This window comes from Paenibacillus tuaregi (assembly GCF_900086655.1).
GTDB lineage: Bacteria > Bacillota > Bacilli > Paenibacillales > Paenibacillaceae > Fontibacillus > Fontibacillus tuaregi.
Genome location: NZ_LT575476.1, coordinates 4,195,915 through 4,239,830, shown reverse-complemented (window position 1 = coordinate 4,239,830; position 43,916 = coordinate 4,195,915). Strand labels below are relative to the sequence as shown.

Annotated in this window: 40 protein-coding genes and 1 pseudogene (1 of these 41 running past the window's edge); 33 read left to right on the top strand and 8 right to left on the bottom strand. The window is 48.5% G+C overall.

The genetic code is table 11. The annotated features are described in order from the left end of the window. The 7 genes and pseudogenes from BN6628_RS18905 to BN6628_RS18875 all read left to right on the top strand — a co-directional run. Positions 1-314: pseudogene (locus tag BN6628_RS18905) on the top strand (hypothetical protein); the annotation flags it as partial. Between the two features lie 255 nt (positions 315-569). Beyond that, positions 570-758 (top strand): glutamate decarboxylase, encoded by a 189-nt coding sequence (locus BN6628_RS26715; protein ID WP_068619916.1) that lies wholly within the window; start codon positions 570-572, stop codon positions 756-758. A 78-nt stretch (positions 759-836) separates the two neighbouring features. Next, the gene (gene accD / locus BN6628_RS18895; protein WP_068619915.1) at positions 837-1,730 is read left to right on the top strand and encodes an acetyl-CoA carboxylase, carboxyltransferase subunit beta; all 894 of its coding nucleotides are present in this window, start codon (positions 837-839) and stop codon (positions 1,728-1,730) included. Further along, complete coding sequence (locus tag BN6628_RS18890) at positions 1,731-2,693, top strand: acetyl-CoA carboxylase carboxyltransferase subunit alpha (RefSeq protein WP_068619914.1); 963 nt, start codon at positions 1,731-1,733, stop codon at positions 2,691-2,693. A 141-nt stretch (positions 2,694-2,834) separates the two neighbouring features. After that, positions 2,835-4,256: a pyruvate kinase gene (pyk, locus tag BN6628_RS18885; protein WP_068619913.1), complete on the top strand. Its 1,422-nt coding sequence runs from the start codon at positions 2,835-2,837 to the stop codon at positions 4,254-4,256. Positions 4,257-4,378: 122 nt separating this feature from the next. After that, complete coding sequence (locus tag BN6628_RS18880) at positions 4,379-4,894, top strand: acyl-CoA thioesterase (protein WP_374706258.1); 516 nt, start codon at positions 4,379-4,381, stop codon at positions 4,892-4,894. A 48-nt stretch (positions 4,895-4,942) separates the two neighbouring features. Further along, a complete protein-coding gene (locus tag BN6628_RS18875; RefSeq protein ID WP_068619912.1) occupies positions 4,943-5,335 on the top strand; it encodes an FxsA family protein in 393 nt (130 codons plus the stop codon). 454 nt (positions 5,336-5,789) lie between these two features. Here the strand turns inward: BN6628_RS18875 and ytvI are convergent, their stop codons facing one another. After that, positions 5,790-6,908 (bottom strand): sporulation integral membrane protein YtvI, encoded by a 1,119-nt coding sequence (ytvI, locus tag BN6628_RS18870; RefSeq protein WP_068619911.1) that lies wholly within the window; start codon positions 6,906-6,908, stop codon positions 5,790-5,792. Between the two features lie 367 nt (positions 6,909-7,275). Here ytvI and BN6628_RS18865 point away from each other — a divergent pair, with 367 nt between their 5' ends. The 4 genes from BN6628_RS18865 (at position 7,276) to BN6628_RS18850 (ending at position 11,428) form a co-directional block, all read left to right on the top strand. Continuing rightward, positions 7,276-8,388: a citrate/2-methylcitrate synthase gene (locus BN6628_RS18865; RefSeq protein ID WP_068619910.1), complete on the top strand. Its 1,113-nt coding sequence runs from the start codon at positions 7,276-7,278 to the stop codon at positions 8,386-8,388. Positions 8,389-8,517: 129 nt separating this feature from the next. After that, positions 8,518-9,813, top strand: a complete 1,296-nt coding sequence (gene icd, locus BN6628_RS18860) for an NADP-dependent isocitrate dehydrogenase (RefSeq protein ID WP_068619909.1) — start codon at positions 8,518-8,520, stop codon at positions 9,811-9,813. Between the two features lie 13 nt (positions 9,814-9,826). Then, positions 9,827-10,768, top strand: a complete 942-nt coding sequence (gene mdh, locus BN6628_RS18855) for a malate dehydrogenase (RefSeq protein ID WP_068619908.1) — start codon at positions 9,827-9,829, stop codon at positions 10,766-10,768. Between the two features lie 234 nt (positions 10,769-11,002). After that, on the top strand, positions 11,003-11,428 hold the full coding sequence (locus BN6628_RS18850; RefSeq protein WP_089153565.1) for a hypothetical protein: 426 nt from the start codon (positions 11,003-11,005) through the stop codon (positions 11,426-11,428). Positions 11,429-11,578: 150 nt separating this feature from the next. Here BN6628_RS18850 and BN6628_RS18845 read toward each other — a convergent pair whose 3' ends face one another. Beyond that, positions 11,579-11,929 carry a helix-turn-helix domain-containing protein gene (locus tag BN6628_RS18845; protein ID WP_068619907.1) on the bottom strand — a complete coding sequence of 117 codons (351 nt, stop codon included), beginning with the start codon at positions 11,927-11,929 and terminating at the stop codon, positions 11,579-11,581. Positions 11,930-12,076: 147 nt separating this feature from the next. Here BN6628_RS18845 and BN6628_RS18840 point away from each other — a divergent pair, with 147 nt between their 5' ends. Together BN6628_RS18840 and BN6628_RS18835 are read left to right on the top strand one after the other, a co-directional pair. Continuing rightward, a complete protein-coding gene (locus BN6628_RS18840) occupies positions 12,077-12,964 on the top strand; it encodes a glycosyltransferase (protein WP_068619906.1) in 888 nt (295 codons plus the stop codon). 227 nt (positions 12,965-13,191) lie between these two features. Continuing rightward, positions 13,192-14,064 carry an SDR family oxidoreductase gene (locus BN6628_RS18835; protein WP_068619905.1) on the top strand — a complete coding sequence of 291 codons (873 nt, stop codon included), beginning with the start codon at positions 13,192-13,194 and terminating at the stop codon, positions 14,062-14,064. 77 nt (positions 14,065-14,141) lie between these two features. Here BN6628_RS18835 and yfbR read toward each other — a convergent pair whose 3' ends face one another. Beyond that, positions 14,142-14,741, bottom strand: a complete 600-nt coding sequence (yfbR, locus tag BN6628_RS18830; protein ID WP_068619904.1) for a 5'-deoxynucleotidase — start codon at positions 14,739-14,741, stop codon at positions 14,142-14,144. A 524-nt stretch (positions 14,742-15,265) separates the two neighbouring features. Between yfbR and pnpS the strand changes: the two genes are divergently transcribed. From pnpS to BN6628_RS18785, 9 genes are all read left to right on the top strand, one after another. Next, positions 15,266-17,068, top strand: coding sequence for a two-component system histidine kinase PnpS (gene pnpS, locus BN6628_RS18825; protein ID WP_068619903.1), 1,803 nt, complete (start codon positions 15,266-15,268; stop codon positions 17,066-17,068). 116 nt (positions 17,069-17,184) lie between these two features. After that, positions 17,185-17,916 carry a response regulator transcription factor gene (locus BN6628_RS18820; protein WP_068619902.1) on the top strand — a complete coding sequence of 244 codons (732 nt, stop codon included), beginning with the start codon at positions 17,185-17,187 and terminating at the stop codon, positions 17,914-17,916. Positions 17,917-18,039: 123 nt separating this feature from the next. Further along, on the top strand, positions 18,040-19,248 hold the full coding sequence (locus BN6628_RS18815) for a methyl-accepting chemotaxis protein (protein WP_068619901.1): 1,209 nt from the start codon (positions 18,040-18,042) through the stop codon (positions 19,246-19,248). 193 nt (positions 19,249-19,441) lie between these two features. Further along, entirely contained in the window at positions 19,442-20,197 is a 756-nt protein-coding gene (gene pstB, locus BN6628_RS18810; RefSeq protein WP_068619900.1) for a phosphate ABC transporter ATP-binding protein PstB, read from the top strand. Positions 20,198-20,218: 21 nt separating this feature from the next. Further along, positions 20,219-20,878 carry a phosphate signaling complex protein PhoU gene (gene phoU, locus BN6628_RS18805; protein ID WP_068619899.1) on the top strand — a complete coding sequence of 220 codons (660 nt, stop codon included), beginning with the start codon at positions 20,219-20,221 and terminating at the stop codon, positions 20,876-20,878. Positions 20,879-20,996: 118 nt separating this feature from the next. Beyond that, positions 20,997-23,663 carry a DNA polymerase I gene (gene polA, locus BN6628_RS18800; protein ID WP_068619898.1) on the top strand — a complete coding sequence of 889 codons (2,667 nt, stop codon included), beginning with the start codon at positions 20,997-20,999 and terminating at the stop codon, positions 23,661-23,663. Positions 23,664-23,730: 67 nt separating this feature from the next. After that, positions 23,731-24,591, top strand: a complete 861-nt coding sequence (gene mutM / locus BN6628_RS18795) for a DNA-formamidopyrimidine glycosylase (RefSeq protein ID WP_068619897.1) — start codon at positions 23,731-23,733, stop codon at positions 24,589-24,591. Positions 24,592-24,823: 232 nt separating this feature from the next. Further along, the gene (coaE, locus tag BN6628_RS18790; RefSeq protein WP_068619896.1) at positions 24,824-25,420 is read left to right on the top strand and encodes a dephospho-CoA kinase; all 597 of its coding nucleotides are present in this window, start codon (positions 24,824-24,826) and stop codon (positions 25,418-25,420) included. Next, entirely contained in the window at positions 25,417-25,980 is a 564-nt protein-coding gene (locus BN6628_RS18785; RefSeq protein ID WP_068619895.1) for a lytic transglycosylase domain-containing protein, read from the top strand. Before coaE ends, BN6628_RS18785 begins: the two co-directional genes overlap by 4 nt. A 65-nt stretch (positions 25,981-26,045) precedes the next feature. On the opposite strand, the gene BN6628_RS18780 is transcribed toward BN6628_RS18785, so the two are convergent. Beyond that, entirely contained in the window at positions 26,046-26,276 is a 231-nt protein-coding gene (locus tag BN6628_RS18780) for an alpha/beta-type small acid-soluble spore protein (protein ID WP_068619894.1), read from the bottom strand. A 112-nt stretch (positions 26,277-26,388) separates the two neighbouring features. Between BN6628_RS18780 and nrdR the strand changes: the two genes are divergently transcribed. The 7 genes from nrdR to BN6628_RS18745 all read left to right on the top strand — a co-directional run bounded on the left by nrdR (position 26,389) and on the right by BN6628_RS18745 (position 31,979). Then, entirely contained in the window at positions 26,389-26,859 is a 471-nt protein-coding gene (nrdR, locus tag BN6628_RS18775) for a transcriptional regulator NrdR (RefSeq protein ID WP_068622449.1), read from the top strand. 25 nt (positions 26,860-26,884) lie between these two features. Continuing rightward, positions 26,885-27,073, top strand: a complete 189-nt coding sequence (locus BN6628_RS18770; protein ID WP_068619893.1) for a hypothetical protein — start codon at positions 26,885-26,887, stop codon at positions 27,071-27,073. Positions 27,074-27,283: 210 nt separating this feature from the next. Continuing rightward, the gene (locus BN6628_RS18765; RefSeq protein WP_082926978.1) at positions 27,284-28,012 is read left to right on the top strand and encodes a YheC/YheD family protein; all 729 of its coding nucleotides are present in this window, start codon (positions 27,284-27,286) and stop codon (positions 28,010-28,012) included. A gap of 42 nt (positions 28,013-28,054) precedes the next feature. Continuing rightward, complete coding sequence (gene aepX, locus BN6628_RS18760; RefSeq protein WP_068619891.1) at positions 28,055-28,954, top strand: phosphoenolpyruvate mutase; 900 nt, start codon at positions 28,055-28,057, stop codon at positions 28,952-28,954. Further along, entirely contained in the window at positions 28,954-30,114 is a 1,161-nt protein-coding gene (aepY, locus tag BN6628_RS18755) for a phosphonopyruvate decarboxylase (protein ID WP_068619890.1), read from the top strand. The genes aepX and aepY overlap by 1 nt, the downstream gene beginning before the upstream one ends. Next, positions 30,111-31,223 (top strand): 2-aminoethylphosphonate aminotransferase, encoded by a 1,113-nt coding sequence (locus tag BN6628_RS18750; protein WP_068619889.1) that lies wholly within the window; start codon positions 30,111-30,113, stop codon positions 31,221-31,223. The genes aepY and BN6628_RS18750 overlap by 4 nt, the downstream gene beginning before the upstream one ends. A 15-nt stretch (positions 31,224-31,238) precedes the next feature. Continuing rightward, complete coding sequence (locus tag BN6628_RS18745; RefSeq protein WP_068619888.1) at positions 31,239-31,979, top strand: YheC/YheD family protein; 741 nt, start codon at positions 31,239-31,241, stop codon at positions 31,977-31,979. A gap of 85 nt (positions 31,980-32,064) precedes the next feature. Here BN6628_RS18745 and BN6628_RS18740 read toward each other — a convergent pair whose 3' ends face one another. After that, positions 32,065-33,243: a glycoside hydrolase family 130 protein gene (locus tag BN6628_RS18740; protein WP_068619887.1), complete on the bottom strand. Its 1,179-nt coding sequence runs from the start codon at positions 33,241-33,243 to the stop codon at positions 32,065-32,067. A 5-nt stretch (positions 33,244-33,248) separates the two neighbouring features. After that, positions 33,249-34,418 (bottom strand): AGE family epimerase/isomerase, encoded by a 1,170-nt coding sequence (locus BN6628_RS18735; RefSeq protein WP_068619886.1) that lies wholly within the window; start codon positions 34,416-34,418, stop codon positions 33,249-33,251. 249 nt (positions 34,419-34,667) lie between these two features. Here BN6628_RS18735 and BN6628_RS18730 point away from each other — a divergent pair, with 249 nt between their 5' ends. Next, complete coding sequence (locus BN6628_RS18730; RefSeq protein ID WP_235847669.1) at positions 34,668-38,981, top strand: glycosyl hydrolase; 4,314 nt, start codon at positions 34,668-34,670, stop codon at positions 38,979-38,981. A 58-nt stretch (positions 38,982-39,039) separates the two neighbouring features. On the opposite strand, the gene BN6628_RS18725 is transcribed toward BN6628_RS18730, so the two are convergent. Next, positions 39,040-39,687, bottom strand: a complete 648-nt coding sequence (locus BN6628_RS18725) for a TetR/AcrR family transcriptional regulator (RefSeq protein WP_082926977.1) — start codon at positions 39,685-39,687, stop codon at positions 39,040-39,042. Between the two features lie 195 nt (positions 39,688-39,882). On the opposite strand from BN6628_RS18725, the gene BN6628_RS18720 reads away from it, so the two are divergent. Then, positions 39,883-40,641 carry an SDR family oxidoreductase gene (locus BN6628_RS18720; RefSeq protein ID WP_068619885.1) on the top strand — a complete coding sequence of 253 codons (759 nt, stop codon included), beginning with the start codon at positions 39,883-39,885 and terminating at the stop codon, positions 40,639-40,641. 103 nt (positions 40,642-40,744) lie between these two features. On the opposite strand, the gene BN6628_RS18715 is transcribed toward BN6628_RS18720, so the two are convergent. Continuing rightward, a complete protein-coding gene (locus BN6628_RS18715; protein WP_068619884.1) occupies positions 40,745-41,788 on the bottom strand; it encodes a substrate-binding domain-containing protein in 1,044 nt (347 codons plus the stop codon). Positions 41,789-42,242: 454 nt separating this feature from the next. Between BN6628_RS18715 and BN6628_RS18710 the strand changes: the two genes are divergently transcribed. Further along, entirely contained in the window at positions 42,243-43,574 is a 1,332-nt protein-coding gene (locus BN6628_RS18710) for an ABC transporter substrate-binding protein (RefSeq protein WP_068619883.1), read from the top strand. Between the two features lie 123 nt (positions 43,575-43,697). After that, a protein-coding gene (locus tag BN6628_RS18705) for a carbohydrate ABC transporter permease (protein WP_374706259.1) crosses the window boundary here: on the top strand, positions 43,698-43,916 show its 5' portion. The gene runs 645 nt beyond the window's last position; 219 of the gene's 864 nt are visible here — the first part of the coding sequence; its start codon is at positions 43,698-43,700; its stop codon lies beyond the right edge, outside the window.

Sequence of the window (43,916 nt, the reverse complement as noted above, 5' to 3'; positions counted from 1 at the left end):
CGCCGCCGCAGCATGCTGGCGCGGCGGCGGGTGCTTCCGCGGGCGCGCCTGCGGAGGCGTCCGCACGGCCTGTGAAGACCCCTGCGGGGCAGCGGGTCTTCATCAAGATTGCGGCCGCGGCGGAGCATGCGGCCATGCTGGAGCAGCTGAAGGAGCTGCTCGTGCGGCACCCGGGCGTGATGCCGACGGTGCTGTTCTATGAGAGCTCCCAGAAGCTGCTGGCGCTGAGCGAGCGCTACAAGATCAAGCCTTCACCGGAGCTGTTCCGGGAAATTGAGCAGCTGCTGGGACCCCAGACGGTCCGGGTGAAGTGATGGTGAACGTGCCCGAGCCTAGTTAAATGGCGGGCATTTCGCTGCTCTCCCCGTGTGTTCCCGGGGATTTTGAAATGAATATCCCGGACAAGCGGGGCATACAATTTGATATTCCATATTGGTAATCAGCGGCGGCGGCCCGAAAGCTTGGGACGCTGCCGCTGTCTCCCTCTGTTGCGGGAAAAATGAAGGTTATGTTATCATTACTCTATTATACGGGCTCAAAACTGAGGGTTAGGGGGCTTGGAGAAGGACATGTGGACAGTTATGTACATTGCGCCTACCGCAAAAATTGCGGACAGGATTAAAAATAGGCTGACGGAAGAAGGCTTTCTTGTCCAAACACGTCCTGTCAATTTATCCAAACAGCAGTTTGAAATTCTGGTACCTTCCGGGGAACTTGAAGAAGTACAAGAAGTGCTGAATTCTATCTTGCATTCCTGAAGATTAGAATGCGAAGAATGCTATAGAGGATTAACTGCAAGATGCGGGAGAGCAAATAACGGCTGGAGAGGTGTAGTTGTGTTTAAGGACTTATTCCAGAAAAAAAGGAAGTACGCGACCATTCCTTCAGAGCGGGTCGGTCGTGACATGACCGCAGAGCAGGGCGACCGCCCGAAACGTGAGATTCCCGAGGGGCTCATGAGTAAATGCGGCAGCTGCGGGACGATCCAGTACAGCAAAGAGCTGGACAAGAATCTCAAAGTATGTCCGAACTGCGGATATCACATGCGCCTGAACGCGATGGAACGGATTCGTTACATTATGGATGAAGGCAGCTTTGTGGAATATGACGAGGATCTTATATCCGAGGATCCGCTTGGATTCCCCGGCTACGCTACCAAGCTGGAACAGCAGACCCTGAAATCAGGGCTGCGCGAAGCGGTGGTTACAGGACAAGGGACAATTGCGGACCAGCCTGTAATTGTGGCGGTTATGAGCTTTGACTTTTTTACCGGAAGTATGGGTTCTGTTGTAGGGGAGAAGATTACCCGGGCTATTGAGGCGGCAACGGAAAGCAAACTTCCGCTTATTATTTTCTCCACTTCCGGCGGTGCCCGGATGCAGGAGAGTATTCTGAGTCTGATGCAGATGGCTAAGACCAGTGCAGCGCTGTCCCGCTTTAATGAGCAGGGAGGCCTGTATATTTCGGTGATTACGGATCCGACGACCGGAGGCGTTTCCGCCAGCTTTGCCATGCTTGGAGATATTATTATCGCTGAGCCGGGGGCTGTATTCGGCTTTGCTGGACGGATCGTTATTGAGCAGACGATCCGCCAGAAGCTGCCTGATGATTTCCAGACCGCGGAGTTCAACCTGCAGCACGGTCAGCTGGATTTGGTGGTCCACCGCAAGGAACTGAAGAGTATGCTGGCCAAGCTGCTTGAGCTGCACGTTGTGAAAGGAGGAGTTTAAATGGCGGGAGAAATGCCTTTTGAGACACCTCTGACGGAGATGCGCAAGAAGATTGATGAGCTCAAACAGTTCGGAGACGAAAAGGGGATTGATTTCAGCGATGAAATCAACCGTTTGGAGGAAAGGTACCGCGAGCTTGAGGAAGGGATCTACAGCTCGATTTCGCCATCCCAGAAGATGCATCTGGCGAGGAACCATCAGCGGCCGACCTCGTTGGATTTGATCCAACTCATCTTTACGGATTTCATCGAGCTGCATGGAGACCGGATGTTCGGTGACGATCTCGCTATTGTGGGCGGGATTGCCAAGCTGAATGACACGCCGGTTACTGTGCTGGGCCAACAGCGGGGCAAGGATACCAAGGATAACATCGCCCGTTTCTTCGGAAGCCCCCACCCTGAAGGGTTCCGTAAGGCGCTGCGCCTGATGCAGCAGGCCGAAAAGTTCGGCCGCCCGATTGTGACCTTCATCGATACTAAAGGCGCTTATCCGGGAATTACAGCTGAAGAGAGAGGGCAGTCAGAAGCGATCGCCCGCAACTTGCGGGATATGGCTTCCCTTCGTGTGCCTGTGATCTGTGTGGTCATCGGAGAAGGGGGAAGTGGCGGGGCTCTGGCTCTCGGGGTAGGCAACCGGGTGCTGATGCTCGAAAATGCCATCTATTCCGCAATTTCTCCGAATGGAGCCGCGTCCATTCTGTGGAAAGACGCATCCAAGGCGGATCAGGCCGCAGAGGCGATGAAGATTACCGCCGAGGACCTGCTGGAGATGGAAGTCATAGAAGAGATTGTTCCAGAGCCTAAGGGCGGTGCCCATAAGGATTACGAGCAGACTGCCCACAGCATCAAGGAGGCTGTGGTCCGCCACCTGGAGGAGCTTAAGAGCAAGTCTGCGGACGAGCTGCGCGAAGAGAGGTATCAAAAATTCCGGAAAATCGGAAAATTCGGTGTCGCAAAGAAATAAAAACGCACCTATTATAGATTTTGCCCAGCTGGGTAATGATTTAATATGACAAAGTTCCTATACAAATCGTCAATTCTGTAGTAGATTTAATTGTTGGAAAAAGAAGATAAAGAGAGAAACCCGAAAACGGAGGAAACCCCAATGCGTAAAACTAAAATTGTATGTACTATCGGTCCTTCCAGTGAATCTTTGGAGAACATCAAGAAATTGATCCTTGCCGGCATGAACGTAGCCCGTCTTAACTTCTCCCATGGAGATTTCGAAGAGCATGGAGGCCGGATCAAGAACATTCGTCAAGCCAGCCAGGAACTAGGTAAATCCGTTGCGATCCTGCTGGATACCAAAGGTCCTGAAATCCGCACCGGCAAATTGGAAGTAGAGCCTATTGAACTGGTTCAGGATGAATTCATTACCCTGACAACTCAAGAAATCCTTGGTGACAAGAACCGGATCTCGGTTACCTACCAAGACCTGCCAAGCGATGTGGAAGTGGGTTCAACCATTCTGATCGATGACGGTCTGATTGGACTGACTGTTGTGGATATTCAAGGTACAGAGATCAAATGCCGTATTGTTAACGGTGGTACCATCAAGAGCAAGAAGGGTGTAAATGTACCGGGTGTACATATCTCCTTGCCGGGTATTACAGAGAAAGATGCCAACGATATCATCTTCGGTATCGAGCAAGGCATTGATTTCATTGCGGCTTCTTTCGTTCGCAAAGCAAGTGACGTACTAGAGATTCGTGAGCTTCTTGAGAAGCATAACGCCACTTATATTCAAATTATCTCCAAGATCGAGAACCAGCAGGGTGTCGATAACTTGGATGAAATATTGGAAGTTTCCGACGGATTGATGGTTGCCCGTGGTGACCTTGGGGTTGAGATCCCAGCAGAAGATGTACCTTTGGTTCAGAAAATGATGATTGAGAAATGTAATCGTGTGGGCAAGCCGGTTATTACCGCAACCCAGATGCTGGATTCGATGCAGCGCAACCCAAGACCTACCCGCGCTGAAGCCAGTGACGTAGCGAATGCGATCTTTGACGGCACGGATGCCATCATGTTGTCTGGTGAGACTGCTGCCGGTAAATACCCGGTTGAGTCGGTGCTGACCATGTCCCGTATCGCTGAGAAAGCGGAATCGGCTTTGAAATACCGTGAAATTTTCGAGAAGCAAAGCCATGCACAGCAGACTACAGTAACGGAAGCGATCAGCCAGGCTGTTGCAAACTCCGCGCTGGACCTGAATGCTAAAGCTATTATCACTTCAACGGAAACTGGATATACCGCTCGTATGGTATCCAAATACCGTCCAAAATCGCCTATTATTGCGGTTACTACGGTTGACCAAACCCTGCGCCGTCTGGCATTGGCATGGGGCGTAACCCCAGTTAAAGGAAACGTGGCATCCTCAACGGACGAACTGTTCGAATGTGCGATGAAGGGTGGAGTAGATTCCGGACTTGTGAAGGATGGCGATCTGGTTGTAATTACAGCTGGCGTGCCTCTGGGCCGTTCGGGTTCCACGAATTTGGTGAAGATCGGTCAAATCCGCAGCTAGCCGTATCAGAATATGAATGGAACAAGAGCAATGGAACAACCGATGTGTTGAACCATTGCTTTTTTGTTATGATAGCAAGCCGGTTTTAATATACTATGAAGATCAGAACAAGGAGAGCAGCCATGGACCTGATGAACAAGGATAAAGCAATCAGCCGTTGGTATATGGCCGGTCTACGGGTCCGTTATCAGGAGACGGATCAAATGGCGGTGGTATACCACAGCAACTACTTGAACTGGTTTGAAATTGGGCGCACCGAGATGATCCGCGCACTTGGATTCGACTATAAGGGGATGGAAGAGGAGGGAGTTCTGCTCCCGGTAGTGGATGCGAATTTGAAATTCAAGCAGCCGGCCCGTTATGATGACCAGATTGCGGTATTCACGAGAATGACAGCTTTCTCCCCGCTGCGGCTGGGTTATGCTTATGAAGTCAGACGCCTGCAGCCTGGAGAGGAACAGAGCAAGAAAATATGGGAGAATGACGAGCCTCTGCCAGGAGAGCTTCTGGTAACCGGGTCCACCAGCCATGTGTGGGTAGACCTCAGCTGGAGACCGGCCCGGCTGGATAAAAAGCTGCCGAACCTGTACAATGCTCTTAATGGCATTTTACTTAAAGAGCGCAGGCAAGGGCAATAACCTGGTTTCAGATTGGGAAGCAAGGCTTGCAGAAGAAGGGGCAATTTCATGCGTAAATGGACAGTCCTGTTAGTTATGGTTGTGTTTATTATTGAATATGTCGTGTATGCCTGGGTGGGCCAGCGCATTGGGGTGGGGAAAACAATCTTTCTTACGCTGGCGACCTCCATTCTTGGCGGACTTATGGTTCAATTTGAAGGACGGAAGGTACTCGAATCGGCCCGTGGGCAGATGAGTAATGGGCAGCTTCCGGGAAGAACGGTTGTTGACGGGCTTTGTATTCTGATTGGCGGTCTGCTGCTGCTTATTCCTGGATTTGTGACAGACACTATCGGATTCACTATGGTATTTCCGCTGACCCGGCCGCTTTACAAGCTGTGGCTGGTGAAGTGGGTCGCCAAAAAAATGAAGGACGGCTCGATTACCTTTTTTCGGCGCTGACTGGATTGTTTGGCGTTTTTCAAGGCTTAAAGGACAATTCTTATATCAAAACAAAATGACCGAACGGCAGGCCCGGGAATTTATCCTGGCCTGCCGTTCGGTCATTTTGCCTACTAGATCTTCAGCAGAATTGAGAGTATAAGCGCAGCATTGTTTTGGTATAGTCGCCAGGCATTACTACTTTACCAATGAACGGATTCTTTTGCTTTGATATGTTTGTTTTTTAGCGTGAGATTTCGCCTAAGTCAGCGGAGAGAACGAACGACCCGCGGCCAAGCGCTAGCGGTCGTCTTTGGTTTTGGATTTCATCCACTGAAAATAAATCAAGAAATCTAAAACCAACAGCGATGGAAGTAACGTTCGTTCTCGGAGCCTTTTGAACACAAACCGAACTCTTAACATAGATCAGAGGCCGCCCTTTTGGGGCGGCCTCATTTAGTCGAAGTCAGCAGGGCTAATGAATCCTGCCATTCACGATATAATTCCTCAGATCCCGGAACACATTGGCCCGGTTCACCGCGGATATCACCACGAAGGAGACCGGCCCAATAATAAGTCCTAGGACTCCGAACAGCTTAAGACCTACGAACATGCCGATCAAGGTAGGGAGAGGGTCGAGGCCGACACTGCTGGCAAGAACTTTGGGCTCAATCAGCTGGCGTGCGATCAGAATGACACCATACAGAATAGATAGGCCAATTCCAAGCCGGATATCACCCGAGATATACGCATACACCAGCCAAGGGACCATAATGGTTCCTACGCCAAGATACGGCAGCAGATCGACAAAACCGATCAGCAGGGCAAAGGTAAAGGCGGAGTCCACACCAATGATAAGAAGTCCTGCCAGGACGATTACAGCGGTAATGGAGATCATGATGAACTGGGCCCGGAGATAGCCAAACAGCGCCTTTTGCAGGTCTCCCCATACGTCCTTGACCGTCTTGCGGAAAGGAAGGGGGACCCATCCGGTCATGGATCTAAGGTGCCGGTCCCAGTTTTTGCTGATGAAGAAGGTAGCCAGGATGATGACGAGCAGAATGACCCCCAGATTAGGAAGCGAGGTCAGCAGGTTGACAATGCCATTCAGGAAGCTGGTGACCATGTTAGTCACCACTGAGCTGATCGTTTCTGTTGTCCGGTTGATATTCTGGTTAATCGTGTGCTGATAGTCTGGATTGTTCTTAATGAATTTGTTGATCTCACCAATGATGTTTTGGATTCCTTCGCTTTGCGTCCAGCTGATAAAGAAGCTTTTCCATTTCTCGATGTGCAGGTCAAAGGACTGCGTTAAATGAATGAGCTCCTTGACGGAACGGGTAACAACCGCGGATAGAACAACGGAAGCTCCTCCGAAGAAAACCAGGATTCCGAGCGTAACGGCCAGCCATCTTGGAAGCTTGACCTTCTTCTGCAGGAAGCCTACTAACGGATTCATCGCATAAGCGATCAGCCAGGCAATCAGAAAGGGATAGAGCAGTGGGATGAGCCAGTAGAATGCCAGTCCAACCAGCGCAAGTGCGGTGATTACCCAGAACCCCCGAAGCAGGCGTTTGACAATAATATTGTCCAAGAAGCATTCTCCTTTGTAAGAATTGGCTTTTACGGATGAATGTATTCCATCTATTAATTATGTTATAGTATGCAGGAAAAGACCCGGTCAAGGCAAATAGGGCTTGCTTTAGGCCGTTGGAACCAATTTAAATATATAATTTTGTAAGCGGTTAATATTTTGTTTATGGTTGCGATAAAACAATTTGATGTAATAGCGGGCCATTCAGCTGTTCCCATGCATTCGAAAATCCAGTATGATGAAATTAAGTTTCATCTGGTGTAACATTATCTTATTTCTTACACCCGCATTCTTTTAATCTTTCAAAATGTAACTGTTTACATTAGTTTATTTGCTCAATTTATGCCTGACAAAGGAGAGATGTATAATGACAGCTACCAAAGGCCTTGAGGGTATTGTGGCTGCGACTTCTTCTATTAGTTCTATCGAAGATGGCGTGCTGGCTTACCGGGGAATTAATATCGATGAGCTTGCGGAGCATGCCAGTTTTGAAGAAGTGGCTTATTTGCTGTGGTATGGCAAGCTGCCGACCCAGTCTGAACTGGACGCGCTTAAGCAGCAATTGAGTGAATATGCGGCTATTCCTTCCGAAGTGTTGGAACAGATTAAGCTTTATCCCAAATCCACGAATACGATGGCTGCTCTACGTACGGGAGTATCCGCGCTTGCGCTGTACGATGAGACTGCTGGCGATATCAGTCATGAATCGACCCAGAACAAGGCGATCAAGCTGCAGGCCCAGATTCCGACCCTGATCGCGGCGTTTGACCGCATCCGCAAAGGGAAGGAGCCAGTAGCGCCGAAGCAAGGGGTAGGCCTGGCTTATAACTTCCTCTATATGCTCTCTGGCGAGGAACCAGATTCTGTAGCCGTGAAAGCACTGGATCAGGCCCTGGTGCTGCATGCCGACCATGAGCTGAACGCATCCACGTTCTCTGCACGTGTTACCGTAGCTACCTTGTCCGATATATACTCCGGGGTTACTTCCGCGATCGGAACATTGAAGGGGCCTTTGCATGGCGGTGCGAATGAAGCTGTAATGCAGATGCTCAACGAAATCGGCTCCATTGATAAAACGGAAGAGTACATCCAACGCAAGCTTGATAATAAGGATAAAATTATGGGCTTCGGTCACCGTGTATATAAAAACGGGGACCCACGCGCCAAGCATCTGCAGAAGATGTCGAGAGAGCTCAGCTCCCTGAAGGGGGATTCCACGCTTTATGATATGTCTGTGAAAATTGAGTCCCTGATTACTTCCCAGAAAGGGCTTAAGCCGAATGTGGATTTCTATTCCGCGTCGGTCTATACCCTGCTTGGCATCGAGAAGGATCTGTTCACTCCGATCTTTGCGATCAGCCGCTTGTCCGGATGGACGGCACATATTATCGAGCAGCTTGATGACAACCGGATTATCCGTCCTCGCGCCGAATATACCGGGCTTTACAATCAGAAGTATATTCCGATTGATTTAAGATAATTATGCAAGTTATGCTAGAATATAGCGGGAGAAGCGGGTACCGCAGAAATGCGGGCTACCCCTTCTTCATGTATAGGCCTTAACTGGACCTGCTATCATAATTCATACTTTTGAGGAGGAACAAGTAATATGCCGAACTTTGAGAAATTCAGCCTGCCGACTGAAGGCGATAAAATTGAGATTCAAGATGGTAAGCTTCAAGTGCCAAACCGCCCTATCATTCCATTCATCGAAGGTGACGGAACAGGCCGGGATATCTGGAAAGCTTCCGTACGAGTGCTTGACGCTGCTGTAGAGAAAGCCTATGGCGGAGAGAAGAAGATCGCTTGGTACGAAGTCTTCGCGGGAGAGAAAGCATTCAATACATATGGTGAATGGCTTCCTGCGGACACGCTTACTGCGATCCGTGAATACATCGTAGCTATTAAAGGACCACTCACTACGCCAATCGGCGGAGGCATTCGTTCCCTGAACGTGGCGCTGCGTCAGGAGCTTGACCTGTATGTCTGCCTGCGTCCGGTTCGCTATTTCGACGGTGTGCCTTCACCGGTGAAGCGTCCTGAGCTTGTTGACATGGTTATTTTCCGTGAGAATACTGAGGATATCTATGCCGGTATCGAGTACAAGGAAGGCAGCGAAGAAGTGAAGAAGGTTCTTTCCTTCCTACAGAACGAAATGGGTGTTAAGAAGATCCGCTTCCCGGAAACTTCCGGAATCGGGATTAAGCCTGTGTCTGAAGAAGGTTCCAAGCGTCTGGTCCGTGCCGCGGTTCAATATGCTATCGATCATGGACGTAAGAGTGTCACGCTCGTTCACAAAGGCAATATCATGAAATTTACAGAAGGCGCCTTCAAGAACTGGGGTTATGAAGTTGCTGAGCAGGAGTTCGGCGACAAGGTGTTCACTTGGGCACAATACGACCAAATTAAAGAACAGTCCGGTACAGATGCGGCGAACGCTGCTCAGAAGGAAGCTTTGGATGCTGGCAAAATCCTGATTAAGGATGCGATTGCGGATATCGCCCTTCAACAGGTATTGACCCGTCCAACTGACTTTGATGTCATCGCAACGCTGAACCTGAACGGGGACTATCTGTCCGACGCTTTGGCGGCGCAAGTTGGAGGTATCGGGATCGCTCCAGGTGCCAATATTAATTATGTGACTGGACATGCAATTTTTGAAGCCACTCACGGCACGGCTCCGAAGTACGCGGATCTTGATGTGGTCAACCCGGGTTCGGTTATTCTGTCCGGCGTTATGCTGCTTGAGCACCTTGGCTGGCAGGAAGCTGCAGACCTGATTTACAAAGGCCTTGAAACCTCCATTAACAATAAAACCGTGACTTATGACTTTGCCCGCCTGATGGAAGGCGCAACAGAAGTGAAGTGCTCGGAGTTCGCTGATCAAGTTATCAAAAACATGTAGGAGGACTGTCCAAGTGGGAATTCAACGTAAAAAGATTACGGTTGTGGGCGCCGGATTTACCGGCGCAACTACCGCTTTGATGCTTGCGCAGAAAGAACTCGGTGATGTTGTTCTTCTTGATATTCCTCAATTGGAGAATCCGACTAAAGGTAAGGCGCTTGATATGCTGGAAGCAAGTCCTGTACAGGGCTTCGACAGCAACATTGTGGGTACCTCGAGCTATGAGGATGCCGCAGGTTCGGATATTGTGATCATTACCGCCGGGATTGCCCGCAAGCCGGGCATGAGCCGCGACGACCTGGTCAGCACAAATGCAGGCATTGTGACTTCGGTCTGTGAGAACGTGAAGAAATATTGCCCGGATTCCATTGTTATTATTCTGAGCAATCCGGTGGATGCCATGACTTATGCGGCTTACAAAACTTTAGGCTTCCCGAAGAACCGCGTCATCGGCCAATCCGGTGTGCTTGATACCGCCCGGTACTGCACCTTCATTGCCCAGGAACTGAATGTGTCGGTGGAAGACGTTCGCGGCTTCGTGCTTGGTGGACACGGCGACGATATGGTTCCGCTCGTCCGTTACTCCAGCGTCGGTGGAATCCCGATTGACACTTTGATTCCGAAGGACCGTATTGAAGCCATCGTACAGCGGACCCGCGTTGGCGGGGGAGAAATCGTAAACCTGCTGGGCAACGGCAGTGCTTACTACGCTCCGGCTGCTTCATTGGTACAGATGGCGGAAGCTGTCTTGAAGGATAAGAAACGGATTATTCCGGTGATTGCCCTGCTTGAAGGGGAATACGGGTATAACGATCTGTTCTTGGGTGTGCCGGCGATTCTCGGCGGCAGTGGTATTGAGAAAGTATTCGAGCTTGAATTGACAGCGGAGGAGAAAGCGGCTTTGGATAAGTCGGCTGAATCTGTACGCAGTGTCATCAAGATTGTCCAAGGCTAAGATGTCGAAGCCGGGCAATCCTACTACCGGCCTTCAATCTGCTGAAAACGCGGACTGGAGGCCGGTTTGGTTTATTTTCCGTGATTTGAGCCGTTTAATTCGGGGATTTGTCTTAATATGTTCACGTTTTAACAGATTGCTTATTCTATCTCTCCCTTGTACCTTTTCTTTAATCTGGATAATGGATATAATAGTTTATAATTAATCTAAATAAGTGAAAGGTGGCAAAATGTTGTGACAAATGCGATGATTTTTCTGCACGTTCTTGGCTCACTAGCACTTGGCTTCTACATTGTTCTTCCATTTGTTGTCGGGCGTGTGGGCAGCCTGTCTCTGCCCGCCCAGGAAGGGACAGTGTCTGCAGTAAGAACACTCAACCGCTTTGGACAGTACGGCTTGATTCTCCAGTTCCTAACGGGGGGATACCTTATCAGTAAAGGGAACTATTCCGTAACTTGGATGGTCGTAGTGATTGTTCTCTTCCTGGCTGCCGGAGCACTTAGCGGCATTATTGGCAAGCCGCTGCGCCTTGCTGGGGAAGCCATCCGCGCCAAGAAGGAAGCCACAGATCATATTGGCAAGATCCGTACTCTTAGCTCGGTATTGGCTATTGTGATGATTGTTATTGTATATTTCATGGTTTTCCGTTATGTAATTTAATTAGATATACATAAGAAGCCGAATCTTCTAAGACAGAAGATTCGGCTTTTTGTTTAAGCCCTAACTGGGAAACGTTCATGCGGCCGCAGATTCAAAAACCCCGCGGTCAGCCGGAGTTAGGATTCCCGGGGACGGGGGCTTTTGGACATGTTATTCTTTGGACGGAGATGATGAGAGTTCATCAAGATGGGTAAACATTAGCTTAATCACATCCAGGGCCATCTGCTTCTCCTTGGAGGAGCGGTTCATCATGATCTGCCGGAGCTGGTCTATGAACTGATCATCTGTGATTTCTATGGAGTCCTGCAGCAGGTAATCTACCGTTACGCCCAGCTCGTTGGCAAGCCGGATCAGCGTATCGAGGGATAAGCTGCGTTCTCCTCTCTCAATCTGCCCTATGTATGCGTCGGAGACATCGATTCTCTCTGCCAACTTTTCCTGGGTCCAATGCATCTTGCGGCGTTCCTGCCGCAGCCGTTTGCCGAGTGAATCATAATTCATATAACCCCTCCTACTATAAAATTAGTGAATATGAGAGGTAAACTTAATAAGCTAACAGTTTTATAAATGTTTACTTATAGTTTTATTTGGGTTATTATGGAAGTATGTATCGAGTTAGTATTTCCAATGTAAGTGAGGTTAAACTTTATGCTAACGAATGTACCGGCTGTATCAGTCATCATTGCGGTCAAGAATGAAGGAATCAATCTGATGATGACCCTTGAATCGATGAAGGTCTCCAAGACAGACATCCCTTATGAAGTTATTATTGTTGATGATCAGTCTATGGATTGCTGTTGTGAATTCCTGTACGAGTACCGGTTCCCTATGCCTATCCATTATGTGAAGACAGAGGGCATCGGTGCGGCCGCAGCAAGGAATCGGGGGGCTTTGGCAGCCAAGGGGGAGATATGTGTATTCTGCTCGGGCCATATGTATGTTGATGATTATTGGATGGAGGGATTAGTTCAATCCATCAGATCGGGTTCAACTGATTGTGTAAGTCCTAGTATATCTGCTCACCAGCAACAAGACAGGATTGGATATGGACTGTCGCTGAAGCTGCCGGAATTAACAGTAGAGTGGATTACAGACAGGGATGATCTTGGGGAGGCGCCCGTCCTGCCTTGGCAGTGTATAGCGGTCAGGCGTGAGCTTTTTGTTGAGAATCAGGGGTTCGAGGCAGGCTTTAGGCAGGAAGAAGCCGTGGCGGCAGAGTTCTCGCTCCGGATGAGGCTGCTGGGCTTTAGATGCAGGATTGAGCCTTCCGTCAACATTTCGCTGGTTTACCGTACCGTGTTTCCATACGTACCTCCTGTGGATTACCGGGATTATCATCTTCTCCGGCTGGCGTATCTGCATTTCAATGAGGAGAGGCTGGAGAAATCCCGCAGGGTAGCTGGTGAGGGAGGCGAACTGCAGAAATGGGAGAGCGAGCTCCTGGAGGATGGTGTGCTCCAGCTTAGAGAGCAGTATCTGGCGCGCAGGCAGTTTGATGACAGCTGGTTTTTTGACCGGTACCAGATTGAGTACTGATTGGAGATAATTCTTTTTCTGGTAAATGGAAAGTCGAATCCGGTTTCATAAACTTGATTATGATTGCGAATTGGAAAGCTGCGATATTATCTACAATTTTGTCAGTTTAGTGATGAGAGGTTCAATTCTTTCCCAGGTGGTAAGTATGTTAGGAATAATGTCCAAGGTTATCTTGGCATCCTAGACATAATCATGAATTCCAGCCATCACAAGGAGGAGAACTTGAAATGTCATCAAACAATCAACAGCCTAAACAAACCATGCCAGCACAGCATCAGAATCAAAGACCGGGCCTGGAAGACCAGATGAACCCGCTACCGCAATATGAAGGCTCTTATCAGGCCGCAGGCAAGCTGAAGGGCAAGGTTGCGCTTATTACTGGAGGAGACAGTGGAATTGGACGGGCCGTAGCCGTTGCTTATGCCAAAGAAGGAGCGGACGTGGCTATTGTATATTTGAACGAACATAGTGATGCGGAGAAGACGAAATCGGAAGTGGAGAAGCACGGGCGCAGAGCGCTTTTGATCCCTGGAGATATCGGAGAGGAGGCTTTTGCACAGGAAGCTGTGAAGAAGACGGTAAGTGAGCTCGGCGGGCTCGATATCCTGGTGAACAATGCCGGTGAACAGCATCCGCAGGAGAACATCGAGGATATTACTTCAGAGCAGCTTGAACGGACATTCCGCACGAACATATTCGCTATGTTCTACTTAACCAAAGCGGCTATGCCTCATTTGAAGAAGGGCTGCACCATTATCAACACCGCTTCGGTTACCGCCTACAAGGGGAATCCGACACTGCTGGATTACTCTTCGACCAAAGGCGCTATTGTGAGCTTTACCCGGGCATTATCGATGAATCTGGTTGGCAAAAAAGGCATCCGGGTCAACGCCGTTGCCCCGGGACCCATCTGGACACCACTCATTCCTTCCACTTTTGACGAAGAGAAGGTGAAGCAGTTCGGGGCAGATTCACCAATGCAGCGCCCTGGACAGCCGGAGGAATTGGCACCAGCCTATGTGTTCCTGGCATCCGAGGATTCGTCTTACATCAGCGGACAGGTACTCCATGTAAACGGTGGAGAGATTGTGAACGGATAATCAGTTAAGACATAATGAAGGCGGCCGCCAGGCTTAAGAACCTGGCGGCCGCCTTTTGTTGTTCCAATTAGCTGCTCCTAATCGGATAAATCGGTAGACAGTTCGTCCAGGGTGAGCTCAAAGCTGGGCGCGAGATGAACGAGGAAGTAGGAAACTTCCGGCATTTGCAGGCTTTCGAGCTTCTGCTGGAGCTGGCTCTTGGCTGCGGCGAACTCCCTGTTGCCGGAGGCAAGCTCCCAGGTGCATTTGAGGTAAGCGTCGAGTGTATCGGCGGCTTTTACATATTTGCGCAGCTCTTGATCGGCAGGATCATCCGCATTAAGCAGAGGTCCATATGCGGGCGCAAGCTCGGGAGGAATCATAGAAGTCAGACGTTCTGCGGCAATGGCCTCCATTTCTCTAAAGTTTGACAGCAGGCGGGGATTATGATGTTTGACCGGAGTAGGAATATCCCCGGTGAACACTTCGGTCGCATCATGGAACAGGGCGAGTGTGGCAGCACGCTCGGACTGCAGCTGCCTGTCGTAGAGACGGTTGCCGATTTCGCATAACAAATGGGCAAGAAGAGCGACATGGAAAGAGTGCTCGGCGACATTTTCAATTGAAGTGCTGCGCATCAGGCTCCAGCGGCTGATGGACCTAAGCCTGTACATATAGGCCGAGAAGTGATAGTTCATAGGTCATATCCCTCTTTCAAACAGATTTAATAGATCATAATACGGGGATTACATTGTGTTATTATAATACTAACAATGTTAACGAAGAGAAGATGACGGAAGCAAGCTATATAAAATGAACTTTAAAAAAATAACCAATCTCAGCTTCGATCCCGAGTGATTCTGAAGAAGCGGAGCATCCGCCTTTGTCTCCGAAATGCTCCGCTGAACATCTATATAAGTTGAACTAAAGAATTACGAATAGGAAAGAGTGTGAAATGATTCTGGAGAAGCGAAGCGTTCGCCTTTGTGACCGGACTTCAACCTTATACATTTAATTCAAGAAATCGGGGAGCAACAGCGATCGGAGGAACATTTCATACGTCTTCCTTACGTGTAAATCAATAGTTCATCTTATATAGTTCAAGCATTTCGGAGACAACAGGGGGCGTAAGAACACTCGGCATCACAGCGCCCCAAAAGGGTGACCTTTATAAGTTTATTTTATATAGTCACCTAAATTACATTAAAAAAAGGAAGAACTAATGAAGACATTTCGAATGCGCTTATCCCTCATTCTAATGGGGCTGGTCGGGATCTCGATGCTTGCTGCCGGGTTAATTATGGCCCAGGTATTTAAGGAATCGCACGTGTCCGCACTGGAAGAGAATATGGCCCGGGAAATAAACCTCATCTCCAGCACGCTGCAGCTGCCCAAGATCAATGGGAACCCGGAAGCTATGGTCTATTATACTGGACAGGCGAAGAGGATGGACAGCCTGACCAAATCAAGGGTAACTTTTATTAATTTGGATGGTACCGTAATCGGAGATTCGGAGAGCGATCCGTCCAAGATGGAGAATCACAGCTCCCGCGAAGAGATTAAGCTGGCCAAACAAACTGGGGAAATCGGCACAGCGATCCGCTTCAGCAGTACGATACATGAAGACATGCTGTATGTTGCGAAACATGTCGTTGCAGAGCAAGGGGGATTTGACGGATATATCCGTCTGGCTATGAGTCTGGAGACAGTGAGTGAAGGCCTGCATAAGGGCTGGACCTTGATGATTGGCGGACTCATCGTCTTGTTCCTTGCAGCAGCACTAACCAGCTACCGGGTTGCCACCGGGCTTACCCGGCCCCTGGAGAAGATCACTACCGTTGCTCACCGGATCTCCAAGCTGGATTATGACGCCAGAGTCCAGTTAGAGCGCAAGGATGAGATCGGACAGCTTGGCGAGGCTATCAACGCGATGGCTGACAGCCTGCAGCAGCAGCTGAAGCGTATCCGCGACAATGAGGACCTGCTGCAAAGCGTACTCTCCAACATGACCGGCGGGATACTTATGGTGGATACGGGCGACCGGATCGCCCTTGTGAACAAGGAGGCAGAGCGAATTCTTCGGCTGAAGGATACCGCAATGCTGGGCAGGCTGTACCATGAGATCAAACGCAGTTATGAGCTCACCCGGTTCATGGATGAGGGGATATCCCGCAAGGAGTATATGAGGGAAGAGCGGACGATCTATGACCCTGAGGAGAAAATTCTGCATTTTGACAGTGTGCCTATGTTCGAGGATGATGGTTCCTACAGGGGAACGCTGTTCCTGCTGCAGGACGTGACGGAAATCCGCAAGCTTGAAGTGATGCGAAGTGAGTTTGTAGCTAATGTATCCCACGAGCTTAAGACCCCAATTGCGGCCGTAAAAGGATTTGCGGAAACCCTGCTGGGCGGCGGGGTGCAGGATGAGGAGACGAAGCGGTCATTCCTGCAAATCATTTATGATGAAGGAGATAGACTGAACCGCCTGATTGGCGATATTTTGGAATTATCCAAGATTGAATCCAGAAGGGTCCCTCTGGAGTATTCGCCTGTTCACGTTCAGAGTCTGCTCGGCAGCATCTTTGAAGTGCTGCATTCCTCGGCAGCGAAGAAGTCCATCACGATGAAGCTGGAGGTGCCTGATGAGCTGTTTATGGAAGCGGACGAGGATCGCTTGCGGCAGATCTTCATGAACCTGCTGTCCAATGCGATCAGCTACACCCTTGATGGAGGAAGGGTGAAGGTGACGGTGGAGAGCATCTGTGAGAAGGACGAGGAAGAGAAGGTCCGGTTCACGATTAGCGATACCGGAATCGGTATTCCCAAGAAGGATTTGCCGCGGATTTTTGAGCGGTTCTACCGGGTGGATAAAGCGCGTTCTCGCAGTTCAGGCGGTACCGGGCTGGGCCTCTCGATTGTCAAGCATCTGGTGGAGCTTCATGAAGGCACAATCCGGGTGGACAGCAAGGTCGGAGAAGGAACCACGTTTATCCTCGATTTACCTTTACTTCATAATGTAGAGTAGATTATGAATAAAGTTTCCTTTTTTACACAACGTTAACACTCTCGTGATATGCTGAGCTTGTCAACATTTGTCATCATTATTCCGATTTGATAAAAATGGGGGTACTAAGAGTATATATGGCGCAACGACTTTTGGTTATTGAGGATGAGCCAACCTTATCCAGATTATTATCTTATAACCTATCGAATGAGGGTTATGAAGTGACCGTTGAGGAACATGGGCAGTCAGGCTGTGATACCGCATTGAAATCGGATTTCGATCTGATTCTGCTTGATCTCATGCTTCCGGGAATGAACGGGTTCGAGATCATGTCCAGGCTGCGGAGTGAGGGCGTGAAAACACCGATTGTGATTCTCACGGCCAAGAATGCGGAAGAAGAGGTTGTTCAAGGACTTAAGTCGGGAGCAGACGATTACATTACCAAGCCGTTTGGAGTGGCGGAGCTGCTCGCTCGCGTAGCTGCTGTGCTTAGAAGGTCAACGGGACAGGATGAGCGGGATAAAGCCTCCATTCATCCCGAGTCACAGATCAGTCTTGGAGAGCTGTCGATCTACCCTGAGAAGTATGAGGTTACTCTTGGTGGGGAACATATCACCCTCCGGCCCAAAGAGTTCGAGGTTCTTCTGTATCTGGCCCGGAAGCCGGGGGTCGTCATGACCCGGGATGATCTCATGAACGCGGTATGGGGTTTTGATTATATCGGAGGACAGCGGACCGTAGATGTCCATGTGAGCTCACTCCGGAAGAAGCTTGAGCTTGATCCGGGGTCCGTACACATCGACTCCATTCGTGGAGTAGGCTACAAGCTTGTCGTAAATAAGAAAAGAAGCGCCCATCATTTCGGTTAAATGATGGGTGTTTTTTGTATTAAGATAACTCTTTTAACAATAAAACGCGGTCTTCCTAACATTCTGTGAATAGTTTTGTCCTATATTTTGGGATATAGGAAAAAAGTCATAGGAGTGAAGACTATGAATAACGAGGCCATCGCCGTGCTTGAAAGACCTTTGGTTAAACAGGATAAGCAACACGAACCTCCAGTCGAACACGTGACAGGGATGTTGGAGGAAGCAGTCTCTGAACGAATGGTGAACAGGACTTCCACAGAGGTCTCAGCGGCTCAATACTGCCGGAAGGTCCCTGTTATTCATGCGGAGGAAATCTGTGGTGAGGTGCTGCGTACGCTCCGGGCAGATGAACAAATTCCCTGCATTGTGATTGTGGATGAGGGGAACTCCCCGCTGGGGCTGATTATGCGGGATGCATTCTACCGCTTGTTCGCCGGTCGCTTCGCTTCGGATCTGTTCTACGACAAGCCGGCTCTCTTATTTGCGGAACAGGCTCCGACTGTACGGGAAGTGTCAGCTGATCCCGGTGAGCTGATTGATGCGGCCCTGAACAGACAGGGCTCAAAGTTCTACCAGTGTATGATCCTGACAGAACAGGATCAGGTAAAGGGAGTGCTGACCGTACAGGACCTCATGATTATGTCGAGAAGTCTGCAGACGCAGGCGGATCAGGCCAGAATTGTGACGGTTAAGGAAAGTCACGGAAGATTGGGCCGGATTGGACAATCCGTGCACCATGTATCGGAGGCTGCCGGGCGAAGCCTGCGCGAAGCTGAGATGATGAGCCGTCTGGTTACGGCGGGACGAGCGGAGCTTCAGCAGGTGAAGGAGTCATTCGAGCGGCTGCTCAGCATCACCAGCCGTCAGGAGAAGCAGGTCAAGGAGCTGCTGGAGCGAACGGTGGAAATCTCCGAGATTACCGGCAGCATCCGCGAGCTTGCGGACCGCAGCGGACTCCTGGCGATGAACGCGGCCATTGAGGCCGCCCATGCAGGGGAGCATGGCCGCGGATTCGCAGTGGTCGCAAGTGAAGTTGGCAGCTTGTCCTCCCAGACGAAGAAGTTCTCGGAGGAAATCGGGAAGACGCTGCAGCGGATCGGGGAAATGGTTCGGGAGACCGCAGCCATGGCTGTGACCTCCGCGGCAGAGGTCGAGGGAAGCCGGGAGCACGTCGCGGAGGCGGACACCACCTTTGAATCGCTGGTGGAGGCAGTGCATCAAGCTGAACTACGGGGCAGGGAAATGCACCAGTCCTCGGGCGAGGCTGCCCAAAGAGCGCATAAGGTTATGAAGGAGCTGGAACGTCTCGCCGGGCCTATAGAGCAGGGATGAGCCTTGGAAGCCGTAATACGGCAAAATCCGATAATTTTTACACTGCGTTTACAATTCTGCACATTGGTCTTTACACAAAACAGGTAAGATGATGAGGTATTGACTAGAAACCACATTTATCCGAATTTACAACGAAGCCTGCGGGCTTCTTTTATCTTATTATCCTATGAGGCGTAATTGAAGGAGAAGTGACATGGAAGCGATCATTAATATTGAGAAATTGAATTTGTACTATGAATCTTATCATGCGCTTAAGGATGTCTCCATGGACATCCCGGAGAAGGCCATCACCGCCTTCATCGGACCGTCCGGCTGCGGAAAGTCCACGCTGCTGCGGACGCTTAACCGGATGAATGACATGATCGCGGGAACACGGATCGAAGGAGCCGTGAAGATCGGCGGAACGGACATTTACAGTGATGACGTTCATGTTGAGGCTCTCCGCAAACGAGTCGGTATGGTGTTCCAACAGCCCAATCCTTTTCCAAAGTCCATTTATGACAATATTGCTTATGGACCGCGTCTTCATGGCATCCGCAGCAAATCCGAGCTTGATGAAATCGTTGAGCAGAGTCTTCGTCAGGCCGTGCTGTGGGACGAGGTTAAGAATTTCCTCAAGCGCTCCGCTTTAAGTTTATCCGGGGGGCAGCAGCAGCGTCTGTGTATCGCAAGGGCGCTTGCGGTTCAGCCTGACATCCTGCTGATGGATGAAGCCACTTCTGCCCTCGACCCGATCTCGACGCTGAAGATTGAAGAACTGGTACAAGAGTTAAAAGACAGGTATACGATCGTGATGGTAACGCATAACATGCATCAAGCAGCCCGCATCTCGGGAAGAACCGTCTTCTTCCTGAACGGGGAAGTTGTTGAAGCGGATGAGACCCAGAAGCTGTTCTCCACGCCGCAGGATTCAAGAACCGAAGATTACATTTCGGGCCGATTTGGTTAAGTAGAAGGGAGCATCTTAGGGATGATTCGGAGAAAAGAGTTTGATCAGAACCTTGAAGAACTGCGTAATTTGCTGCGCGCCATGGGCGAGCACGTACAGGAAGCTCTCAAAGGAGCCATTGAAGCGCTCCAGACCACGAACACCGCCAAGGCGGAGGTTATTATTAAGCGGGATGCTGAACTGAATTACATGGAAGACCAGATTATGGAGATTGGGTCCCGTCTAATCGTGACCCAGCAGCCGGTAGCGAAGGATCTGCGCCGGATTATCGTAGCCTTCAAGATCTCCAGCGATCTTGAGCGCATGGGCGATCTGTCCATTGATATCGCGAAGATTACACTTCGCCTTGAGGGGCAGGAGTTAATCAAACCGCTGGTGGATATCCCGCGGATGGCGGAATTGGCAGGGATTATGATTGAGGAGTCACTGCAGGCTTACCTGGATGAGAACACAGATCTAGCTTATAAAATGGCCCAGGATGACGATGAAATCGATCACCTCTACAGCCAGATTATCCGTGACCTGTATGGTATTATGGCTTCGAATCCTGAGAATGTGCAGCAGGCGATGCTGCTGACTCTGGTAGGCCGTTATATTGAACGGATCGCCGATCACGCAACTAATATTGGGGAGAGCGCCGTGTATTTGGCCACCGGGCAGCGGCCGGATTTGAACCAATAATCGAATAGCAGGGAAGGAAGAGCATCGGAGAAATCCGGTGCTTTTTTAAATTTCTTAATCGGACAGCCCTTGTGTTATCATATGAGATAGAACGTAGTACGAAGGATCGAGGTGCAGTATGGAGAAATTAATTCTCATTGACGGCAACAGCATTATTTACCGGGCTTTCTTTGCGATGCCGCCGCTGACCAACTCAAGCGGGATGCATACGAATGCGGTATACGGATTCACCAATATGCTGCTCCGTCTGATTCAGGAAGAGAAACCCACACATATGATGGTGGCTTTCGATGCGGGCAAGGAAACGTTCCGCCATGAAGGCTATCAAGACTATAAAGGAGGGCGTGAGAAGACGCCTCCGGAATTATCTGAACAGTTCCCTATTCTTAAGGATTTGCTGGACAGTTTTGGAATTGCGCGCTTTGAGCTTCCAGGCTATGAGGCGGATGATATTATCGGGACGGTCAGCAGACAGGCGGACGAGTCCGGCCGCAAGGTGGTTGTAGTTACCGGGGATAAGGATATGCTTCAGCTTGTCTCCGATAACGTCAAGGTATCTTTGACGCGTAAGGGCGTGTCAGAGGTTGAACCTTACGGAATCCAGGAAATTCAGGAGCGGTACGGCCTGACTCCGGCCCAGATCGTGGATCTGAAAGGGTTGATGGGAGACACCTCGGACAATATTCCCGGCGTGCCAGGAATCGGGGAGAAGACGGCGCTGAAGCTGCTGCATCAGTTCGGCTCGGTTGAAGAGGTGCTGGCCCGTACGGATGAGCTGAAGGGCAAGCAGAAAGAGAATCTCATTAACCATGCTGAAGATGCGCGGATGAGCAAACGTCTGGCTACCATATTCCGTGAGGTGCCGCTTGCGCATCTATGGGATGATATGGTGTTCGGCGGGCTTCAGGAAGAGAAAGCAGCCCCTATGCTGCAGAAGCTGGAGTTCAAATCACTGCTGGAGCGTCTATCCTTCACGGCTGGGGCGAATCAGGGCGAAGGAGCTTCAGATGAAACAGCTGAAGCTGTTCAGCTTGAAGTTGTTGTAGTGAACGAAGGCACTGTAGGAGAACTGGCCTCACAGCTTAGTGAAATCGACGTGCTGCATGTCGAGACGAACGGAGAGAATCCGCATCATGCGGACATTGTGGGTCTGGTTCTTTCCACCTCGGAGCGTCATTACTATGTTCCTTTTGATTTTGTAAAAGAAGAAGCCGGTGAGCCTGTACGCGCGTGGCTTGCCGATTCAGGCACTCCTAAGCGGGGATATGATCTGCACCGGGTGGATCTTGCGCTCCATTGGCATGGAATCCGGTTTGAAGGGGCTTCCTTCGATATCCAGCTTGCCGCCTACCTGCTTGATCCGACGGAGAACAATCAGACCCTAAGCGGCCTGGCTTCCAAATATGGTCTGCCATTCCTGACGCCGGATGATGAGGTGTTCGGCAAGGGGGCAAAGTATAAAGTGCCGGACGTGGAAGTGCTAAGTGGACATCTGGCCCATAAGGCTGCAGCTGCCCAGAGGATTATCCCATATCAGCAGGAAGAGCTGGAGAAGAACGAGATGAACCGTTTGTTCTTCGAGCTTGAAATGCCGCTTTCCCGAATCTTGGCGGATATGGAGAAGCAGGGAATCTCGGTGAACCGGGATGATCTTGCTGCCTTGGGCAAGGAGTTCGAGGGCCAGATTCAGAAGCTGGTACAGCATATTTATGAGCTTGCCGGTATGGAGTTTAACATTAATTCGCCGAAGCAGCTTGGAGAAATTCTGTTTGACAAGCTGGGACTTCCTGTGATTAAAAAGACCAAAACGGGTTATTCCACCGATGCGGAGGTGCTGGAGAAGCTGGCCCCTTACCATGATATCGTGCAATCCATCCTGGAATACCGCCAGCTGGCGAAGCTCCAGTCCACTTATGTGGAGGGACTGCTGAAGGAAATCCGGCCGGAGACCGGCAAGGTCCATACGTATTACCGGCAGACAATTGCAGCCACCGGCAGACTCAGCAGCCAGTTCCCGAACCTCCAGAACATCCCGATCCGGATGGAAGAGGGCCGCAAAATCCGTAAGGTCTTTGTCCCCTCAGAACCGGGATGGCATATTCTGGCCGCCGATTACTCCCAAATCGAGCTGCGGGTGCTTGCGCATATTTCGGGTGACGAGCGGCTTAAGGAAGCCTTTGTCAACGATATGGATATCCATACGAAGACCGCCAGTGATGTGTTTGGCGTTCCGGCGGAACACGTGGATTCCAATATGCGGCGTTCTGCCAAGGCGGTAAACTTCGGTATTGTATACGGAATCAGTGACTATGGGCTCTCTCAGAACCTGAACATTACCCGTAAGGAAGCGGCCAGGTTCATTGATCAGTACTTTGAAGTGTTCCAGGGAGTCCGGCGCTACATGGAAGATATCGTTAAGGAAGCGAAGCGCGACGGCTATGTGAAGACGCTGCTTGAGCGCCGCAGATATCTGCCTGAGATTAATGCGTCTAACTTCAATTTGCGCTCCTTCGCAGAGCGTACTGCGATGAATACTCCAATCCAGGGCACAGCGGCAGATATCATTAAGCTGGCTATGGTATTGATGAACGATACGCTGCATGAGCATAAGCTGAAGAGCCGCATGCTGCTTCAGGTGCATGACGAACTTGTATTCGAAGTGCCGGAGGACGAGCTGGAGATTATGACCCGTCTCGTGCCGGAGACGATGGAGAAGGCCCTGCCTTTATCTGTACCGCTGAAGGCGGAGGTCAGCAGCGGGCTGAACTGGTATGAGGCGAAATAACGGTCTAAACGTCATACCCAGGCTATATTCAGTCCGTTAGAATAGGAAGTACCGAGGTGAATAGATCATGCCGGAATTACCGGAAGTAGAGACAGTCAGAAGAACACTCAGTCAGCTGGTGACTGGCAAGACGATTCAGGATGTAACGGTATCCCTGCCGCGGATTATTCAGCGGCCGGACGATATCCAGCAGTTTAGGCTTGAACTTCAGGGACACACTATACTGGAGGTAGGGCGGAGAGGGAAATTTCTGCGGATCATTATGGACGGGCTCGTGCTGGTGTCCCATCTAAGGATGGAGGGGAGATACGGAGTCTACCAGAGCGGTGAACCTGTAGAGAAGCATACCCATGTCATTTTTCACTTCACCGATGGAACGGAGCTCAGATACAAGGATGTCCGCCAGTTCGGCACGATGCATCTGTTCTATCCGGGTGAGGAGTTTACCGAGAAACCTCTGGCTAAGCTTGGCCTCGAGCCGTTGGACGAAGGGTTTACCTTCGAGGCATTTAAGGCGGCCATTGCTTCCCGTAAGACGAAAATCAAACCCGCCCTGCTCAACCAGGAATATGTGGTGGGGCTTGGGAATATTTATGTAGATGAAGCCTTGTTCCGGGCGGGAATTCACCCAGAGAGAATCTGCGCAGAGCTGAAGACGGATGAGCTAAAACGGCTGTACGAAGCGATTGTGCTTACTTTGACCGAGGCCGTCGAAGCGGGCGGGTCTTCCATCAAATCTTACGTAAATGGCCAGGGGGAGATGGGCATGTTCCAGCATTCCCTGCAAATTTACGGTCGCAAATCCGCCCCTTGTGTGGTTTGCGGCACTCCTGTGGAGAAGTCGGTGGTTGGGGGACGTGGAACCCACTTTTGTCCAAGCTGTCAGGTCATGAAGCTTAAGAACAATAAGATGAGCAAGAATAAATAAAGTTACTATATAAAATGAACTTTAGAATTAACCGATCTCAGCGGAGAGGCCGAGTGATTCTGAAGAAGCGTAGCGTCCGCCTTTGTCTCCGAAATGCCTCATTGGATAGTTATTTCAAGGATTTCGGAGACCACAGTGGTCGTAAGAACACTCGGCATCACAGCGACCTAGAAGTGTAACCTTCATAAGTTCATTTTATATAGGAATGAAGAAGCATTAAAGAGGTGACGAAATGAATATCGGGCTAACCGGCGGAATAGCAACCGGGAAGAGTACAGTTTCCCAAATGCTTGTGAAACGTGGGGCGCTGCTGATTGATGCGGATATTGTAGCCAGGGAAGTGATGCTGCCAGGTCATCCGGTATTGGACGCGGTAGTGGCGCATTTCGGACAAGCGATGCTTCTCCCGGACGGGACACTGAACCGTAAGAAGTTGGGAGAGCATATTTTTGCCCATAAGGAAGAAAGAAAAGTGCTCGAAGGGATTACCCATCCTGCGATCCGTGCAGAGATGCGGAGCAGAGCGGCGGCATTGGAGTCCCAGCACCCGGGAAAGCTTATTGTGTCGGATATTCCGCTGCTTTATGAGACGGGCCAGGGAGATTCCTTTGACGAGGTTATGGTAGTGTACATCCCGCGGGAGATGCAGCTGAGCCGGCTTATGAAGCGCAATGATCTGACCCGGGAAGAGGCTCTTGCACGAATATCGGCACAGATGGATATTGAAGAGAAGAAGAGGCTTGCTGACATTGTTATTGACAATAGTCTGGGGCTGGAGCATACAGAGCAGCAGATTGACCAATTTTGGTTAGGAAAAGGATTATCATGAAGTGGCTGCGTAAGAAGAGGGTGCTGCTTCTGTTGTTTCTGAGTTTTATTGTGTTGATTTTTTTCAACTCCAAGTGGCTGATGCTATTCTATCCTATATATTATAAAGACGAAATCCGGCATCATGCGGCGGTAAATCACATTGATCCATTCATGGTTGCGGCTATTATTCGAGTGGAGACGAATTATAAGGCTAACCAGGAATCGTCCAAGGGCGCGCTTGGCGTGATGCAGATTATGCCCGATACCGCAAAATGGGTGATCAGCAAGGCGGGTCTGCCGGATGTGTCCTTGGAGAGCCTGAAGCAGGAGCCGGATAAGAACATCCAGATCGGAAGCTGGTATTTGAAGTCTCTTTATGATCAATTCGAAGGTAATGAAATTGCGGTAATTGCGGCTTATAATGCGGGTCCAACGAAGGTGAAGAGCTGGATCAAAAGCGGGAAGTGGGATGGCCGTCTGGAGACGTCCAAGGATATTCCTTTTGGTGAGACAAGACATTATGTACAGCGGGTAGCTCACTATTATGAGCAGTATCAGGATCTCTACAAGGAGTTCTAGGCTTTATTGGAATAGAAAAGAGCATTGAACAGGTGAATCCTGTCCAATGCTCCTCATCTAAAGAACTATTGGCGGAATTGACCAGCCAGTTGCTGCTCAGCCAGGGTTACCAGACGTTTGGTAATAGTACCCCCGATTGAACCGTTCTCATAGGAAGTCAGGTTACCTGCATAACCGTCTTGAGGAAAATTAATACCCAGTTCTTGAGCAACCTCATATTTCAATTGCTCCAGTGCTCCGTTTGCTTGTCTTACGACCAAATCATTACGACTTCCACCGCTGTTGTTTTGAGCCATTGTTGTTCACCTCCCTCCGGTTGGTACAACTATTATGTCTCGTATTTTCAAATATCATTACGGAAATAAAAATGAATTTATTGGCAATCTTAAAGATGAGGGAAGTGATGAATTGAAATGTCCTTACTGCGATTATTTAGGCACCAAGGTCTTGGATTCAAGACCGGCCAATGATAATCGTTCTATTCGCCGTAGAAGAGAATGTGAGCAGTGCAGCCGCCGGTTCACGACATTTGAGATGGTTGAGGAGACACCTCTGATTGTTGTGAAGAAAGGCGGAAGCCGTGAAGAATTCAGCAGGGAGAAGATGCTGCGCGGGCTGATCCGGGCCTGTGAGAAACGCCCGGTGTCCGTAGAGCAGCTTGAATCGATCGTATCGGAGGTGGAGAGATCTCTCCGGCACACGGCCATTGCTGAGGTAGAGAGCCGCTATATCGGTGAGCTGGTGATGGAGCAGCTATATCCTGTGGATGAGGTGGCTTATGTCCGTTTTGCATCAGTATACCGGCAATTCAAAGACATTAACATGTTTATGAAGGAGCTAAAGAGCCTGCTGTCCAAAAATACAGCAGTGGACGATTAAGAAGAATGTAGGTGGAAATTCTAAGATGGGCACAGAGAAGAGTGTGGGATTATCACTTGGGTTCCTGGCCGGAACTACATTTGGCAGCGGAATCTCATTCCTGCTGGGCTGGCAATCTTACGATCTGATAATTCTGGTCAGTCTATGCGGCGCAGCCGGTGCACTTGCCGGACTTAAGATTAGCCAGAAGCTGAGCTTTCGGGCTAGGCAGTAAATAACTAAAATAACAGCGTAAACCCTGCCTGAGCATTAGGCGGGGTTTTATTTTTCTCCCGTACATATCGAGAATTACGTTCGTGTAGTATTGGATTACTCAAAAAAAGTCGAGTAGGTTAATTTTCTAAATGGACAGAGGCCCTCGCAATAGGGTTATTTGATGAATATCCTTTTATATGCACAAACCCAAAAGAGAAGAGGGATGTCTGTGCCCATTGGAAAAATGAAGAAGCATAAAGAAATGTTAAAGCATCCTGTCTTGCGCCGGTATTTACCTGAAACCCACTGGATGACGGATTCAAGGACCTTACGGATGTTGAAAGCATATTCTTCTGTCTTCATAAAACCTAATCATGGGAGTGGTGGCAGCGGAATTATCCGGGCTAAGCGATTGAAAAAGGGTTATGAGGTTCGTTGTGGTTCAAGTCGGAAGGTGGTTGGATCTCACTCTGTCTTAAAAGTAATAAAATCTTATCGCAAAACTAAACATCGTTATTTGGTGCAGAAGGGACTTCGATTAGCGAAGTATCATGGGGTTATCTTTGATATCCGAATATACTTACAGAAGCCCGCGGGTAAATGGATGATTGCGGGTACCGCTGCCCGTGTGGCTGCACCTCATAAATTCGTAACCAATTATCTTAAGGGAGGGCATGCCGCACCTTTAAGTACAGTACTTTTAAGCCTAACCGGGAATAACCAATCGAAAGTGGATGCCTATCATCGTAAAATAAACAAACTATCCATCGCCATTGCCAAGACCATCAACAAACGGCATTCCATTCGTGAGTTAGGTGTTGATCTTGCTATAGATAAAAAAGGGCGTATTTGGATCATTGAAGCTAATTCACATCCCGGTCATATGTTGTTTACTCAACTTCCCGATCAAACCATGATCAGAACGATTATGCGTAACAAGCAACTTATTCGCGGGTAGATTTCCAATCCGTCCATATTGAGGGGGAGGAGAAAGTTCACAATGAAAAAAACAAAGCGGCTTAGAAAACTTATCAATTCTAAAAAGCTGGAGTTTATCATGGAGGCCCATAATGGCCTGTCTGCCAAAATAGTGGAAGAGACAGGATTTAAAGGAATCTGGGCTAGCGGGCTGTCCATTTCTGCAGCGATGGGAGTAAGGGATAACAATGAAGCCTCCTGGACTCAAGTTTTAGATGTTCTGGAATTTATGAGTGACGCCACCTCCATTCCGATTTTGTTGGATGGAGATACGGGGTATGGTAACTTCAACAATGCAAGACGTCTTGTGAAAAAGCTGGAGCAGCGCAATATAGCAGGCGTTTGCATCGAAGATAAGCAATTCCCTAAAATGAACTCATTCATTAACGGTCAGCTGCAGCCTATGGCTGATATCGATGAGTTCTCCGGAAAGATTAAGGCGATGAAAGATACACAAAACGATGATGATTTTGTGGTTGTGGCCAGAGTGGAGGCGTTTATTACAGGGAGGGGACTAGAAGAGGCGCTGAAGCGGGCAGAAGCCTACCGGAAGGCGGGTGCGGATGCCGTGTTGATACACAGCAAAAGATCGGACATCGCCGAGATCGAAGCATTCATGAAGGAATGGGCAGGCCGATTGCCGGTAGTCATTGTCCCTACAAAGTATTATATGACTCCAACCTCAAAGTTTCAGGAGTTGGGGATTAGCCTTGTTATTTGGGCCAACCATAATTTGAGGTCTTCCATTGAAGCCATGAAAAGTATATCTGCCCGAATATACCGGGATGAGAGCCTCGTCCAAATTGAAAAGGACGTAGCTTCACTTGAAGAAGTATTCAGACTTCAAGGAGTAGAAGAACTGGAAGCTGCGGAAGAACAATATCTCCCATCATCGGAGCAGGATTTGGATGAGCGCATATAATGGATACGAAGCTGTTTGGCAAAGAGCTGTGGAAATTAGGTTTTACTTTTTTTAGCGGTGTGCCATGCTCCTTCTTGAAAAGCCTGATCAATTTTGCCATCAATGAATGCGATTATGTTGCTGCTGCTAACGAAGGGGATGCGGTCGCTATTGCATCCGCTGCTTATATAGGAGGAAAGAAGCCGGTTGTTCTTATGCAAAATTCAGGACTGACTAATGCCGTTTCGCCATTAACCTCCCTCACTTACCCTTTTCGTATACCGCTGCTTGGATTTGTCAGCCTTCGCGGAGAACCAGGTATCCCTGACGAGCCTCAGCATGAATTGATGGGCAGGATCACAACGCAGATGCTGAGTTTAATGAATGTGGAATGGCAGTATCTCTCCAACGATTTGGAGGAGGCTAAGAATCAACTTGCCTTCGCTAATGAGCAAATTTCCCGGAATCGGGCATTCTTTTTTGTTGTTAAGAAAGGGACCTTTGACAAAGAGCCTTTGAAAAAGCAACAAGTCACTGTCCACTTAAACCAAGTCAGAAAGCTTGCTCACACGGACAATCAAATGCCTACGAGGTATGATGCATTGTCTGTAATTAACTCGTTGAAAGACAACAATACTGTACAGCTCGCAACAACCGGGAAAACCGGGCGTGAGTTATATGAAATTGAAGATGCCAGCAATAATCTGTACATGGTAGGTTCTATGGGGTGCATAAGCTCTTTCGGGCTGGGGTTGGCCCTGAGTCAACCAAGCAAGAACATCGTCGTGATTGACGGAGACGGGTCTCTGCTGATGCGTATGGGAAGCCTTGCGACAAACGGGTATTACAATCCAATCAATATGATTCATATTCTGCTCGATAATAACGCTCATGAATCAACAGGCGGACAAAGCACGGTGTCCCACAATATCGATTTCATTAATATTGCCGCCTCCTGCGGATATACAAATTCGATCTATGTTCACAATCTAGAAGAACTGAAGGCCTCTTTGCAAGAATGGAAAGACACTAAAGGCCTTACTTTCGTGCATATGAAAATTTCGAAATACTCTAAGGAGAAGCTTGCCCGCCCTCTAATGAAGCCTCACGAAGTAAGAGAACGTCTGCAGCGTTTTATTCATAATATTCCTTTGGAAGATAAGGATGTGGGGAGTTCATGAGTTCTTCTGTAAAGAAAACGATTTTGCTTACCCCAGGCCCGGTAACTACTACAGAAAGTGTCAAATGGTCGCAGGTAGTTCCGGATATCTGCCCTCGTGAGGCCGAGTTCGGCGAGATTATGGAGTATATTTCTACCGAGCTTACTCAGTTGGTTGCGGATCCAGATCACTATACGGCCATTTTATTTGGTGGATCGGGTACTGCAGCGGTAGAATCCATGATCAGTTCAGTCCCAGACAAGGATGCTGTGATTATTGTGAGTAATGGTGCTTATGGGAAACGGATGTGCGAGATCGCTGAGGTCTATGGATTGGATTATTTAGAATTCAAAAGCCCTCCCGATGAGGAAGTTAATCTGCTTGATTTAGAAAGATATATCCAGTCTTCCAACCGCACCATCTCTCATCTTGCCGTCGTACATCATGAGACCACAACCGGCCTGCTTAACAAGGTGAAAGATATCGGGAATTTATGCAAAAAGTATCAAATCGAGATGATTGTGGATGCCATGAGCTCTTTTGCAGCTATTCCGATTCAGATGAAGGAAATGAACATTTCTTATTTGGCGGCCAGTTCCAATAAGAACCTACAGGGAATGGCCGGGGTTTCGTTCGTGATCGCAGAAAGAAGCAAGTTGGAGACATTAAAAGACAAGAAGCCGCGAAGTTATTATTTGAATTTGTATGCTCAATACAAATACTTTGCGGAACATCGGCAAATGCGGTTTACACCACCTGTACAAACCTTATATGCGCTTAAGCAGGCGATTGAGGAATTAAAGCAAGAAGGGATAGAGAAGAGGTACGAAAGATACATTACATCCTGGAAAACCTTGATTAGCGGATTAGCAAGATTAGGTCTAACCTATATTGTCCCCGAAGAGCACCATTCCAAGATCATCACTTCCATTCATGAGCCTGCTTGTGCGGGTTATGATTTTAAATCTATGCATGACTTTTTTTACAGTAAAGGCATTATGATTTATCCCGGCAAGCTTGAACAGCTAAATACGTTCCGGATTGCCAATATAGGTGACATCACATATAAGGAAATTGAATTGTTTTTGGAATTGCTTGAAAGCTATCTCAGCAGCATTGAGTGTGGATGAGAAAGGTGGAGTTCCATGGCATCGGCAACAAAAAATAAATGGTTAAAGTATTTATACTTGAAAAGCTATCCCCCGCTAACGCGTTACGTTCCCAAAACAAAACTTATGAGCCGTCACGCTTTCTGGAACCTTCTCAAAAAATACAGGCATGTTATCGTTAAGCCAGTATGGGGGAGCCGTGGCCGAGGTGTTATTCAAGTCTCCTATTTAGGAGGAGGGAAGTACGCCGTTCATTATGAAAAAGAAATAATGATTATAAATGGAAAATCAGATACCTATCGTTATATTAGACGAAAAATTGGATCTGCCAGTTATATGGTTCAGCGCAGAATTAATCGCCCAACCATAAATAGCCGTCCCTTTGATATGAGGGTCATCATTCAGCGGAAAAGACACTCATCGAAGTGGGTGGTCACAGGAAAGGTGATCAAAGTTGCAGGTGAGGGTTATATTGTTTCCAACAATACGCGGAGTAAGGGATCGCTGTATGAGTTTGGAACCGGAATTCGTCAATCAACTCTTAATCACCTGTCTGTCAAAAAGTTGGAATCCCGTATTGATCGCATTTCCATACGTTCCGCGAAGAGATTAAGAGCTTTTTTCCCCGGGCACCGTATGTATGGGCTGGATATTGCAACAGATCAAAAAGGGCGAATTGCGATTATAGAAGCCAATCTGTATCCAGCTAGGTCCCATTTTCGTAAGCTGAGCAATAAATCGATGTATCGCCGCATTACGAGATATAAGCTAGGATAGGTAGGAATTCAGAATTGGAAGAACCAGTTAAGGCTCCCATCTGAGTGGGAGCCTTAACTGGTATGAATAAATTAATACATCATGTTTATTTGTTCTTCAACAAGGCTTCATTTTGCTCAATCAAGCTCTTCCGCTGAAGTGCATTGTCCAGGGACCGGTACGGATCTTCAGGAGTATTAAAGGTGTAATCAATCAGTTTCTCAACCGTAGTGGTTGCCACATGGATACGGGTGTCACTGGAGGCGTAATAGATGAAGACCTCGCTGTGCTCATTTACGACTGCGCCGTTGCAGAAGATTACGTTCGACACGTCACCCACACGCTCTTCATCGTAAGGTGCGATGAAATGGCCGCCGGGCTTGGCGATGATCCGGGTTGGATCTTCCAGGCTTGTTGCAAAAGTGTAAAGAACATAGCGCAGGCCTGCAGCCGTATTCCGCACACCGTGAGCGATATGAATCCATCCCTTATCCGTCTTGATTGGGGCAGGTCCCTGTCCATTCTTCACTTCATAGACGGTGTGATATCTGCGTTCATCGATAATATCTTCCTGATCAATAACCGGGTTCAGAATGTCATCACACAGTCCAAAAGCAATGCCGCCGCCAGAGCCTGTGGAGATGAAACCATCCTGAGGCCGGGTGTAAAAGGCGTACTTGCCGTTAACATATTCAGGATGAAGAACAACGTTGCGCTGCTGCGGAGATTTCGTCTGGATATTCGGAAGGCGCTCCCAAGTTTTTAGATCCCTAGTTCTTACAAAGCCAGCTTGTGCCACTGCACTGGAGGTATCAAATGGGGCTGCCTCAGGGTCTTTGCTCTCTGAACAATAAATTCCGTAAATCCAGCCATCCTCATGAAGGACAAGACGCATATCGTACATATTCGTCTCTGCCGCATCCACATCCTCCCAGGTCAGCGGGGTATCGATGAACCGGAAATTATCCAAGCCAGTATCGCTTTCCGCCATGGCGAAGATGGATTTGCGGTCAAGGCCCTCTGTTCTGACCACCAGGTAGTATTTGCCGTTAAAATAAATCGCCCCCGGATTTAACGTGGCGTTAATTCCGAGTCTTTCCATGAAGTGCGGATTCGTCTCCGCATTCAGATCAAATCTCCAATGAATGGGGACATGATGGCGGGTAATCACCGGATATTTATACCGGTCGTATACACCATTGTAGAATTCTTCATTCAATTCATTCTTACGTGTGACTAGCTGCTCCTGCTTGGCCAGGATCTCATTGTATTTTGGATGTATCATTTGATTTAGTTCACCCTTTCGATAATTTCAAGACAAAAGCGGCTGTTATGATAAGGGCATTTCCAGGCCCCGTTGATTTCTCTTGCTGTCGGGGTGCCATCCGGTTCGATGGACCAGTACCATTCCCCGCCATTCCGCTTGTCTACAAGGTTGTTCTTAATATAGGACCATAACTGATCAGCCAGCTTTAGGAATCTTGAATCTTGTGTCCGCTCATAAGCGTTGTAAAATCCGACGATGGCCTCGGCCTGCACCCACCAGACACGGGTCTTATCGAGGTGATCCCCTTCCTGTTCATTCATCATAGAACCATCTTCCAGCATAGCGTGATCGGCAATGTTGTACGCGATATCAATCACCATCTGCACATACTCAGGTTTATCCAGTTTGAGGGTTCTCAGCGTCTGATCCATCAGCCAGCTGGCTTCAATATCATGACCGAATGATTTGAGATCAAGCAGGGAGTTCCACTTGCTGTCAAAGAATACGCCAAGGAACTTCGTCTCGGCATTGTAGACTTTGGAATACAAAATTTCCAGCAAGTTCTCTAATGCTGACCGCACCTTTGAATCCGGCCACACTGTGAACAGATTGGTATACGCTTCCAAAACATGAATATGGGTATTCATGGTGATATCAGCTATAACCCCGTTCTCGCTTAACATCTCATTCGGGGTTTCTTTCCAGTGGCGGTCGAACTCCTCTTTGTAAGCATTGATCTCTGCATCAAAACCAAGCTCTTCAACCAAATGAAATAGCTGCTTGGCCAGATCCAAAGCTTCCGCATCTCCGGACGCCTTGTAATACTCACTAAGTGCGTAAATCCCAAAGGACTGGGTGTAAACATGTTTGCGTGTGTCCTTCGGGTTCCCCTGGTAATCCACCATCCAATACAAACCGCGGAATTCATGATCAATAACCTTATCTTTAAGAAACTTATAAGCATGGGTTGCATAAGGCAGGTACTTCTCTTGCTTGGTGACGACGTAAGCGGAAGAGAACGCCCATAGAATACGGGATGCGGCTATTCCGCCTTTATCCGCCTCCTGATCGGTTTGCAGTCCATAATTCACTTCACCGTAGAATCCGCCATACGTGTCATCTTTAAGTGCTGACCAGAAAGGAAGGATATGTTCATGAAGCTCCCTGGATACTTCTGTTTTTAATGTTTGCAAATGAAGTTCACACCTTTTTTTTGTAAAGTAAACGATAACTTTATATTTAGATTCTAAAGCTCTAAATTCTTTATGTCAATTTATATTATTGAAGAGTAGTGGAGAAAAGAAAAGGGCTGAATACCCCATGAACAAAGGTGGAAAGGCAAATATTTTGGATTGGTATTGACGAGTAAACGCTTTCAATATAAAATCTTTCTGAGTTTACCGTTAACTTAACAAAAATGTAAAAGTGAAAGGGGTTCGTTCATGAAGATGAGGAAGATAATCTCCGCCTCCACAGCGGCCATGCTTGTGCTCTCGCTGCTGTCGGCATCCGGCAGTGCCTTTGCGGCTGAAGGGAGCGCGGCTGCCAAATCCTCTGCGTCCAGCGGACATTGGGCGGCAAGCAGCATTGAAAGATGGAAATCCAGCGGTCTCATCCAGGGGTATCCGGGTGGAGCTTTTCTTCCCAATCAGAAATTGACAAGGGCCGAGTTCGCCACCCTGCTTAATAGGATGTTCGGTTATTATGAGAAATCCGTACAGCCATTCTCAGACGTGTCTGCTGGTGCCTGGTACTCGGATGCGCTATCCCTGGCGAAGCAGGCCGGTTATTATCAAGGATTCGAGAATAATGTGGCTCGGGCGAACACAGAGATCACCCGCCAGGATGCAGCGGTTTTACTTGCAAGAGCATTTCAGCTCAAGGGGAATGGGAGCGGTCTTAAATTTACGGATCAGGCACAAATCAAACCCTATGCCGAGGATGCCGTTCAAGCTCTGCAACCATTTGTAAGCGGTTACCCTGATGGCTCGTTTAGACCGGATGCTCCTATAACCAGAGCTGAAGCCGCTGTGCTGGTTGATAAGCTGGCCCGCGGCTACTATTCAGTGCCTGGACCTGTCGAGGGCGGGAGCATCCAAGGGAACGTGGTAATTAATCATGATGGTGTAATCCTGAAGGATACAACAATTTCCGGCAACCTGTATCTTTCTTCCGGAATTGCAAATGGCGAGGTCATGCTGGATAACGTGACGGTACTGGGGACAACCTTTGTGGCTGGGGGCGGGGAGCATTCGGCAATCATTCATAACTCCAAGCTTGGTAATGTTGATGTTAACCGCAAGGAAGGGAGTGTGAGAGTGCTGGCCACAGGCACTACCCGGATCGAACAGTTAATTGTGAACAGCAAATCCAGACTGGACCTCGGTACGGGAGTCGCTATCAGCCATATTCAGGTCAATCAGCCCCTGGATCTCACTTGCGCCAGCGCCGCAACCATCGGCAAGCTTGAGATCTTCGGTACAGCCGAGGGTACAACGATTAATGCCCAAGGTACGATTACCTTATCGACCAATCAGTCGAAGCAGGTCGTCGTTAATGGGAAATCAGCTCCGATAGGGGATTTCAGTATAACAAATGGCCAACTGATAGCCGGTGGAAGTACAGCAGCCACTTCTCCAGGTTCTGGAACTGGCAGCAGTGGGGGAACGCCTGCATCTCCGGGCAGCGGCAGTGGCGGTGGAACCGGTGGAGACAATGGTCCGGCTGCCAGAGTGGCAAATCTTGTGGATGCCGAGGCTTCGGACAGCACACGTTCATTGTTTGCTTACTTGGCGGACACCCGCGGGAAGCAGGTGCTTTTTGGGCATCAGCATGCTACAGATGTGGGATTATCCTTCAGTGAGACAACCGCCAGTGGCACGAAATCGGATGTCCTGAATTCGGTTGGCGATTTCCCGGCTGTATACGGATGGGACACGCTGAGCCTGGAAGGAAAGGAGAAGCCAGGAGTGAGCGGTGATCCGGTCAAGAGCCGGGAGAACTTGGCGGACTTGATGAAGAAGGCGCACAACAATGATGGAATGATTACGCTGAGTGCGCACATGCCGAATTTTGTCACCAAAGGCAGCTTTAATGATACGAAGGGCAGCGTGGTGGAGCACATTTTACCAGGCGGGGATAAGAATGCCGAATTTAATGCTTATCTTGACCAAGTTGCTGAGCTTGCGAATCATTTGAAGGATGATCAAGGCAAGCTGATTCCGATTATATTCAGGCCGTTTCATGAGCAGAACGGCGGCTGGTTCTGGTGGGGAGCCCAGACGACCACCAAGAGTGAATATGTTGAAATATTCAGATACACCGTAGAATACCTGAGGGATATGAAGCATGTGCACAATCTGCTGTATGTATATTCGCCTAACGGATCATTCAGCGGATCAGAATCGAAGTACTTGGCCACTTATCCGGGAGATGACTATGTCGATATTCTGGGCATGGACCAATATGATAATCAGGATTCACCAGGGTCCGATGGGTTCCTGAAAGGTCTGGTCAGCGATCTGGCCATGATCTCCAGACTGGCAGATTCCAAAGGCAAAATTGCAACGTTCTCCGAGTTCGGTTATAGCCCAAGCGGGATGAAGACTTCAGGCAACAAGGACTTACAATGGTTCACAAAACTTCTGAACGCAATCAAGAGTGATCCGGATGCAAAGCGGATTGCCTACATGCTGACCTGGGCCAACTTTAATCTAAACGGCAATCTGTTCGTACCTTACAAGGATGCCGGTGAGCTAGGTAGTCATGAGCTGCTGCCGGACTTCATCAAATTTTACGATGATCCTTATACCGCGTTTGGCAGGGAAGTGGGCAATTTGTCTAGAACAACGGTAAAGGCAGGTCCCGAAAAACCGTTCATGCATATCGCCTCCCCGGTAGACCAGTTCACGGTCAGATCGGCTTCCATCAAGATCAGGGCCAGAGTGCTTCATGAGCAGCCGTCCAAGGTGACTTTTACTGCTGATGGATCGAATGAGGAGGTCCCAATGACCTGGGATGCTGCTGAAGGTTATTACACCACAAGCTGGACACCGGATGCTTCCCTAAACGGCAAGACGGCAGCATTTACTGTGAGGGTGTATGATGCGAATGGAGCTCTCCAGCCGCAGCTGACCCAGACGAATACGGTATTTGTAAAGATTGAGGAAGCTTTGCTGAAGGAGTATACGTTTGAATCGGGTATTGGGGGAATTAGCAATAATGGAACCTGGTCGGGGCTAAATAATAATCCAACATCCATTGGACTGAATACAAGCCAATCTGTCTTTGGCGGGGATGGGGCGCTTAAGCTGGATGTGACCGGATTGGATGCGGCTGATACCTGGCAGGAGCTCAAGCTGGGCCTAACTGATCTCGGACCCGAGCTGCCTAAAGAGGTAAAGCGGGTGAAATTTAATGCTTATATCCCGGTGGAACTGGGCTCGGAGAATGTGGATGCAAATGTCCGTGCACTTGTGCAGCTGCCGCCTGATTATTCAGACGCCGGAAAGTTTGGGATGACTACAACGATGAAGAAACTGTCAGATCTGGCGAAGACGGAGGATCAGAGGCATTACGTATATCCGGTATCTATTGATGTGACGGATGCGAAGATTTCCGGACAGGCTGAAGGGCTGGCGTTCTCCCTAGTGGGAAACGGGCTTGCCGGTTCCGGTTCGGTCTTCCTGGATGATCTTCAGCTGTTCAGTGTCTATCAGGAGCCTGTGTCTGATCCTGCGGTAGTGGACGATTTTGAAGGCTATCAAGGGTTGTCGGACGCTGCCGCCGCCAAGTATATTTCCCAGGGAGACGGAGCAAAAATATCACTCGCAGCGGATAAGAAACAGAATGGCGATTACGGAGCAGCTTACGAATACACGCTTGCAGCCCAGACCTATGCCGGTGTATCCAAAACCCTGAATGATGTGGATTGGTCCGGATTCAACCAGCTTGAGGCTTGGATCAAGCCGGATGGGAAAGGACAGAAGCTGGTTATCCAGATTCATGTCAGTGACGGCGATTATGAGTATTATCCGGATACCAAGACGGATGAGGGCCGCCTGGAGAAGATGGACTTTCTTAAATTTGTACCTGTACATGGCGCATCGGGGATACTAACCAAAGAGAAGCTTAAGGGTGTGAGCAAATTCTCGATTTATACCAATTCGGTAGATGGGTTTATTGGAACCGGTACGATGTTCTTTGATGATATCAAAGCCGTATACGATCAAGCAGCTGGAACCATTCCAGACGGAGGTGGCGGATCTGGTGGTGGGCATGTACCGGGAATTTTATATAATTTCGAGTCGGACACGCAAGGTTGGGAATTGAATGATAATCAGGCAGGCGCCAAGACGCCATCTGTAACCTCAGATGTGTATGCAGAAGGAAAGCGGGCGCTGCAGTCGGCCTTTACCCTAAGCAAAGGTGGCTCGTTTGAATTGAAGAATGATGCACAGCTGGATCTGTCGGGGATTAAGGCGGTTACGGTCAAAGTTAAGTTGTCTGCGGGAACTGCCGCAGCACGGCTTTATATCAAGACAGGAAGCGGCTGGACCTGGTATGATAGCGGACTGCCGGAGACGGCAAATGTGGACAGCGCGAGCGATGGCTTCACGACAATCACGCTGCCGCTGGATCAGGTGAAGGACTTGAACCAGGTTAAATCCATGGGCCTCAAGCTGGAATCCTTCACGGGGACCGGAGAGGCTATCCTCTACATGGATGAAGTCGCCCTTGTGGGAGCAGGAGAGTAATAACTGAAACATAGGCAGGAGGCGGCAATGCTTTGCTGCCTCTTGCTGCGTTTTCCGGTTATAAATTAGGCTTCCCGCTATCATCTTTACCTGTCCCTAATTCGGAGAAATTCGGCCTAAGAGAGGGGCTTACGAGACTGGTTTTGATAATCGCAAGCAGCTGATCCGCCATGTAGCCGGCACTGTGCTTGAATCCGCCGTTGACCCACTCGATAATCATGCCAAGGATGGCGTAAGCATGATAGCTGGCTTGAAGCTCTTGGTTAATTGCGGGATTTACCGGGTAACCACCCAAGTCTTGTAAGGTCAAGTCTCTTAATACGCTGCAAATTCGATTCTGGAATCCTGCACAGGCGTTGGAGCGCACAATAAGGGTGTAGAAGCTTGCATGCAGTTCGACATGTTCAAATACTTTGATGCCTGATGAGGTCAGCTTGGTTACATCAAACACTTCGATGCCTTGGTAAGGCTCGCGGTAAGAAGCAATGAGATCTGTAATGACATCGTCAATGATTTCCTGTAATAGATCCTCTTTGTATTGATAATGCTTGTAAAAAGTGCCGCGGTTAAGATCTGCCAAGTGTACGATGTCGGTGATGGATATTTCCTTGAACTCCTTTGTCTGCATTAGACTAAGCAGTGATTCTTTAAGGGCCTTTTTGGACTTTTTAATTCTTCTATCGATAGCTGCTGTTTGATTGGGCATAGGGAAGGGACTGCCTCCTTGGGAAATAACGAACACTTGCCCGGGTAAGTGTTAATTAGTAAACAATATCCAATGAATTTGCATATTGATGCCGGGGAATTGAAGTTATTATACTATAGATGAGTGTTTGTTAACGAACATTTGTTCATTAAATTTAGATTGTAAACGTATACACTCAGGAATTGGAGGACTAATATGAGACTTCAGAATCAAGTTGCGGTAGTTACCGGAGCGGCTTCCGGTATGGGCAAAGCGATTGCGCTGTTATATGCACAAGAGGGCGCAAAGGTGATCGTATCCGACATCAATTCAGATGCGGCGAACGGTGTGGTAGAAGAGATTAAAGCTAAGGGCGGCGAAGCCATAGCGGTGACAGCTAACGTTGCCAAAGAGGAAGATATTCAGAACTTGATTGACACGGCTGTAGAGCAATTTGGAACGGTGGACATTCTCGTTAACAATGCGGGAATTATGGACAATTTTGAAGCAGCCGGAGATATCCGTGATGACGTATGGGAACGGGTCTTTGCTGTTAATACAACAAGTGTTATGCGTGCAACACGTAAAGTGCTGCCCATCTTTTTGGAGAAGCAAAAAGGGGTTATTGTGAATGTAGCCTCGGCAGGTGGACTATATGGGGCACGCGCAGGTGCAGCCTATACAGCTTCTAAACACGCGGTGGTGGGGTTCACCAAGAATACCGGTTACATGTATGCGAAGCAGGGAATCCGCTGTAACGCCATTGCACCCGGTGGGGTAGAGACGAACATCGGTGCTTCCATGACCAATATTAATGAATTCGGGATGAGCCGCACACAGGTTGGGCTGGGTCTTAATCCGCGGATAGGGAAGTCAGAGGAGATTGCACAGGTTGCGTTATTCCTGGCCTCCGATGAATCGAGCTTTGTAAATGGTACGGTAATCACAGCAGATGCGGGTTGGACCGCGTATTAATCAGTTCAATTAAGAAGAACAACACAAAACCTCGTCAAAGCTGACGAGGTTTTGTGTTGTATAGATTTACTCCCAAAGCTTCCAAAGCTCCCAAGGACCATCTTTAACCTGCAAAAGATTGCTGTTTCTTATCCTGAGTCTGGTCCAGATTGCCAACGGAGTCACGATAGATGATCTTGCCCTGCACGAGGACACGACCGAACCGTTTGGTAGGATTCGTGACCTTCTGCATGATCGAGTTCACCGAGGTGGTTGCCATCTGCTCAATGTCCACTTCAACTGTTGTTAAATTGGGCACGGTCAGCGTGGCATAGATATCGTTATCGAATCCGACGACAGAGCAGTCGGCGGGAACGCTGTACCCCAGGGCTTTTAGCTTGTCGGTGAGCAGGTAAGCCACCTGGTCACAGTTGCAGACAAAGGCGGTTGGAAGCTGCTCAGGAACCTGGATGTCAATATATTTGCCGCGCTCGTCGCGGTCATTAATAATATATTCATTCTTGAGTGGGATATTGTGCTCCAGCAAAGATTTGTAGTAACCGAGAAAGCGGTCTTGAATACTGCTTGTGGAATGGATGTTACCCACATAAGCAATGTTCTTATGACCATTACGGATAAGATAATTGGTAATTTCATACGAGCCATAAAAGTTATCCGTGATTACGGAGTCAATATCCGCATGCTCGTCATAGAAATCCGTAAAGATCTTTGGCAGATCCATGCTCTGAATAATTTCAATGTACTCCTTGCTGATTTGCCCAAGGACAATAATTCCATCAACCTTCTTCTCCGAATAGATTCTTGGAAGATTCAACTGATCCTCGTCTTCACTGTTCAGTATGTTAAGAATGCCGTAATAGCCATAGCTGTCCAGCAGACTGGAAATATGCTGATACACTCTCAAATAGAAGGATTGGGCCAGCCCGGTGAACCGTTCGGGAATGATTACGCCTATATTATAAGACAGGCCCTCCTTCATGGATTTGGCGGTTGTATTATAGCGGTAATTCATTTCTGCAGCAACCTTCTTGATCTTGGCTTTAAGCTCATCACTTACGCCTTCTTTATCCCCTAAGGCTTTGGAAACCGTAACGCTGCTCACACCCAGCTTCATGGCTATGTCCCGCATAGTAACATTGTTCTTCATCCGATCACCACCACCTGTTCATAGCTGATCTCATTACCAAATCACCTAAATAATCAATCTTAGTATACATTCTAACCTTGGGATGTTAAAGAATAAATCCTATAAGTTAGTGGATAATACCCGTAACTATCAAATGATCTTTAAGTACGGGTAAGTTAGGTTATCTAAAGTTATGTTTACCGTTAACTTATAGTGATATTCTAATTACCCCTAAATTTTTTGTCAATGTGTAAGGAAATGAGTGAAGTAAGCAGCGTTTGTTTTTATGAGTAAAACGACAAAAACATAGCCGATTTTGGTGAAAAAGCCTTGATATTAAAGGCTTTTTGTTTTGGTTGAAAAAGCTAACAAAAAACGTCAAAAAAAATTAATTGACGGGTAAGCGCTAACATTGTAATATCAATTTGTAACTTAAACGATAACTTAATAAAAGTTAAAGAGAGGGGTTCATAAAGTGAAAAGACGTAAAATGCTGTTAGGACTTATGTCAGCTCTCCTGGTTTTTGCAATGGTGGGCTGCTCATCCGCTAAAAGTGAGGAACCAAGCACCAATACCGGATCAAGCGGAACCGCTGCTACAGGTAAAGACCTTAAAGGGGAGATTACCGTTATCACTCAGAAAACAGATATCGTGGATACGGTATTCAAAGATTACGCGAAGAAATTTAACGAAGAATACCCAAATATCAGCGTGAAGTTCCAAGCGATGTCTGATTATGAGGGACAAATCAAGGTACGTATGAATTCCTCCGACTATGGCGATGTTCTTCTGCTGCCTACCAGCGTTCCGCTGGCTGATCTTCCTCAATTCTTTGAGCCGCTTGGCAACTATGAGGATATGAAGAAGCAGTATAACGGTCTGGAAGAAAGAGTTGTAGACGGGAAGGTCTACGGGATTCCAACTACGATCAACTATTCCGGAATTGTGTACAACAAGAAAGTGTTCAAGGATGCGGGTGTAACTGAGGTTCCAAAAACGCCGGATCAATTCCTGGCCGCTCTGCAAAAAATCAAAGACAAAGGCCAAGCTGTACCGCTCTATACGAACTATGCCGCAGGCTGGCCGCTGACCCAGTGGGAAGCCGACCTGACCACCGTTGCAGGCAACGTGGACTACGTGAATGTAACCCAGCCTACTACGGATGACAATTTCGTTAAGGGCCAGCCGCACTATGAGCTGTACAAACTATTGTATGATGTGGCACAGAAAGGTCTGATCGAGAAGGACCCTACTACTACGGACTGGGAATCTTCAAAGGCTGATATGGCTAACGGCAAGATCGGAACGATGGTTCTTGGCTCCTGGGCTGTTGGACAAATCCAAAGCAAGAGCCAGAACCCGGACGATATCGGATTTATGCCTTTCCCTACCAATGCAAGTAAAGTGATTGTGCCGCTTGCAGATGACTACACGATTGGTGTCAGCTCCAAGAGCAGCAACAAAGAAGCTGCCAAAGCGTGGGTGGACTGGTTCATTAATAAATCCACTTACCCTACAACCGAGGGCGGCGGTATGAGCCCGGCGGTTGGTGCAGAGCTTCCTGCCGCACTGAAACAGTTCGAAGGAACAGGAATTGAGTTCAAGTTCCAAACTCCGGCTAAGGCTGGGCAAGAAGGTCTCGTGGATAAGATTGATAAAGACTCCGAGATCGGTCTATGGCAGCCGGACTTCAAGAAACGGATTATTGAAGCCGCTGTAGGTAACAAGAAAGAATCCTATGACGACATCATGAAAGACCTTAATGACAGATGGAAGGCATCACGCGCATCCGTTGCAAGCGAATAACAGAGGAACCAACAGACAAAAAGCTTCTCATGAGGAGATGGGAAAACGAGCACAAGTTCGTTTTCCTTCTCTTTCCTTAGAGGGAGGAAGGGAATATTGGAGGTGTGAGTGGTGTTTAAAAATATGAGTTATAAAAATCAGAGAAAAGTCATCATTATAGCTTTTTCGTTGATACCGGTTATTCTACTGTTTACCTTTGCATATCTTCCGGTAATCAATATGTTTAAATACAGCTTCACGAACTGGAATGGATACAGTCCAAATTACAAATGGGTCGGATTCAAGAATTATAAAACGATCTTTACCGATCCCAAATATTTCACCGTATTTAAAGTCAGCTTG

Bases quoted from the DNA above. Each gene is read 5' to 3' on its own strand.
- BN6628_RS18815 (WP_068619901.1), top strand. From the start codon at position 18,040: ATGAATAACGAGGCCATCGCCGTGCTTGAAAGACCTTTGGTTAAACAG.
- icd (WP_068619909.1), top strand. From the start codon at position 8,518: ATGCCGAACTTTGAGAAATTCAGCCTGCCGACTGAAGGCGATAAAATT.
- pnpS (WP_068619903.1), top strand. From the start codon at position 15,266: ATGAAGACATTTCGAATGCGCTTATCCCTCATTCTAATGGGGCTGGTC.
- yfbR (WP_068619904.1), bottom strand. From the start codon at position 14,741: ATGAACTATCACTTCTCGGCCTATATGTACAGGCTTAGGTCCATCAGC.
- BN6628_RS18785 (WP_068619895.1), top strand. From the start codon at position 25,417: ATGAAGTGGCTGCGTAAGAAGAGGGTGCTGCTTCTGTTGTTTCTGAGT.
- BN6628_RS18770 (WP_068619893.1), top strand. From the start codon at position 26,885: ATGGGCACAGAGAAGAGTGTGGGATTATCACTTGGGTTCCTGGCCGGA.
- aepY (WP_068619890.1), top strand. From the start codon at position 28,954: ATGGATACGAAGCTGTTTGGCAAAGAGCTGTGGAAATTAGGTTTTACT.
- BN6628_RS18875 (WP_068619912.1), top strand. From the start codon at position 4,943: ATGCGTAAATGGACAGTCCTGTTAGTTATGGTTGTGTTTATTATTGAA.
- BN6628_RS18835 (WP_068619905.1), top strand. From the start codon at position 13,192: ATGTCATCAAACAATCAACAGCCTAAACAAACCATGCCAGCACAGCAT.
- pyk (WP_068619913.1), top strand. From the start codon at position 2,835: ATGCGTAAAACTAAAATTGTATGTACTATCGGTCCTTCCAGTGAATCT.
- polA (WP_068619898.1), top strand. From the start codon at position 20,997: ATGGAGAAATTAATTCTCATTGACGGCAACAGCATTATTTACCGGGCT.
- BN6628_RS18745 (WP_068619888.1), top strand. From the start codon at position 31,239: ATGGCATCGGCAACAAAAAATAAATGGTTAAAGTATTTATACTTGAAA.
- BN6628_RS18820 (WP_068619902.1), top strand. From the start codon at position 17,185: ATGGCGCAACGACTTTTGGTTATTGAGGATGAGCCAACCTTATCCAGA.
- BN6628_RS26715 (WP_068619916.1), top strand. From the start codon at position 570: ATGTGGACAGTTATGTACATTGCGCCTACCGCAAAAATTGCGGACAGG.
- pstB (WP_068619900.1), top strand. From the start codon at position 19,442: ATGGAAGCGATCATTAATATTGAGAAATTGAATTTGTACTATGAATCT.
- phoU (WP_068619899.1), top strand. From the start codon at position 20,219: ATGATTCGGAGAAAAGAGTTTGATCAGAACCTTGAAGAACTGCGTAAT.
- BN6628_RS18725 (WP_082926977.1), bottom strand. From the start codon at position 39,687: ATGCCCAATCAAACAGCAGCTATCGATAGAAGAATTAAAAAGTCCAAA.
- BN6628_RS18720 (WP_068619885.1), top strand. From the start codon at position 39,883: ATGAGACTTCAGAATCAAGTTGCGGTAGTTACCGGAGCGGCTTCCGGT.
- BN6628_RS18740 (WP_068619887.1), bottom strand. From the start codon at position 33,243: ATGATACATCCAAAATACAATGAGATCCTGGCCAAGCAGGAGCAGCTA.
- BN6628_RS18890 (WP_068619914.1), top strand. From the start codon at position 1,731: ATGGCGGGAGAAATGCCTTTTGAGACACCTCTGACGGAGATGCGCAAG.
- BN6628_RS18845 (WP_068619907.1), bottom strand. From the start codon at position 11,929: ATGAATTATGATTCACTCGGCAAACGGCTGCGGCAGGAACGCCGCAAG.
- BN6628_RS18730 (WP_235847669.1), top strand. From the start codon at position 34,668: ATGAAGATGAGGAAGATAATCTCCGCCTCCACAGCGGCCATGCTTGTG.
- BN6628_RS18750 (WP_068619889.1), top strand. From the start codon at position 30,111: ATGAGTTCTTCTGTAAAGAAAACGATTTTGCTTACCCCAGGCCCGGTA.
- mutM (WP_068619897.1), top strand. From the start codon at position 23,731: ATGCCGGAATTACCGGAAGTAGAGACAGTCAGAAGAACACTCAGTCAG.
- BN6628_RS18840 (WP_068619906.1), top strand. From the start codon at position 12,077: ATGCTAACGAATGTACCGGCTGTATCAGTCATCATTGCGGTCAAGAAT.
- BN6628_RS18780 (WP_068619894.1), bottom strand. From the start codon at position 26,276: ATGGCTCAAAACAACAGCGGTGGAAGTCGTAATGATTTGGTCGTAAGA.
- BN6628_RS18865 (WP_068619910.1), top strand. From the start codon at position 7,276: ATGACAGCTACCAAAGGCCTTGAGGGTATTGTGGCTGCGACTTCTTCT.
- coaE (WP_068619896.1), top strand. From the start codon at position 24,824: ATGAATATCGGGCTAACCGGCGGAATAGCAACCGGGAAGAGTACAGTT.
- BN6628_RS18715 (WP_068619884.1), bottom strand. From the start codon at position 41,788: ATGAAGAACAATGTTACTATGCGGGACATAGCCATGAAGCTGGGTGTG.
- aepX (WP_068619891.1), top strand. From the start codon at position 28,055: ATGAAAAAAACAAAGCGGCTTAGAAAACTTATCAATTCTAAAAAGCTG.
- BN6628_RS18880 (WP_374706258.1), top strand. From the start codon at position 4,379: ATGGACCTGATGAACAAGGATAAAGCAATCAGCCGTTGGTATATGGCC.